54 protein-coding genes (1 of these 54 cut by a window edge) are annotated in these 56,158 nt (G+C 73.4%); 32 read left to right on the forward strand and 22 right to left on the reverse strand.

Annotated elements, in window-relative coordinates; genetic code table 11:
• Window positions 1–68: 68 nt before the first annotated feature.
• Window positions 69–1,250, reverse strand: a complete 1,182-nt coding sequence (locus ACILRH_RS22345; protein WP_395696282.1) for a GDSL-type esterase/lipase family protein — start codon at window positions 1,248–1,250, stop codon at window positions 69–71.
• Complete coding sequence (locus tag ACILRH_RS22350; RefSeq protein ID WP_395696283.1) at window positions 1,247–1,810, reverse strand: TetR/AcrR family transcriptional regulator; 564 nt, start codon at window positions 1,808–1,810, stop codon at window positions 1,247–1,249. The genes ACILRH_RS22345 and ACILRH_RS22350 overlap by 4 nt, the downstream gene beginning before the upstream one ends.
• A 68-nt stretch (window positions 1,811–1,878) precedes the next feature.
• Here ACILRH_RS22350 and ACILRH_RS22355 point away from each other — a divergent pair, with 68 nt between their 5' ends.
• Window positions 1,879–2,682 carry an enoyl-CoA hydratase gene (locus ACILRH_RS22355; RefSeq protein WP_395696284.1) on the forward strand — a complete coding sequence of 268 codons (804 nt, stop codon included), beginning with the start codon at window positions 1,879–1,881 and terminating at the stop codon, window positions 2,680–2,682.
• 21 nt (window positions 2,683–2,703) lie between these two features.
• Here ACILRH_RS22355 and ACILRH_RS22360 read toward each other — a convergent pair whose 3' ends face one another.
• Window positions 2,704–3,105: a YchJ family protein gene (locus ACILRH_RS22360; RefSeq protein WP_395696285.1), complete on the reverse strand. Its 402-nt coding sequence runs from the start codon at window positions 3,103–3,105 to the stop codon at window positions 2,704–2,706.
• 175 nt (window positions 3,106–3,280) lie between these two features.
• Here ACILRH_RS22360 and ACILRH_RS22365 point away from each other — a divergent pair, with 175 nt between their 5' ends.
• Both ACILRH_RS22365 and ACILRH_RS22370 read left to right on the forward strand, forming a co-directional pair.
• Complete coding sequence (locus ACILRH_RS22365; RefSeq protein WP_395696286.1) at window positions 3,281–4,666, forward strand: magnesium chelatase; 1,386 nt, start codon at window positions 3,281–3,283, stop codon at window positions 4,664–4,666.
• A 5-nt stretch (window positions 4,667–4,671) separates the two neighbouring features.
• Window positions 4,672–6,690 carry a VWA domain-containing protein gene (locus ACILRH_RS22370; protein ID WP_395696287.1) on the forward strand — a complete coding sequence of 673 codons (2,019 nt, stop codon included), beginning with the start codon at window positions 4,672–4,674 and terminating at the stop codon, window positions 6,688–6,690.
• 118 nt (window positions 6,691–6,808) lie between these two features.
• Here the strand turns inward: ACILRH_RS22370 and ACILRH_RS22375 are convergent, their stop codons facing one another.
• Window positions 6,809–7,924, reverse strand: a complete 1,116-nt coding sequence (locus ACILRH_RS22375) for an IS110 family transposase (RefSeq protein ID WP_395696288.1) — start codon at window positions 7,922–7,924, stop codon at window positions 6,809–6,811.
• A gap of 163 nt (window positions 7,925–8,087) precedes the next feature.
• On the opposite strand from ACILRH_RS22375, the gene ACILRH_RS22380 reads away from it, so the two are divergent.
• Together ACILRH_RS22380 and ACILRH_RS22385 are read left to right on the forward strand one after the other, a co-directional pair.
• Entirely contained in the window at window positions 8,088–8,663 is a 576-nt protein-coding gene (locus ACILRH_RS22380; RefSeq protein ID WP_395696289.1) for a hypothetical protein, read from the forward strand.
• 88 nt (window positions 8,664–8,751) lie between these two features.
• A complete protein-coding gene (locus ACILRH_RS22385; protein WP_395696290.1) occupies window positions 8,752–10,347 on the forward strand; it encodes a hypothetical protein in 1,596 nt (531 codons plus the stop codon).
• Window positions 10,348–10,361: 14 nt separating this feature from the next.
• Here ACILRH_RS22385 and ACILRH_RS22390 read toward each other — a convergent pair whose 3' ends face one another.
• Entirely contained in the window at window positions 10,362–10,757 is a 396-nt protein-coding gene (locus ACILRH_RS22390) for a DUF2695 domain-containing protein (RefSeq protein ID WP_395696291.1), read from the reverse strand.
• Complete coding sequence (locus ACILRH_RS22395) at window positions 10,745–11,659, reverse strand: ABC transporter substrate-binding protein (protein ID WP_395696292.1); 915 nt, start codon at window positions 11,657–11,659, stop codon at window positions 10,745–10,747. The genes ACILRH_RS22390 and ACILRH_RS22395 overlap by 13 nt, the downstream gene beginning before the upstream one ends.
• Window positions 11,660–11,722: 63 nt before the next feature.
• Here ACILRH_RS22395 and ACILRH_RS22400 point away from each other — a divergent pair, with 63 nt between their 5' ends.
• From ACILRH_RS22400 to ACILRH_RS22420, 5 genes are read left to right on the forward strand one after another with little or no spacing between them, the layout of a single operon-like run.
• Window positions 11,723–12,505: a sulfite exporter TauE/SafE family protein gene (locus ACILRH_RS22400; protein WP_395696293.1), complete on the forward strand. Its 783-nt coding sequence runs from the start codon at window positions 11,723–11,725 to the stop codon at window positions 12,503–12,505.
• Complete coding sequence (locus ACILRH_RS22405; RefSeq protein WP_395696294.1) at window positions 12,502–13,140, forward strand: IMPACT family protein; 639 nt, start codon at window positions 12,502–12,504, stop codon at window positions 13,138–13,140. Before ACILRH_RS22400 ends, ACILRH_RS22405 begins: the two co-directional genes overlap by 4 nt.
• Complete coding sequence (locus ACILRH_RS22410) at window positions 13,137–13,451, forward strand: pyridoxamine 5'-phosphate oxidase family protein (RefSeq protein WP_395696295.1); 315 nt, start codon at window positions 13,137–13,139, stop codon at window positions 13,449–13,451. The genes ACILRH_RS22405 and ACILRH_RS22410 overlap by 4 nt, the downstream gene beginning before the upstream one ends.
• A complete protein-coding gene (locus ACILRH_RS22415; protein ID WP_395696296.1) occupies window positions 13,448–14,185 on the forward strand; it encodes a VOC family protein in 738 nt (245 codons plus the stop codon). Before ACILRH_RS22410 ends, ACILRH_RS22415 begins: the two co-directional genes overlap by 4 nt.
• Window positions 14,182–14,697, forward strand: a complete 516-nt coding sequence (locus tag ACILRH_RS22420; RefSeq protein ID WP_395696297.1) for a DinB family protein — start codon at window positions 14,182–14,184, stop codon at window positions 14,695–14,697. Before ACILRH_RS22415 ends, ACILRH_RS22420 begins: the two co-directional genes overlap by 4 nt.
• A 301-nt stretch (window positions 14,698–14,998) precedes the next feature.
• Here the strand turns inward: ACILRH_RS22420 and ACILRH_RS22425 are convergent, their stop codons facing one another.
• The 4 genes from ACILRH_RS22425 to msrA form a co-directional block, all read right to left on the reverse strand.
• On the reverse strand, window positions 14,999–15,397 hold the full coding sequence (locus ACILRH_RS22425) for a hypothetical protein (RefSeq protein WP_395696298.1): 399 nt from the start codon (window positions 15,395–15,397) through the stop codon (window positions 14,999–15,001).
• Window positions 15,398–15,642: 245 nt separating this feature from the next.
• Entirely contained in the window at window positions 15,643–16,989 is a 1,347-nt protein-coding gene (locus ACILRH_RS22430; RefSeq protein WP_395696299.1) for an ABC1 kinase family protein, read from the reverse strand.
• 43 nt (window positions 16,990–17,032) lie between these two features.
• Window positions 17,033–19,723: a family 78 glycoside hydrolase catalytic domain gene (locus tag ACILRH_RS22435; protein ID WP_395696300.1), complete on the reverse strand. Its 2,691-nt coding sequence runs from the start codon at window positions 19,721–19,723 to the stop codon at window positions 17,033–17,035.
• Window positions 19,724–19,982: 259 nt separating this feature from the next.
• The gene (gene msrA, locus ACILRH_RS22440; RefSeq protein ID WP_395696301.1) at window positions 19,983–20,633 is read right to left on the reverse strand and encodes a peptide-methionine (S)-S-oxide reductase MsrA; all 651 of its coding nucleotides are present in this window, start codon (window positions 20,631–20,633) and stop codon (window positions 19,983–19,985) included.
• 132 nt (window positions 20,634–20,765) lie between these two features.
• Here msrA and ACILRH_RS22445 point away from each other — a divergent pair, with 132 nt between their 5' ends.
• The 5 genes from ACILRH_RS22445 to ilvA are packed head-to-tail and all read left to right on the forward strand — an operon-like array spanning window position 20,766 to window position 27,350.
• Window positions 20,766–22,202, forward strand: coding sequence for an ATP-binding protein (locus ACILRH_RS22445; protein WP_395696302.1), 1,437 nt, complete (start codon window positions 20,766–20,768; stop codon window positions 22,200–22,202).
• Between the two features lie 48 nt (window positions 22,203–22,250).
• Entirely contained in the window at window positions 22,251–23,423 is a 1,173-nt protein-coding gene (locus ACILRH_RS22450; RefSeq protein ID WP_395696303.1) for a cystathionine gamma-synthase, read from the forward strand.
• A complete protein-coding gene (locus tag ACILRH_RS22455; protein WP_395696304.1) occupies window positions 23,416–24,750 on the forward strand; it encodes a glutamate mutase L in 1,335 nt (444 codons plus the stop codon). The genes ACILRH_RS22450 and ACILRH_RS22455 overlap by 8 nt, the downstream gene beginning before the upstream one ends.
• Before the next feature lie 9 nt (window positions 24,751–24,759).
• Complete coding sequence (locus ACILRH_RS22460) at window positions 24,760–26,136, forward strand: AI-2E family transporter (RefSeq protein WP_395696305.1); 1,377 nt, start codon at window positions 24,760–24,762, stop codon at window positions 26,134–26,136.
• Window positions 26,133–27,350, forward strand: a complete 1,218-nt coding sequence (gene ilvA / locus ACILRH_RS22465) for a threonine ammonia-lyase (RefSeq protein ID WP_395696306.1) — start codon at window positions 26,133–26,135, stop codon at window positions 27,348–27,350. The genes ACILRH_RS22460 and ilvA overlap by 4 nt, the downstream gene beginning before the upstream one ends.
• Before the next feature lie 163 nt (window positions 27,351–27,513).
• Here ilvA and greA read toward each other — a convergent pair whose 3' ends face one another.
• Both greA and ACILRH_RS22475 read right to left on the reverse strand, forming a co-directional pair.
• Window positions 27,514–28,017, reverse strand: coding sequence for a transcription elongation factor GreA (gene greA / locus ACILRH_RS22470; RefSeq protein WP_395696307.1), 504 nt, complete (start codon window positions 28,015–28,017; stop codon window positions 27,514–27,516).
• Window positions 28,018–28,222: 205 nt separating this feature from the next.
• A complete protein-coding gene (locus tag ACILRH_RS22475) occupies window positions 28,223–28,621 on the reverse strand; it encodes a DUF4307 domain-containing protein (protein WP_395696308.1) in 399 nt (132 codons plus the stop codon).
• A 65-nt stretch (window positions 28,622–28,686) separates the two neighbouring features.
• On the opposite strand from ACILRH_RS22475, the gene mca reads away from it, so the two are divergent.
• Window positions 28,687–29,544: a mycothiol conjugate amidase Mca gene (gene mca / locus ACILRH_RS22480; RefSeq protein WP_395696358.1), complete on the forward strand. Its 858-nt coding sequence runs from the start codon at window positions 28,687–28,689 to the stop codon at window positions 29,542–29,544.
• 4 nt (window positions 29,545–29,548) lie between these two features.
• Complete coding sequence (locus ACILRH_RS22485) at window positions 29,549–29,839, forward strand: hypothetical protein (protein ID WP_395696309.1); 291 nt, start codon at window positions 29,549–29,551, stop codon at window positions 29,837–29,839.
• Here ACILRH_RS22485 and ACILRH_RS22490 read toward each other — a convergent pair.
• The gene (locus ACILRH_RS22490) at window positions 29,836–30,438 is read right to left on the reverse strand and encodes a class I SAM-dependent methyltransferase (protein ID WP_395696310.1); all 603 of its coding nucleotides are present in this window, start codon (window positions 30,436–30,438) and stop codon (window positions 29,836–29,838) included. The two genes, ACILRH_RS22485 and ACILRH_RS22490, sit on opposite strands and share 4 nt — an antisense overlap.
• Window positions 30,439–30,520: 82 nt before the next feature.
• Here ACILRH_RS22490 and ACILRH_RS22495 point away from each other — a divergent pair, with 82 nt between their 5' ends.
• Window positions 30,521–30,964 (forward strand): aromatic ring-opening dioxygenase LigA, encoded by a 444-nt coding sequence (locus ACILRH_RS22495; protein WP_395696311.1) that lies wholly within the window; start codon window positions 30,521–30,523, stop codon window positions 30,962–30,964.
• A gap of 133 nt (window positions 30,965–31,097) precedes the next feature.
• Here the strand turns inward: ACILRH_RS22495 and ACILRH_RS22500 are convergent, their stop codons facing one another.
• Genes ACILRH_RS22500 through ACILRH_RS22510 form a run of 3 tightly spaced genes read right to left on the reverse strand, consistent with a single transcriptional unit; the run spans window position 31,098 to window position 33,682 of the window.
• Window positions 31,098–32,363, reverse strand: a complete 1,266-nt coding sequence (locus ACILRH_RS22500; protein ID WP_395696312.1) for an alkyl sulfatase dimerization domain-containing protein — start codon at window positions 32,361–32,363, stop codon at window positions 31,098–31,100.
• Window positions 32,360–33,019, reverse strand: a complete 660-nt coding sequence (locus ACILRH_RS22505) for a hypothetical protein (protein WP_395696313.1) — start codon at window positions 33,017–33,019, stop codon at window positions 32,360–32,362. The genes ACILRH_RS22500 and ACILRH_RS22505 overlap by 4 nt, the downstream gene beginning before the upstream one ends.
• A 57-nt stretch (window positions 33,020–33,076) precedes the next feature.
• On the reverse strand, window positions 33,077–33,682 hold the full coding sequence (locus ACILRH_RS22510) for a TetR/AcrR family transcriptional regulator (RefSeq protein ID WP_395696314.1): 606 nt from the start codon (window positions 33,680–33,682) through the stop codon (window positions 33,077–33,079).
• Between the two features lie 125 nt (window positions 33,683–33,807).
• Between ACILRH_RS22510 and ACILRH_RS22515 the strand changes: the two genes are divergently transcribed.
• The gene (locus ACILRH_RS22515; protein ID WP_395696315.1) at window positions 33,808–34,713 is read left to right on the forward strand and encodes a DedA family protein; all 906 of its coding nucleotides are present in this window, start codon (window positions 33,808–33,810) and stop codon (window positions 34,711–34,713) included.
• Window positions 34,710–35,537 (forward strand): ribonuclease Z, encoded by an 828-nt coding sequence (locus ACILRH_RS22520; RefSeq protein ID WP_395696316.1) that lies wholly within the window; start codon window positions 34,710–34,712, stop codon window positions 35,535–35,537. Before ACILRH_RS22515 ends, ACILRH_RS22520 begins: the two co-directional genes overlap by 4 nt.
• Window positions 35,538–35,541: 4 nt before the next feature.
• Here ACILRH_RS22520 and ACILRH_RS22525 read toward each other — a convergent pair whose 3' ends face one another.
• The 3 genes from ACILRH_RS22525 to ACILRH_RS22535 form a co-directional block, all read right to left on the reverse strand.
• Window positions 35,542–36,075: a hypothetical protein gene (locus tag ACILRH_RS22525; RefSeq protein ID WP_395696317.1), complete on the reverse strand. Its 534-nt coding sequence runs from the start codon at window positions 36,073–36,075 to the stop codon at window positions 35,542–35,544.
• Window positions 36,076–36,279: 204 nt separating this feature from the next.
• Entirely contained in the window at window positions 36,280–36,819 is a 540-nt protein-coding gene (locus ACILRH_RS22530; protein WP_395696318.1) for a hypothetical protein, read from the reverse strand.
• Window positions 36,812–38,599: an arylsulfatase gene (locus ACILRH_RS22535; protein WP_395696319.1), complete on the reverse strand. Its 1,788-nt coding sequence runs from the start codon at window positions 38,597–38,599 to the stop codon at window positions 36,812–36,814. The genes ACILRH_RS22530 and ACILRH_RS22535 overlap by 8 nt, the downstream gene beginning before the upstream one ends.
• 77 nt (window positions 38,600–38,676) lie before the next feature.
• Here ACILRH_RS22535 and ACILRH_RS22540 point away from each other — a divergent pair, with 77 nt between their 5' ends.
• From ACILRH_RS22540 to ACILRH_RS22555, 4 genes are read left to right on the forward strand one after another with little or no spacing between them, the layout of a single operon-like run.
• Window positions 38,677–39,186, forward strand: a complete 510-nt coding sequence (locus ACILRH_RS22540) for an SRPBCC family protein (protein WP_395696320.1) — start codon at window positions 38,677–38,679, stop codon at window positions 39,184–39,186.
• Window positions 39,183–41,783 (forward strand): sulfatase-like hydrolase/transferase, encoded by a 2,601-nt coding sequence (locus ACILRH_RS22545; protein WP_395696321.1) that lies wholly within the window; start codon window positions 39,183–39,185, stop codon window positions 41,781–41,783. Before ACILRH_RS22540 ends, ACILRH_RS22545 begins: the two co-directional genes overlap by 4 nt.
• The gene (locus ACILRH_RS22550) at window positions 41,780–42,670 is read left to right on the forward strand and encodes an SCO6745 family protein (protein WP_395696322.1); all 891 of its coding nucleotides are present in this window, start codon (window positions 41,780–41,782) and stop codon (window positions 42,668–42,670) included. The genes ACILRH_RS22545 and ACILRH_RS22550 overlap by 4 nt, the downstream gene beginning before the upstream one ends.
• A complete protein-coding gene (locus tag ACILRH_RS22555; protein WP_395696323.1) occupies window positions 42,667–43,572 on the forward strand; it encodes a haloalkane dehalogenase in 906 nt (301 codons plus the stop codon). Before ACILRH_RS22550 ends, ACILRH_RS22555 begins: the two co-directional genes overlap by 4 nt.
• A gap of 4 nt (window positions 43,573–43,576) precedes the next feature.
• Here the strand turns inward: ACILRH_RS22555 and ACILRH_RS22560 are convergent, their stop codons facing one another.
• Both ACILRH_RS22560 and ACILRH_RS22565 read right to left on the reverse strand, forming a co-directional pair.
• Complete coding sequence (locus ACILRH_RS22560; RefSeq protein WP_395696324.1) at window positions 43,577–44,497, reverse strand: alkaline phosphatase family protein; 921 nt, start codon at window positions 44,495–44,497, stop codon at window positions 43,577–43,579.
• The gene (locus ACILRH_RS22565) at window positions 44,494–45,933 is read right to left on the reverse strand and encodes a hypothetical protein (protein WP_395696325.1); all 1,440 of its coding nucleotides are present in this window, start codon (window positions 45,931–45,933) and stop codon (window positions 44,494–44,496) included. The genes ACILRH_RS22560 and ACILRH_RS22565 overlap by 4 nt, the downstream gene beginning before the upstream one ends.
• Before the next feature lie 115 nt (window positions 45,934–46,048).
• On the opposite strand from ACILRH_RS22565, the gene ACILRH_RS22570 reads away from it, so the two are divergent.
• The 5 genes from ACILRH_RS22570 (at window position 46,049) to ACILRH_RS22590 (ending at window position 52,207) form a co-directional block, all read left to right on the forward strand.
• A complete protein-coding gene (locus ACILRH_RS22570) occupies window positions 46,049–46,714 on the forward strand; it encodes a response regulator transcription factor (RefSeq protein ID WP_395696326.1) in 666 nt (221 codons plus the stop codon).
• The gene (locus ACILRH_RS22575) at window positions 46,711–48,036 is read left to right on the forward strand and encodes a sensor histidine kinase (protein WP_395696327.1); all 1,326 of its coding nucleotides are present in this window, start codon (window positions 46,711–46,713) and stop codon (window positions 48,034–48,036) included. Before ACILRH_RS22570 ends, ACILRH_RS22575 begins: the two co-directional genes overlap by 4 nt.
• Window positions 48,037–48,234: 198 nt before the next feature.
• Window positions 48,235–48,726 carry a DUF2231 domain-containing protein gene (locus ACILRH_RS22580; protein ID WP_395696328.1) on the forward strand — a complete coding sequence of 164 codons (492 nt, stop codon included), beginning with the start codon at window positions 48,235–48,237 and terminating at the stop codon, window positions 48,724–48,726.
• 309 nt (window positions 48,727–49,035) lie between these two features.
• Window positions 49,036–50,223 carry a class I tRNA ligase family protein gene (locus ACILRH_RS22585; protein WP_395696329.1) on the forward strand — a complete coding sequence of 396 codons (1,188 nt, stop codon included), beginning with the start codon at window positions 49,036–49,038 and terminating at the stop codon, window positions 50,221–50,223.
• A 34-nt stretch (window positions 50,224–50,257) separates the two neighbouring features.
• The gene (locus ACILRH_RS22590) at window positions 50,258–52,207 is read left to right on the forward strand and encodes a thioredoxin domain-containing protein (RefSeq protein ID WP_395696330.1); all 1,950 of its coding nucleotides are present in this window, start codon (window positions 50,258–50,260) and stop codon (window positions 52,205–52,207) included.
• A gap of 74 nt (window positions 52,208–52,281) precedes the next feature.
• Here the strand turns inward: ACILRH_RS22590 and ACILRH_RS22595 are convergent, their stop codons facing one another.
• Entirely contained in the window at window positions 52,282–53,001 is a 720-nt protein-coding gene (locus ACILRH_RS22595; protein WP_395696331.1) for a hemolysin III family protein, read from the reverse strand.
• Between the two features lie 95 nt (window positions 53,002–53,096).
• Here ACILRH_RS22595 and ACILRH_RS22600 point away from each other — a divergent pair, with 95 nt between their 5' ends.
• The 3 genes from ACILRH_RS22600 to ACILRH_RS22610 form a co-directional block, all read left to right on the forward strand.
• Window positions 53,097–53,870, forward strand: a complete 774-nt coding sequence (locus tag ACILRH_RS22600) for an isoprenyl transferase (protein ID WP_395696332.1) — start codon at window positions 53,097–53,099, stop codon at window positions 53,868–53,870.
• 310 nt (window positions 53,871–54,180) lie between these two features.
• Window positions 54,181–55,542 carry a PhoH family protein gene (locus tag ACILRH_RS22605; RefSeq protein WP_395696333.1) on the forward strand — a complete coding sequence of 454 codons (1,362 nt, stop codon included), beginning with the start codon at window positions 54,181–54,183 and terminating at the stop codon, window positions 55,540–55,542.
• 241 nt (window positions 55,543–55,783) lie between these two features.
• Window positions 55,784–56,158, forward strand: the 5' portion of a protein-coding gene (locus ACILRH_RS22610; protein WP_395696334.1) for a transglycosylase SLT domain-containing protein. It continues 282 nt past the right edge of the window; the window shows 375 of its 657 coding nt (coding positions 1–375); its start codon is at window positions 55,784–55,786; its stop codon lies beyond the right edge, outside the window.

Genomic DNA, 56,158 nt, shown 5'->3' on the forward strand with positions numbered 1-56,158 from the left:
GGAGGGGCCACTTCCGGTGTCTCGACGCGCGCGAGCCAGCCCGCGGTCAGCCCGCGGTCAGCCCGCGGTCAGCCCGCGAACGGGCCGCGGAAGGCGAGCTCGGCGAACCGCTCGCCCATCAGCAGCTGGGTCTCGGCGTCGGGGTGCAGGTCGTCGGGCAGGGGACGCAGCCGGTGGTCGGCGACGCCGTACATCTCCCGGCCGTCCAGGTAGGCCAGGTGCGGGTCGTCGACGGCCCGCTCGGCGACGATGCGGGCCAGCTCGGCGCGGATCACCTGCAGGGTGAGCCTGCCGGGGGTGGGGTCGGCCGGGTCACCCACGGCGACGAACCGCAGCCGGCCCTCGGCCATCTGAGAGAAGTCCGGCGCCGACGGGCCGGGCGTGTGCTCGTGGGTCGGGCAGAGGATCGGCGAGACGACCAGCAGCGGCGTGATCGGGTGGCCCTCGCGGATCGTGTCGAGGAACCCGTGCACCGCGGGCCCGAACGCGCGCAGCCGCATCAGGTCCTGGTTGACCACGTTGATCCCGAGCTTGACGCTGATCAGGTCGGCCGGGGTGTCGCGCATGGTGCGGGCGGTGAACGGGTCGAGCAGGGCGCTGCCCGCCAGCCCGAGGTTGACCAGCTCGACCCCCGCCATCCGGGCGGCCACCGCCGGCCAGGTGCCGGTCGGGTGCGTCGCGGCCGAGCCGTGGCTGATCGAGCTGCCGTGGTGGAGCCAAGTGCGGCGGCCGCGGTCGGGCAGCGGTGCGACCGGGGCGTCGGCGCGCAGCCCGACCAGCGTCACGCCCTCGTCGTACGGCAGCCAGATCTCGACGTCCTTCTCGCCGGCCGGCAGGTCCTCGAACCGCGCGGTGCCGGCCGGTCCCGGCCGGAGCTCGGCAGCGCCGGTGGTGAGGTCGATGATCCAGGTCTCGCCGCCGGGCGGGCTGGCCCAGGCGACCAGCTCGCCGTCGGCCACCAGGTCGAACCGGCCCGCGGCCCGCAGCGGCGCGCCGACGTACTCGCGCCGGGTGGCGAGCGCGTCGATCTCGATGACGGTCGCCGCGGTGCGCATCGACAGCCGCACCCCCGAGGGCTGGCTCTCGGCCATCGCCAGCTGGGGGTCGGGGCACTGGGCGCGCGCCCAGGCCGGCAGCCGGTGCGGCACCAGCCCGCGGGCGGTGCGCTCGAGCTCGATGGCGCCGTGGACGAGGTCGTCGGTGATCGGCACGGTGATCGTGGCGGGGGTCGGGACGGGGTCGAGGGTCATGCCCAGCTCCTCAGCATCAGGTCGAGGGTGTCGAGGACCCGCTCCCAGCTCACCTGCGGGTCGGGCTCGCTGTGGTCGAAGGCCCCAGCGAGCTCGAGGCTGACGAAGCCGTGGAAGGTGCTGCCCATCAGGCGGACGGCGTGGGTCTGGTCGGGTCCGGTCAGGTCGTAGCCGCGCAGCACCGCACGCGCCATCTGCGCGTGGCGCACGCCGGCGCTGCCGGCCGCCGTCTCGGGGTCGAGGGGGTGCCGCGCGGCGGCGTACCGGCCCGGGTGCTCGCGGGCGTAGTCGCGGTAGGTGTCGCCGAGCGCGGCCAGCGCTGCGCGCCCGGACCGGCCGGCCAGGGCATCCGCCCCGCGGTCGGCCAGCTCCTCCAGCGCGAGGAGCGCGATCCGGCGGCGGAGGTCGTCGGTGCTGCGCAGGTGTGAGTAGAGGCTCGGCACGGACACGTCGAACCGGCGGGCCAGCGCCGACACCGTGACGTGCTCGAACCCCACCTCGTCGGCGAGCTCGGCGCCCGCACGGGCGAGGAGCTCGGGGGTGAGTCCGGCGCGCGGCATAGAGCCATTATGCAAAAACCTACAAGCATTAGGAAATCCGCCTCCCGCGTCTGGCAGACTCCGGCGCCATGTCCTTCGTGCTCGTCGACCGGCCGGACCCGGCGGTCGCCGTCGTCACCTTGCACCGGCCCGAGCGGATGAACGCGATGGCGTACGACGTCATGGTGCCCTTCCGCGACGCGCTGCTCGAGGTGGGGCAGGACAACGCGGTACGCGCAGTGGTCGTCACCGGTGCGGGGGCCGGGTTCTGCTCGGGCGCCGACCAGGAGTCGGCCGGCGTCCCTCCGGGTGTCGACGGCCTCGCCCGCCCGACCTACGCACTGCGGGCGATGGAGGCCCTGGAGGAGGTCGTGCTGACGATCCGCCGGCTGCACCAGCCGGTCATCGCGGCCGTCAACGGCGCCGCGATCGGGGGTGGCCTGTGCCTGGCGCTCGCCTGCGACCTGCGGCTCGCCGCGCCCGCGGCGTACTTCCGTGCGGCGGGCATCAACAACGGCCTGACCGCCAGCGAGCTCGGCCTCTCGTTCCTGCTGCCGCGCGCGGTCGGCTCGACCCGCGCCGCCGACATCATGCTGACCGGTCGCGACGTCGGAGCGGAGGAGGCCGAGCGGATCGGGCTCGTCTCGGCGGTGCACGACGACGTGGTCGGCGCGGCGGTCGACGTGGGGCGCCGGATCGCCGGGTTCTCCCAGCCGGGCGTCGAGCTCACCAAGAAGTCGCTGCACGCCGGCCAGGCGGCCACCTCCCTGGAGACCTACCTGTCGTCGGAGGGGATCGGCCAGCTCTACCTGCGGCTGCTGACCGGCAACTTCGAGGAGGCCACGCTGGCCCGGCGCGAGGGGCGCGCGCCGCGGTTCACCGACGACCGGTGAGGGGCCCTCGGCGCCGGTCCGTCACCCGACGTCGCCGTCCACGTACACCCACCGTCCGGCGCGCCGCTCGAAGCGGCTGCGCTCGTGCAGCTCCCCGGCCACGCCGCCACGCTCGAACGCGGCGCGGAACTCGACCCAGTCCTCCCCGGCGCCGACCACGGTCAGCCCGGTCCAGGTGAGCCCGGGGTCAGGCGCGGGGTCGGGCGCGAGGTCGGGCGCGAGGTCGGGCGCGAGGTCGGCGGGGCGGGTGCGGGGGTGCCAGGTGCGGAAGACGTACGACGTGTCGCCCACGGCGTACGCCGCGTAGCGCGCCCGCATCAGCTCCTCGGCGGTCGCCGCCTGCGCGGCACCGCGGTGCAGCCGGCCGCAGCAGGCGTCGTACGTCGCGCCCGAGCCGCACGGGCAGGGCTGTTGCAGGGGCACGGTGGGAGCCTACGGGTGGGGGTGGGCGGTGCACGTTTCCCCGGTCGACCGGGGAAACGTGCAGACACGCCGGAGCGACACGGCGTGTCCTGCACCGTTCCCCTGACGACCCCCGGTGCCAGGCACCTAACCGGAGACCTACCCCGCTTGTTGGCGGGCTGAGTAGCGTGGAGGCGTGACCGCACCCGCCATCAGCACGGTCGGGGAGCTGCGTGCCTCCGGCCACGTCCAGAAGTCGCTGCGCCAGGAGGTGCGCGACAACCTGCTCGCCGCCCTCCGGGAGGGCCGGGACCCGTGGCCCGGCCTCCATGGCTTCGAGGACACCGTCATCCCGCAGCTCGAGCGGGCCCTCATCGCCGGCCACGACGTGGTCCTGCTCGGCGAGCGCGGCCAGGGCAAGACCCGCCTGCTGCGCACCCTGGTCGGGCTGCTCGACGAGTGGACGCCGGTGATCTCCGGCTCCGAGCTCGGCGAGCACCCCTACGAGCCGATCACCCACACCTCGCAGGCGGCCGCCGCGGCGTACGGCGACGACCTGCGCGTCTCCTGGCGGCACCGCTCCGAGCGCTACTCCGAGAAGCTCGCCACCCCCGACACGAGCGTCGCCGACCTGATCGGCGACGTCGATCCCATGAAGGTCGCGGAGGGCCGCTCACTGGGGGACCCGGAGACCATCCACTTCGGCCTGATCCCGCGCAGCCACCGCGGCATCGTCGCGATCAACGAGCTGCCCGACCTCGCCGAGCGGATCCAGGTCGCGATGCTCAACGTGATGGAGGAGCGCGACATCCAGATCCGCGGCTACGTGCTGCGGCTGCCGCTCGACGTGCTCGTCGTCGCGAGCGCCAACCCCGAGGACTACACCAACCGCGGGCGGATCATCACCCCGCTCAAGGACCGCTTCGGCGCCGAGATCCGCACCCACTACCCGACCGAGCTCGACGACGAGGTCGCCGTGATCCGGCAGGAGGCCGACCTGGTCGCCGACGTGCCCGACCCGCTGATCGAGATCCTGGCCCGCTTCACCCGCCAGCTGCGCGAGTCCAGCGCCGTCGACCAGCGCTCCGGCGTCTCGGCCCGCTTCGCGATCGCCGGCGCCGAGACGATTGCGGCCGCCGCGCTCCACCGCGCAACCGTCCAGGGCGAGCCCGAGGCGGTCGCCCGGCCGGTCGACCTCGAGACCGCCGTCGACGTCCTTGGCGGCAAGATCGAGTTCGAGTCCGGCGAGGAGGGCCGCGAGGCCGAGGTGCTCACCCACCTCCTGCGCACCGCGACGGCCGAGACCGTGCGCAGCCACTTCCGCGGCATCGACTTCGGCCTGCTCGTGCAGGCGATCGAGAACGGAGCCATGGTGACCACCGGCGAGCGCGTGACCGCCCGCGACTTCCTCACCGGCCTGCCGCGGCTCGGCGAGTCCGAGCTGTACGACGAGGTGTGCGACCGCCTCGGCGCCAGCAACGACGGGCAGCGGGCCGGTGCCATCGAGCTCGCGCTCGAAGGCCTCTACCTGGCGCGCAGGATCGGCAAGGACTCCGACGGCGCCGAGACGGTCTACGGGTAGCAGTCATGAAGGACCGCACCCGCTTCAAGCGCTACGAGGGCGGCGACCCGCTGGCCCCGCCGGTCGACCTCGCCGAGGCGCTGGACGCCATCGGCGAGGACGTGATGGCGGGCTACTCGCCCGAGCGCGCGATGCGCGAGTTCCTGCGCCGCGGCGGCCGGGACCAGACCGGCCTGGACGACCTGGCCCGACGGGTCGCCGAGCGGCGCCGGGAGCTGGCCCAGCGGCACCACCTCGACGGCACGCTCCAGGAGGTCCGCGAGCTCCTCGACCACGCGCTGCTGGAGGAGCGCAAGCAGCTGGCCCGCGACGCGATGATGGACGACGGCGACCGGGCGTTCCGCGAGATGCAGCTGGAGAACCTCCCCGCGAGCACGGCCGCGGCCGTGAACGAGCTGTCGTCGTACGACTGGCAGAGCCGGGAGGCCCGGGAGGACTACGAGAGGATCAAGGACCTGCTCGGCCGCGAGCTGCTCGACCAGCGGTTCGCCGGGATGAAGCAGGCGCTGGAGAACGCCACCGACGCCGACCGGGCCGCGGTCAACGAGATGCTCACGGACCTCAACGAGCTGCTCGACAAGCACGGCAGCGGCGAGGACACCCAGGAGGACTTCGACGAGTTCATGCGCAAGCACGGGGACTTCTTCCCGGAGAACCCGTCGACCATCGACGAGCTCCTCGACTCCCTCGCGCAGCGCGCCGCGGCCGCCCAGCGGATGCTGAACTCGATGACGCCCGAGCAGCGCCAGGAACTGATGGAGCTCTCGCAGCAGGCGTTCGGCTCGCCGGAGCTGATGGAGCAGCTCGCCCAGATGGACGCCAACCTGCGGGCGCTGCGTCCCGGTGAGGACTGGGGCGGGTCGGAGCAGATGTCCGGTGAGGAGGGCCTCGGCCTCGGCGACGGCACCGGCGTCTTCCAGGACCTCGCCGAGCTGGACGCGCTCTCCGAGCAGCTGTCGCAGTCGTACGGCGGCGCGCGGATGGACGACCTCGACCTCGACGCGCTCGCCCGCCAGCTGGGGGAGCAGGCCGCCGTCGACGCGCGGACCCTCCAGCGGCTCGAGCAGGCGCTGCGCGACACCGGCTACCTCAAGCGGGACAGCACCGGGCAGTACCGCCTCTCGCCGAAGGCGATGCGTCAGCTCGGCAAGGCCCTGCTGCGCGACGTCGCCGAGCGGATGTCCGGTCGGCAGGGTCAGCGGGAGCTCCAGCGAGCGGGTGCAGCGGGCGACCTGTCCGGCGCCACCCGCGAGTGGGCGTTCGGCGACACCGAGCCCTGGCACGTGCCGCGCACCATGCTCAACGGCGTCGTGCGCCGGGCCGGCGACCCCAGCGGTCCACTGCTCTCGATCGACGACGTCGAGGTCCAGGAGACCGAGGCCCGCACCCAGGCGGCGGTCGCCCTGCTGGTCGACACGTCCTTCTCGATGGCGATGGACGGCCGCTGGGTCCCGATGAAGCGCACCGCGCTGGCGCTGCACACCTTGATCCGGTCGCGGTTCCGCGGCGACCACCTGCAGCTGATCGGCTTCGGCCGGCACGCCGAGGTGATGGAGATCGAGCAGCTCACCGCGCTCGACGCGATGTGGGACAAGGGGACCAACCTCCACCACGCGCTGCTGCTCGCCAACCGGCACTTCCGCAAGCACCCCAACGCCCAGCCGGTGCTGCTGGTGGTCACCGACGGCGAGCCGACCTCGCACCTCGAGCCCGACGGGGAGGTCTACTTCTCCTACCCGCCGCACCCCCTGACCGTTGCGTACGCCGTGCGCGAGCTCGACAACGCCGGGCGGCTCGGCGCCCAGACGACGTTCTTCCGGCTCGGCGAGGACCCGGGTCTGGCGCGGTTCATCGACCAGATGGCGCGTCGCGTCGACGGTCGGGTGGTCGCCCCGGAGCTGGACGACCTCGGCGCCGCCGTGGTCGGCTCCTACCTCGGCTCCCGCGGCCGCTCCCCCTGGGGTGGCGGCGGCTACGGCGACTGGTTCGGCGGCGCCGGCCGGGGGTTCTGGGTCGGCGACTGATATGTGAGGGCCTGCTGTCAAGTGGCAGGTCGAAGTGCCGCCCGGGTCGCAGCGTGGGTGAGTGTCCCGTCGTGCTCGCTTGCTCGCGGTCGGTCGGCTCAAGTGCGGGTCGGCCTGCTCAGGCGGACGGTTCTGGAAGGGTCGCCAGGGACCAGCACCACCCGGCGAGCTCACGGGCGATGGCGGTGTTGGACACGGTCGTGGGCTTCTTGCGTGCGTCCAGGCTGCGCCAGCGGCGGTGCAGGCGCAGATTCCCGGCGTGGCCGCGTGCGGCGGCGGTGCCCGGGGCGAGCTCCCAGCGTTCCCGCATGGTCGGGCCGACCCGGTAGGTCGGGCGGTGGTGCCAGGCGGCTTCGATCAGCAGCCGGCGGGCGTGGGTGTTGCCGGCTTTGGTGATCGGGCCCTGCCGGCGTGATTCGCCGCTGGAGTGCTCGCTGGGGACCAGGCCGAGGTAGGCGCCGATGCTCGCGCCGGTGAACCGGTCCCAGTCGCCGATCTCGACTGCCAGGCCGAGTGCTGTCAGGGTCGAAACTCCGCGCAGGCAGCCCAGCCGGCGCACGACCGGGGTGAACTCGGAGTCCGCGGCCAACGCGGCGATCGCGGCGTCGAGGCGGTCACGGCGGGTCAGCGTCAGCTGCACCGTCTCGTAGTCGGCGTCGAACGCTGCCCGGGTCCCGCCGCGTCCAGGACCCTCGAACCGGATCGAGCGCAGCCAGTTGTCGTGGACGGTGGTCCAGGCTTTGCCGCCGTAGTAGACGTGCCCGTAGCGCAGCAACAACTTGGACAGTCGTTGCCGGGCACGGGTCAGGTCGCAGCGGGCGTCCTCGCGTGCGCGGACCAGGTCGCGGGCTGCTTCCTGCTCGATCGTGGGCACCCGGACGGTGACCAGCTCGCCGATGCGCAGCAGCCGAGCCAGCAGCAAGGCGTCGCGGGCGTCGGTCTTGACGTGGTCACCGGCCGGACGTGCCAGCTTCGAGGGAGCCACGACCTCGCAGCGGATGCCGGCATCGCGAACCGCTCGGCACAGACCGAAGCCGGTGGGTCCGGCCTCGTAGGCCACCGCGACCGGTTCGGGAAGGCTGCGCAGCCACTCGATCACAACTCCGGGGTCGGGGACGAGCTTCTGTTGGATCAGCTCGCCGGTCCGGTCATCGATACCGGCCGCCACGACCGATCGTGCGTGCACATCCAGACCAACACTCGTACGCTCAGTGAACACCGGGGCCTCCCACACATGTCGGATAGGCCGGGCAGGGGACTCTGCTCGGCAACCCACGAATGTGTGCGGTGAGGCCCCGGCCCGTAACCACCCGAAACGGGCGGTCCGTCATACCGTCTGACGGGCCGCGGGACCTCCGGCCCTGGGCCCGGGTCGGACCCCGGGACACGCTGGAGCCGTGGAACCCTCGGTGCGCCTGTCCTGGCTGCCGCTGGGCGCAGGCGGCCGGTCGGTGCGCCTGAACGGCCGGCTCTTCGAGTGGGTCGTCGCCCGCTGCCAGCACCGGCCTCCGCGCGACCTCTACCACGCCGCGCTGCAGCTCGAGGACGGCGAGGAGAGGTACGTCGTGGAGATGGCACCCGCCTGGGACCGCCTGGCCGAGCAGCGGGGCGTCGTGCGCACCGGCCCCGTGGGCCTGCGCGTGCTCGGGCGGCTGGTGTGGTTCCGCTACGAGGTGCGGCTGTGGCGTGACGGCGTCATCCCGGACCTCGCCGAGGCGGTGGGACCGGACCTCTCCCTGCCGACCGACGCCCAGCGGGTCGCCCGCCTGATGACGGCTGCTCCCGGGGTGCCGCCCCTGACCTGGGGGCGGGACGAGCTGGGCCTCGGTGAGATGTGGAACTCCAACTCCCTGGTCGCCTGGCTGCTGGCGGTCAGCGGCCACGACGTCGACACCGTGTCGCCGCCGGAGGGCGGACGGGCGCCCGGCTGGGGCGCCGGGATCACCCTCGCCGCTCGTCAGAGGTCGCCCTGACCGTCCGCGCCCACCGGCCCGACGTTCTCCTGCGGCCAGGCCGCGACTCTCCTAGGATCAGGCGTCCGGTCGAGTCTTGGGGGTCCGCGTGCGCCGTGCGGTGCTGGTCGTCTTGTGCTGGACCCTCGCCGCCGTCGGCCTCGCAGCGGTGGACGAGACGGCGTCCGCGGACGCCGTCACGCACCTCCCGCTCACCGGCTTCGCCGACATGGCCCCGGACGTGGACACCGGCCGTCTCTACGTCAGTGACGGCGAGAGTTCGGTCTACGTGCTGGACCTCGACGGCTCCGTCGTCGGTGAGCTCCACGGGCTTCCGGTGGCAGGGGACCTCGTCCTGTCGCCGGACCACGAGACCCTGTGGGTGGGTGGCGTTCGCTGGGAGAACGGGATCGTCGCGGTCGAGGTCGACGACCTGTCGTGGACGGCCTACACCGACGGCGTCGGCTGCGCCACGGACCTCGCCGTCGTCGAGGGGAAGGTGTGGTTCGCGCGCGGGTGCACCTACGACGGTGTCGGTGTGCTGGACCCGGCGGACGGTGCGGTCGCCCCGGCCACCTTGCCCGACCTCCCGGGGTGGTTCGGCGCTACCACCTTTGCGAGCGACCCGGCCGTCCCTGGTGCGCTGTTCGTGGGCACCAGCTACCAGGACGAGCAGCTCCTGCGACGCTACGACGTCACCTGGGGTGAGGCACCGGTCGCGACTTTGGTTCGCACGGTGCGTGCGCCGGGCGCGGGCGACGGTGTGACCTTCAGCCAGCAGGGTCAGGTCGTCTCGACTCCGGGGACGGACTTCCGGACCGCGAACCTCAGGGTCGTCGAGCGCTGGGCCTCCTCGTGGGGCAACGTCGCGGTGAGCCCGTCGGGCATGAGGGCGACGGGTGCCGAGATGGTCCTGATGTGGGAGCCCGGGAACCCGAACCCGTTCGCGTCGTGGCACTACGACGTGCGCCCCGGTGGTCTGGTCTGGGTGGGTGAGCAGCTGAAGGCGATCGCCCGGACCTCCCATGGCTCCTGGGTGCTGCGGTCGATCTCGGTGCACGCGACACCGCGGCTCGACATCGACGTGCGCGGTACTCCGCGCGCGTACGGGACACCGGTGGTCATCTCTGTCTTCCTGCAGTTCGCGCCCCCGCACGCCGAGGTGGTCGCATACGCCGAGGACCTCACCGGCGCGCGCCGTCGCCTCACCAGCGGCCTGCTGGACGACGATCAGCGGGTCCAGCTCACCTTCCCCCTCGAGAGAACGGGTCGGGTCGTCGTGGTCTTCGCCGGCGACGAGGGGCACGACGCGGTGGAGAAGGCGGTGCGGCTGGAGTCGACGGTCGGGATCACCGCCACGACGCGCGGGTATCGCTCCCGCGACGGGAAGACCTACGTGTTCGGTGTCTCCGACCGAGCCGTCGTCACCTACCACGTGAAGCCGAACCACGCCGGCGACTGCATGGGCGCAGCGCTCTACTACCAAGGCCAATGGCTCGTGGGAGAGGGCGGACGTGGTCCGGTGCCTCCGGCTCGACTCGGCGAGCTCAGCACGGGTCGTCCTGCGAGGACGGCCCGGACTGGCCGGCGTCCCGCTGTTCATCGGCTCCGGGATGGAGCGCACGACGACGAGCGAGTCGACCATCGGTCCTGGCACCTACCTGCGCTTCGGGTCGGCGCGGGGCCGGTGACGGCGCGGATGTGACGACGCGGGACTCGTCAGTCGGGATAGCCAGCCATCGGGCTGCGGCGCCAGTGGGCGCACGGGCGGGTGTTGGTGCGGCGCACCCCCGCGCACGGTGGCATCCGCTCCGGCCGCTCGAGCTCGTCGGTGTGCACGTCGCGCACGAGCACCTCCCGCACCGGCGTGTAGGCCTTCCGCAGGACCATGCAGTCGCACCGCACGGCCTGCGCACGGAACCGCTTCTCGAGCGCCGTGGCCGTCGGCGACCGCAGGTCGCGGAACCGGACGGCCCACAGCAGCGAGTGGTCGCAGCCGTGCTCGGCCACCATCCGGTCGACGAAGCACACCAGGCACTCGCCGGGCTGCGGCTCCTGCTCCACGACGGCGCGTAGGTAGTGCTCGACCTGGTCGGCAACGGTCATCTCACCCATGGCTGGTGTCTACTCCCGGCCACCGACAAGCAGGGTCGTGTGCCTGGCACCGACCTCTGGGTCGGTCTCAGGCACACCAGCTCCTCGACGCCGTCGACCAGTCGGGTCCCCGGACGGGCCCAGGAGGCGTTCGCGTCGACCGGGTGCACGGGGACCCCGGAGGGAAGGACGTCGGAGGCGACCAGCTGGTCGGCGAGGCGCTGCGCGCCGGTCAGGTCGTAGCCGCACGGGGCGACCACCACGACGTCGGGTCGGGCCTCGTGCACCGACTCCCACAGCACCCGCTCCGAGCGCGCTCCCGGCTTGCCCAGCAGGCAGTCGCCGCCGGCGGCCTCGACCATCTCGGGCACCCAGTGACCCGGGGCGTACGGCGGGTCGGTCCACTCCAGCAGCATCACCCGCGGCCGCTCCCGGCCGGCGACGCGCGCCCGCACCGCCTCAAGCCGGCCGCGCTGGGCGGCGACCAGCGCGGTCGCCTCGGCCTCGCGACCCGTCGCCCGACCGAGCACCTCGATCGACGCGAACACCTCGTCGAGCGTGTGCGGGTCGATGGTCAGCACGTCCGCCCGGCAGCCGAGGTAGGACAGCGCGTCGTCGACCACCGAGACGTCGACGGCGCACACGGCACACAGGTCCTGGGTGACGACCAGGTCGGCGTCGAGCTCGGCGAGCGCGTCGGCCGCCAGGTGGTAGAGGTCCTCCCCGCGCGCGACCGCGCCGACGACGTACGCGTCGATCTCCGCGGGCGTCAGGCCCTCGGGCATCGCCGAGGTCGACACGATCCGCCGCTCGCGGGCCTCCGGCGGGAAGTCGCACTCGAAGGTCACGCCGACCACGTCCTCGCCCGCGCCGATGGCGAAGAGGATCTCGGTGGTGGAGGGGAGCAGCGACACGATCCGCACGACTGCGACCCTAGGCGGTCTCGATACGCTCGCTGCGCTCGCACTCGACCACCGAGGACGCCGATGGACGACCCCTCCGCGACCGTGCTGGCCCTCCTCGGGCTCGCGGCGCTGTCGGCCGGGTTCGTGGACGCGGTGGTCGGGGGCGGCGGACTGATCCAGCTCCCGGCGCTGCTGCTGGGGATACCGACGGCGGCGCCCGTCGAGATCCTGGCCACCAACAAGGTCGCCTCGATCTGCGGCACCAGCGTGAGCGCGTCGACGTACTACCGCCGGATCCGTCCCGACCCCCGCACGTTCGGCCCGCTCATGGCTCTGGCCTTCCTCGGGTCGGCGGCCGGTGCGGCGGTCGCGAGCCACGTCCCCCGCGACGTGTTCGAGCCGATCGTGCTGGTGGTGCTCGTCGTCGTCGGCGGCTACGTGCTCCTGCGGCCGGACATCGGCGAGCAGACCGCGCTGCGGTTCCGGGGTCGCCGGCACCTCGCGGCGGCCATGGCGACCGGGCTGGTGATCGGCTTCTACGACGGCGCCCTGGGTCCCGGGACCGGCAGCTTCCTCGTCTTCGCGCTCGTCGGGCTGATGGGCTACAGCTTCCTCGAAGCCTCGGCCAAGGCCCGGCTCGCTAACTGGGCGACCAACCTGGCGGCGATCCTCGTGTTCGCCAGCCAGGGCGCCATCGTCTGGTACGTCGCGCTCGTCATGGGCGCGTGCAACATCGTGGGCGGCTACGTCGGCGCTCGGACCGCCGTGCACCACGGCACCCGCTTCGTCCGGGTGTTCTTCATCGTGGTGGTCTCGGCGTTCATCGTGCGGATCGGCGGGGAGGTGCTCGGCCTGTGGTCGTGAGCTCCTACCTGACGATCGCGCGGGACGCCGGGGGCGAGGTCGAGGTCAAGCGCTCGCGCTTCCTCTGCACGCTGCGCCGGGTCGAGGACGAGACCGCCGCCCGCGCGGTCGTCGACGCGCTGCGCCGCGAGCACTGGGACGCGCGCCACCACTGCTCGGCGATGCGCCTGCACGCCGACGCGGTCGAGCGCTCCTCCGACGACGGCGAGCCCGCCGGCACGGCGGGTGCGCCGATGCTCGAGGTCCTCCGGGGCCAGGCAGGAGAGGGGGTCAGCGACGTGGTCGCGGTCGTCACGCGGTGGTTCGGCGGCACCCTGCTGGGAGCCGGCGGCCTGGTGCGGGCGTACGGCGACGCGGTGCGTGCCGCCCTCGACGAGGCCGGCACGCTACGCCGCACCCTGGTCCGCGAGCACCTCCTCGCCCTCGACCCCGCCGACGCGGGCCGGGTCGAGGGCGAGCTGCGAGCCCGGGGCACCACCGTGCTGGGCGCCGACTGGTCGGACCGCGTGGTGCTGCGGCTCGCCGTCCCGCCCGCCGACGAGGACCGTCTGGCGGCCCTCGTCGCCGAGCTGACCGCGGGCACGGCGGAAACCCGGGTGGCGGGTCAGGCGTGGGTGGATACCCTCCAGCCATGAGCGTCCCCGTCGAGATCGCCGACATCCCGGACCGGCTCGCCGAGCTCGGCCGCGGCTACCTGCTGACCTCCCGCGACGGGCTGGTCAAGGCGGTCTCGGTGCGCGCGACGTGGGAGGACGGCACGCTCGTCGTGGCGAAGCCGGGGCCCGGGTCACTGCGCAACGTCGCCGCCAACCCGCGCGTCACGCTGCTCTTCCCACCCCTCGTCGACCCGGGCATGACCCTGCTCGTCGACGGGACCGCCACGGGCGAGGGCGACGACGTCCGCATCACGCCGACCAGCGCGATCCTCCACCGGCCGACGCCGTGACGACCAGTCCGTTCTGGGTCAGCGCCTTCCTCGACTTCGCCCCGGGCGGGTTCGAGCGTGGCGTGGCGTTCTGGCGCGACGTCACCGGGTACGCCGTCTCGGAGCGGCGCGGCCGCGACGGGGAGTTCGCCACGCTGGTGCCCCCCGACGGTGACGACTACCTGCGGGTGCAGGCGCTGGCGGAGGGGCCGGGCCGGTTGCACCTCGACCTGCACGTCGACAACCCGACGTACGCCGCCGAGGCCGCCATCGAGCTCGGCGGCCATGTGCTGGTCCGCCACGAGGCCGGGTACGTCGTCCTCCGCTCGCCGGGCGGGTTCGTCTTCTGCTTCGTCGCACACCCCGCACAGCGCACGCCGGGCCCGGCGACCTGGCCCGACGGCACCCGGTCGCGGGTCGACCAGGTGTGCCTCGACCTGCCGCCCGCGTCGTACGACGCGGAGGTGGCGTTCTGGCGGACCCTGACCGGCTGGGAGCACGAGACGTCGGTGTCACCGGAGTTCGCGCGGCTGCACCCGCCCGCCGACCAGCCGCTGCGCTGGCTGCTCCAGCGGCTCGACGACCCGGCACCGGCGCCGGTGACCGCCCACCTGGACCTCGCGTGCGACGACCGCGAGGCGGAGGCCGCGCGCCACCTGGGGATCGGGGCGACCGTCGTGCGCCGCCACGAGCACTGGATCGTGATGGCGGACCCGGTCGGCACGACCTACTGCATCACCCGGAGGAAGCCGTGACCGACCGCACCGACCCGCCGCAGCAGGGTGACGAGACCACCCAGCTGCTGGCGTTCCTGCAGTACCACCGCGACACCCTGCGTCGGAAGGCCGGCGGCCTGGACGCGGCCCAGCTCGACACGGCGCTGCCGCCGTCGGACATGACCCTGGGCGGCATGGTCAAGCACCTCGCGCTGGTCGAGCACTGGTGGATCCGCCGGGTCTTCCTGGGCGAGGACTTCGCCGAGCCGTGGGCGTCGGTCGACTGGGACGCCGACTGGGACTGGGACTGGCACAGCGCCCGCGACGACACGCCCGAGATGATCTGGGCGCTCTACGACGCGACGCTCGCCGACGTCGACGGTGTGCTGGCCGGCGCCGACCCCGAGGCGCTGTCGGCCCGCCCGAACCGGCGCACCGGTGAGCCGATGAACCTGCGGTGGATCCTGCTGCACCTGGTCGAGGAGTACGCCCGCCACAACGGCCACGCCGACCTGATCCGGCAGTCGATCGACGGCCAGGTCGGGGAGTGACAACGTCGTCGGGTGGCGGGTCCGTGCGTTGCCGTCACAGGTTCACCACGGGATGCAGGTGAAGCCGCACCCCCCACGGTGAGCCCGCCGTGGGAGGTGCAGGTTCGGCAACAGACCATGGTGAACCTGTGGCCCCTCGGCCCCGGGGGTCGCGCGCGGCGTACCCCGTCGCAGCGCGGCCGAGCGTCGCCGTTCGCGCCCCGGCCCCTGCGAGGGACGTCGGTCACCCGACCCTGTGGCACGGGGGTGGTCCCGGTCCGTCGCGGCGTTGATCGGCGCGGACGACGACCTCTCGGGACGGCTACCGGACGGTCACCGTGAACGTGGTCCGCGCGTTCGCGATGGCGGCCGAGTCGGGGTCGCCCGTCACGCGCAGCTGCCGCAGACCCTTCGTCTGCAGGATCACCCGCAGGTCGTACTGGTCGCTGCGGTTGGTGTGCATCACCGCGCCGGTCAGCGGGACCCACTGGCCGTGACGCCACGTGCCGATGTGGATGGTGGCCGGCACCCGCACTCCCTCGGACCACACGGCGCCGCGGACGTGGAACGTCGCGGACGAGGCCGGACTCGTGGTGCTGGGGGTGGCGGTCACGTGGCTGGTGGCCAGCGTGGCCGCGGGTGCGGGTGGAGCGGCGACCAGGGCGGTGGCGGCGAGGGTGCCGATGACGGCGGTGGCCAGACGTGCCTGGCGGAGCTTCATGCTGTCCTCCCCATGTGCTGCGAGCGGGCCTGCCCGCGGGGGTGGCCCGCGTGAGACCTTCTCGACCCCATCGTGCGTCGGGCGGCGCCCCCGGGCAGGTGCCGAACGTCCCGCCGCGGGGGAGGACTTCGCGGCCGGGCCCGTGCTCCGGGTCACCGCACGCCGCCCGGACGGGCGAGCCCGTTCGGGCTCGCCCGTCGGCGTCCGTCCGCGCGGTCGGCGCCCCGTCCCCTGGTCCGTGAGGCTCAGTCCTCCGGGTCGGGTTGGGCGAACCCGGGCAGCGTCTCGGTGAGGATCTGCCGGAACGGCGCCTCGCACTCGAGCTGGCACAGCACCCCGAGGCCGGCCAGCCAGGTGCGGTGGATGAGCAGGTACGACGGCGGCAGGTTCAGCTTCATGCCGACCGTGAAGGTGGGGTCGCGCGGGTCGTTGACGCGCGCGAACTGGGTGCGCATCCACTCCCGGCTGAAGCGGAAGCGCTCGACCCTGGTGGGCTCCACGAACGGGCTGAGGTAGTCCAGCACCTGCCCGGCGTCGACGGTGACGCGGTCCTTGATGAACCCCTCGCGCCGCAACCCCTCGACGAGGACGTCGGGATCCTCCTCGGCGCCCGCCCGCAGCAGCCGCCCCATCGCCTCGGGGAGCCCGCGCTCGGGCAGTCGCGCCACGGCACCGAAGTCGAGGACACCCAGCCGGCCGGGCCTCCCGTCCGCGTCGGGGATCACGCGGTAGTTGCCGGGGTGCGGGTCGGCGTGCAGCATCCCGGTGCGGACCGGGCCGGAGAAGAGGAACCGCACGAACAGCTCGCCGTAGTGGTCGCGCTCCTCCTGGGTGCCGTCGGCGATCACCGACGCGATCGACGCGGGGCTCTCGAGCCACTCGGTCACCAGCACGGTCCGGCCGACCGCGACCACGTCGGGGACGACGATGTCGGGGTCGTCGCGGAAGGCCTCCGCGAACGCCCGCTGCGCCTCGGCCTCGAGGTGGTAGTCGAGCTCGTCGGCGGCACGGGCCTGCAGCTCGGCGACCAGCGGCTTGAGGTCGATCCCGGGGACGAGGGGAGCGGCGGTCCGCGCGAGCAGGGAGAGCTGGCGCAGGTCCGACATCAGGGCGTCGGCGGCCTCGGGGTACTGGACCTTGACCGCGACCTCGCGGCCGTCGACCCACCGACCCCGGTGGACCTGCCCGATCGACGCTGCCGCGGTCGGGCCGCCGTCGAGCCAGACCAGCCGCTCGGACCAGTCGGGACCGAGCTCGTCGGCCAGGATGTCGCGGACCGTCTGGGTCGGCATCGGGGGCGCCGCGTCCTGCAACCGGGTGAGGTGCTCGCGGTAGGGGCCGGCCATCTCCTCGGGGAACGCCGACTCGAGGACCGACAGCATCTGGCCCATCTTCATCGCCCCGCCCTTGAGCTCGCCCAGGGTGCGGAACAGCTGCTCGGCGGTGCGCTGCTGGATCTCGGTCATCACCGCCTCGGCGGGCTTGCCGCCGATCCGCTTCCCGAGGCCGATCGCGCTGCGTCCGGCGTACCCCAGCGGCAGCGCGGCCAGCCTGGCGGTCCGCCTCACCGCCTTGCGGGGCACGTCCGTCACGACTCCATTGTGGCGGGTCGCTCCCAACGCGGGCGCGGGGCGGTCAGCGCGGGCCCGGCCAGCCGAACCGGTGCCGACCGGGCGCGACCTCCTCGGTGCTGCCGTCGCCGAGCCGGACGCGTGCGGTGGCCCCGGGTGGCACGACCACGTCGAGCAGCACCCGCTGGTCCGTCCCCGCACCCTCGAGCCTCCACGAGCTCGACGCGGTGCCGTACGGCGTCCGCAGCGTCGCCGATGCGTGGGTCAGTCCACCACCGACGGTCGGCCGGACGTCGATCACCCGGTAGCCCGGCTCGGCAGGAGCAAGCCCGGCGACGTGCTCGACGAGGAAGCCGGCGACGGTCCCGAACGCGTAGTGGTTGTGCGAGGCCTCCCCGTGCCCGTCGGCCCGGTAGCCCTCCCAGGTCTCCCACACGGTGGTGGCACCGCGCTCGACCTGGTGCAGCCAGGACGGGCTGGTCGTCTGCAGGAGGAGGCGGTACGCGACGTCGGCGCGCCCAGCCTCCGCGAGCACGGGGAGCAGGAGCGGGGTGGCGAGGAAGCCCGTGCCGACGTGGTCGCCCGCCGCCTCCACGAGCTCGACCAGCCGGTCGATCGCGGCCGGCTGCTCAGCCGGGTCGAGGAGCCCGAAGGCGACGGCCCGGACGTAGTCCTCCTGCCGGTCCAGGCCGACGGTGCCGTCGGCGTGGAGGAACGCCGCTCGCCAAGCAGCGCGGACGTCGTCGGCGAGGTCGGCGTACCTCTGCGCGTCGCCGTTCCGGCCGAGGAGCGACGCGACCTGCGACAGCCGCCGCGACGAGTGCTCGAGGTAGGCGGTCGCCACCACCGCGCGCGAGCGCAGCAGCGAGTCGGCCATCGAGCGGACGAAGCCCTCGCCGGGTCGCAGCCACTCGCCCCAGTGGTAGCCGGTGTCGACGAGGAACCGCTCGACGTCGCGGCGCCGGGTCCCGCGCAGCCGGCGCTGCAGGCTCCTCCTCGACGCGGCCCGGCGCGCGAGCTGGTCCACCCACTTCGTCATCGTCGGGTAGGCGTCGTGGAGGACCCGGGTGTCGCCGTAGTACCGGTGGAGCGTCCACGGCAGCAGCACCGTGACGTCGCCCCAGCCGGCGGAGGTCCGGGTGAACCGGGAGAGCCGGGCGAGTCCTCCGGAGAACGTCGACGACTCGGCCGGGACGACCGCCGGGACGGTGCCGTCCGTGAGCTGCTCCACGGAGAGGTTGCGCAGGTAGCGACGCAGGTAGGCCTGGGCGTCGACGTACGTGGTGGCCGTCGGCCCGAACACCTGGATGTCACCGGTCCACCCGGAGCGCTCCCGGGTCGGGCAGTCGGTAGGGGTGTCGACGAAGTTCGAGCGCAGGGACCACCCGACGTTGCGGTGCAGGCGGACCAGGCGCTCGTCGGAGCAGGTGAAGTCACCGGCGGTCGCCAGGTCCGACGAGAGGACGACGCCGACGACGTCCTCGGGGTGGAGGTCGCGCTCGAGGCCGTCGACCTCGACGAACCGGAACCCGTGGATGGTGAACCACGGCTGCCACCAGACCTCCTCACCGGGCAGGGTGACGACGTCGCGCTGGTCCCACCGGCTGGTGGCGCCGACGTTGTGGATGTAGTCGACGTCGAGCTCGCCGTCGGGCCGGAGCAGCTCGCTGTGCCGCAGCCGGACCGTCGAGCCCCGGGGGCCGTCGAGCCGGATCCGCACGACGCCGGCGACGTTCTGCCCGAGGTCGACCACCTGCCGGCCCGACGCGGTCCGGGTGACCGCGACCGCCGGCAGCGTCGCGACCTGCCGGACGCGTCCGGTCTCCTCGGCCACCAGGCGCCGCGGGTGGCGGGGGAGGACCTCCGCGGGTGCGAACCGGGGCGGCGCCTCGGCTCCGGTGAGCCAGTCGTCGTCGGGCACGCGCAGGTCGGCCCGCTCACCGTGCTTGGGGTCCGAGACGACGATCCGACCCGTGCCGGCCTCCCACGAGCCGTCGGACCCGAACGTCAGCGAGGTTCCGTCGGCGAGGTCGACCTGCAGCTGGCACAGGGCGCCGAGCCGGTCCCCGTAGACAGCACGCCGGTTGCCGACGCCGTTGCGACCCCGGAACCGGCCGTCGCCGACGGCCATCGCCAGCACGTTGGATCCGGACCGGAGGACGTCGGTGACGTCGTGGACCTGGTACTCGACGTAGGAGTCGAACGGCGTCCAGCGCGGCACCAGGGCGGGTCCGACCAGGTCGGTGCCGTTGACGAGGAACCGGTACCAGCCCAGTGCCGAGGTGTAGGCGCGGGCCCGGACGACCGCGCCGGGCACGTCCACGACGGTGCGCAGGTAGAGCGTGCGGAACTCCTCCGGTGAGGTGGGCGCCGGGCCGCTGACCCACCGGGCGGACCAGTCGGCCGGCTGCAGCAGGCCGGTCTCGAACGACGCCGGCTCGCTCCACGCCGACGGCGCGGCCACGTCCGGCACCCAGACGCGGGCCCGCCAGTGGTAGGTCGTGCCGGAGGTGAGGGGGCTGCCGCCGTACGCGTGCCCGAAGGGCCGCTCGCCCTCGACCCGGTCACTGTCCCAGACGACGTCCGTGCCCGCCCGCACCTCGACCTGCCACGCGACCTGTCCCGCGGGCACGGGCTCGCCCTCGGTGGGCAACCGCCAGGAGAGCTCGGGACGAGGGTCGTCGAGACCGAGCGGCTCGGTCCGGCACGCGGTGCGCAGGTCGACGGGCGCAGGAGGCGCGAGGGGCGCGGTCACGACCCGGAGGCTAGAAGGGCCGCGCCGATCGGTCGCGCCGGACCAGACCGCTCACCCCGCCATCAGCCGCGGCCGAGCCGTGGGTTGAACCGGCGGACCTCCCGGGGGGACCCGCAGTCGAGGTACTGGGTCACCGATCAGCACGGGTCGTGTGCCTCACACCGACATGTAGGTAGGTCTGAGGCACACGACCCGACACCGGTCCGCTGGACGAGACCGCGGCCCCCACGTCGAACGACGCAGGGCCCACCTGTGGAGGTCAGGCGGTCTCGGGGAAGCGAACGCCGGTGTTGGCGTGGCAGCGGTAGCCGAAGGGGTTCTTGGCCAGGTACTGCTGGTGGTGGTCCTCGGCGTAGAAGTACGGGGTCTCGGACGCGGGCCGGATCTCGGTGGTGATCTCGCCGAGCCGGCGGCGCGCCAGCTCGTCGCCGTAGACCTTGGTCAGCTCGCGGGCGGTCTGCTCCTGCTCGGGCGTGGTCCAGTAGATCGCCGAGCGGTACTGGGTGCCGACGTCGTTGCCCTGGCGGAAGCCCTGGGTCGGGTCGTGCACCTCGAAGAAGGTCTTCACCAGGTCCGCGTAGGAGACCCGGCTCGGGTCGAACACGATCCGGACCGCCTCGGTGTGGTTGGTCGCACCGGAGCAGACCTCCTCGTAGGTCGGGTTCGGCGTCGTGCCGCCGGCGTACCCGACCGAGGTCGACCAGACCCCGGGGACCTGCCAGTAGATCTCCTCCGCGCCCCAGAAGCAGCCGAGCCCGAAGATCGCCACCTCGTGGCCGTCGGGGACCTCGTCGGTCACGACGGGGGTCCCCAGGACGACGTGGCGGTCGGCGAGCGCGAACCGGCGCTCGTCCCGGCCGGGGAGCGTCTGCTCGGGGGCGACCAGCTGAGCCTTGCGACTGAGGAACACGGGCGTCTCCTTCGACGAAGTGGGTGCATCTCGTCCAACACCGGGCGGCCTCGAAGCGTTCCCGCAGGCATCGATCGGGCGCAGCCGGGTACCCGCTCCGGACCAGGCGATGTGGGACGAGAGGCGAGGACGTTGGATTCGGGACCGGAACCATCCCGGGATGCGGCGTCCCTCCAGGGCGCGCTGCTGCCCCTCGGGACGCCGATCCACCCGGACGTGGAGCTCGTGGCCAGTGCCGTGGTGCACGACGACCAGCACGCGGGAGGTGACTGGTTCGACACGCTCCCGGTCGGCGACGGGGCGCTGGCCCTGGTCACCGGTGACGTCGTCGGCCACGGCCGTGCCGCGCTGGCCGCGGCCGGCCAGCTGCGGGCGGCGGTGCTGCTCGCAGTCTCCGAGGACGACGACCCGGGCCGGGTCCTCACCCGCGTCGCCCGCTACGCGGCGACCGTGCCCGAGGTGCGCGGGGCGAGCATCTGCCTGGCGGTGGTCGACGCCGGCGGCCGGTCCCTCCGGTACGCCGCCGCCGGCTACCCGCCTCCGGTCGTGGTGTCCCCCTCCGGCACGCTCGCGGCGCTCCCGACGACCGGGGACGGCCGGCTGGGCTGCACGGAGACCTACGGGACCCGGCGGGCCACGCTCGACGTGCAGGAGGTCCTGCTGCTCGCCTCCGACGGCTTCCAGCTGCCGGCCGGCATGGCCCCGGTCACCCAGCCGCGGGGCGACATCGCCCGGTGGGTCGACGACCTGCTCCACCAGGTCGCGGGGGCCACGGGTCTGGTCGATGACGCGGTCGTGGTCGCCGTCCGCCGACGCGCGCCGCAGCCTGCCCTGACGCTGCGCTACCCGGCGCTGCCGGACACCGTCGGGGTCGTCCGCCACGAGCTCGCGGCCTGGCTCGGACGGGCCGGGGTCGAGCCGATCGACGCCTCGGCGCTGGTGCAGGCGGTCTCGGAGCTCACCAGCAACTGCGTCGAGCACGCCTTTCCGCCCGGGACCGACCACCGGCGGACCGAGGTGAGCGTCACCTGTCGGCTGACCGAGGGCTGCGTGGTCGTCCTTGACGTGCGGGACAACGGACGGTGGCAGCCACCCCGACCCCGGACCGAGCGCGGGCGCGGGCTCTACCTGTCCCGGGCCTTCGTCGACGACCTGCGGATCGACACGGGGCCCGGCGGTACCCGGTGCCGGGTGCGGCACCGGCCCTTCCGGTCCACCGGTGTCCTCGGCGCGTCGCCCGTTCCACACGCCCGGGTCGTCGCCGGGCGCGAGTTCGGCCTCGACGTGACCGACGGGCACGTCCACGTCCGGGGGGCCGTCGACCCGCCGGCCGCCGACGAGCTCCGGCTGGTGCTCGGACGGATCTCGGCGGCCGGCACCCGGGCGGCCACCGTCGACCTCGACGACGTGACGCTGCTGTGCAGCGCCGCGGTCGAGGTGCTCAGCTCGGCCCGCTCCGGGGCGTACGGCGAGGCGCCGCTGGAGATCCTCGCCGAGACCGGCACCACCGCCGACCGCGTGCTCACCTGGGCGGGCGTCCAGCACGGGCACCAGGAGCCGTCCCGCTAGCCGCCGCCACTGGTCTCCACGCTGGCCGTCCCCACTAGCCTCGGTCCCATGAGCACCCACGACCAGGACCAGGCGTCCAAGGGCGGGTTCGAGACGCGTGCGATCCACGCCGGCTACGAGCCCGACCTCGCGACCGGCGCGGTGATCCCGCCCATCTACGCCACCAGCACCTACAAGCAGGACGGCGTCGGCGGGCTGCGCGGCGGCTACGAGTACAGCCGGTCCGCCAACCCAACCCGCACCGCCCTGGAGGGCAACATCGCGGCGCTCGAGGAGGGGGAGCGCGGGTTCGCGTTCGCCTCCGGCCTCGCGGCCGAGGACACGCTGGTCCGCGCGCTGTGCCGCCCGGGTGACCACGTGGTCATCCCCGACGACGCCTACGGCGGCACCTTCCGGCTCTTCGACAAGGTGGAGCAGGTGTGGGGGCTGGCGCACAGCCCGGCACCGGTCTCGGACGTCGAGGCCGTCGCCGCGGCGGTCCGGCCCGGTGAGACGAAGCTCGTCTGGGTCGAGACGCCGACCAACCCGCTGCTCACCATCGGCGACATCGCGGCCCTGGCGACCGTCGCCCACGACGCGGGGGCGCTCCTGGTCGTCGACAACACGTTCGCGTCGCCGTACCTCCAGCAGCCGCTGACCCTCGGTGCCGACGTCGTCGTGCACTCCACGACCAAGTACTGCGGCGGCCACTCCGACGTGGTCGGAGGCGCGCTGGTCGTGCGCGACCTCGACATCGCCGAGCGGGTCACGTTCCACCAGAACGCGATGGGCGCGGTCGCCGGCCCGTTCGACTCCTGGCTGACGCTGCGGGGGCTGAAGACCCTGGCGCTGCGGATGGAGCGGCACTGCGACAACGCCGAGCGCGTGGTCGACTTCCTGACCAGTCACCCCCGGGTCGGCGAGGTGATCTACCCCGGGCTGGAGACCCACCCCGGCCACGAGGTCGCCCAGCGGCAGATGCGGCGCTTCGGCGGCATGGTGTCCTTCCGGGTCACCGGCGGGGAGTCCCACGCGCTGCAGGTGTGCGAGCGGGCGCGGATCTTCACGCTCGGCGAGTCGCTCGGCGGGGTCGAGTCCCTGATCGAGCATCCCGGCCGGATGACGCACGCGAGCGTCGCGGGCACCGACCTGGAGGTGCCGGCCGACCTGGTCCGCCTCAGCGTCGGCATCGAGACCGCCGACGACCTGGTCGCGGACCTGGAGCAAGCCCTCGATGGGTGAGGTCGCGGTGTGCGTGGACTTCGGGTCCACGTTCACCAAGGCCGCGCTGGTCGATCTCGCGGAGGGGGCCATCGTCGCGTCCGCGTCGCACCGCACGACGCTCCCCGAGACCGACGGCACCGGAGACGTCCTCGACGGGTACGACGCGTGCCGGGCCGCGCTGGTGGCCCAGGACGACCGCGCGGCCGGCGCACCGGTGCTGGCCTGCTCCAGCGCCGGCGGTGGGCTGCGCATCGCGGTGGTCGGCAACGAGGAGCTGGTCACCGCGGAGGCCGGCCGCCGTGTCGCCCTGTCCAGCGGTGGCAAGGTCGTCTCGGTGGTCGCCGTGGCGTCCGGCGGCGACCTGGACGACCTCGCCGCTCCCGACGTCGTGCTCCTCACCGGCGGCACGGACGGCGGCAACAGCGAAGTGCTGCTCGAATCGGCCCGTCGCCTGGTCGCGTCGGGCTGGCGGGGCCCGGTCGTCGTCGCGGGCAACGCGGCCGCGCAGGCCGAGGTGTCGGCGATCCTGCGCGAGGTGCCCCACGTCCTCGCGGACAACGTGGTCCCGCGCATCGGCGTGCTCGCGCCGGAGTCGGCCCGCGCGGCGATCCGGGAGGTGTTCCTGGCCCACGTCATCGGCGGCAAGCACCTGAGCAGCCGGAGCGACTTCACCGAGATGGTGCGCGGCGCGACGCCCGACGTCGTGCTCACCGGGGTCGAGCTGCTCGCCGAGGTCGCCGGCGACGTCGTGGTCGTCGACGTCGGCGGTGCCACCACCGACGTGCACTCCGTCGTGGACCTCGACCCCGACTCGGTCGGCCGCGAGGTCGTGGCCACCACCCGCGTCACCCGCACCGTCGAGGGCGACCTCGGCATGCGCTGGTCGGCCGTGACGACGGTGGCCGACCACCCCGAGCTGGCCGGGGCCGCCCAGCGCCGCCACGACGACCCGGGGTTCCTGCCCGCCGACGACGCCGAGGCGGACGTCGACGAGGCGGTCGCCCGCGCCGCCGTCGGCACGGCACTGCGCCGGCACGCCGGCCGCGCCAAGGTCGTGGTCGGGCCGGACGGCCGCGTCGTCGAGCGGACCGGCAAGGACCTGCGCGAGGTGGGGCTGCTCGTCGGCTCTGGCGGCGTCCTGCGCAACGGGCGCCCCGGCGTCGCCGAGCGGGTGCTCGGCGACAGCACCGGGGACCACCTCGACGGTGGGTGGCAGCTGCCGCGCCGACCGCGGGTGGTCGTGGACACCGACTACGTGCTCGCGGCGGCGGGCCTGCTGGCCGCCGACCATCCCGACGCCGCTCGCCGGCTGGTGGTGGGGTTGGCGCGACCCGCCGCGGGATAGCCTCTCGGCGTGAGCAACGACGCTGACGAGCCCCCGGTCGAGGGTGCCCGCGACCGCAGTCCGGGTGAGGGAGGCCCGGGCGAGGGGGTTCCCGGCCAGGGTCCGCGGCGCCGGTTGCCGTCCATCCCGCTGCGCCAGCGCTCGGGTCGGACCGAGACCGAGGAGGGTCTCGCCGCGCGGCTGGCCGCCCAGTGGATGGCGATGCGCGAGCGCAACCAGGCGGTGCCCGCCGCCGTGACCGGCGGCCGCTCGAACTTCAGCCGCGCCCAGGTCCCGTGGGGCATCGACCTCGCGGCCGCCTGGTCCTGGCGGTTCCTGGTCATCGCGGCGGCGGCGTACGTCGTGCTCTGGCTGGTCGCGTTCTTCGCGGTCGTCGCCATCCCGCTCGCGGTGGCCCTGCTGATCTCGGCCCTCGCCGTGCCCGTGGTCGACGGCCTGCACCGGGTCGGCCTCCCGCGCGGGCTCGCGGCTCTCCTGGTGGTGATCCTCGGCATCGCCTTCGTCGCGTCGCTGCTCACCTTCGCCGGCCAGCAGGTCGCCACCGGCGCCCAGGACCTCGCCGACCAGGCGTCCGCCGGACTGGAGGAGATCAAGAACTGGCTCAAGACCGGCCCGCTGCACGCGTCGGACTCCCAGATCAACGACTACATCCAGAAGGCCCAGGACGGGCTGAAGAACACCGGGTCGCGCGTCGACCTCGGCAGCGTCACCGAGGTCGGCACGGCGCTGGGCCACGTGGTCGCGGGGTTCTTCATCGTGCTGTTCTCCACCTACTTCTTCCTCGCCGACGGCGAGCGGATCTGGGCGTGGCTGGTCCGCATCGCCCCCCGCGCCGCGCGGCCGCACGTCGACAGCTCCGGCCGGGTCGCCTGGATCTCGCTCACCCAGTTCGTCCGCGCGACGGTGATCGTCGCGGCGGTGGACGCGATCGGCATCATGATCGGCGCCGCCGTGCTCGGCGTGCCGTTCGTCCTCGCGATCGGCGTCCTGGTCTTCCTCGGCGCGTTCGTCCCGATGGTGGGCGCGTTCGTCGCCGGCACCGTCGCGGTGCTGGTCGCGCTGGTCGCCCAGGGGCCGTTCACAGCGCTGCTCATGCTCGGCGTGGTGGTGCTGGTCCAGCAGATCGAGGGTCACGTCCTGCAGCCCTTCCTGATGGGCCGGTGGGTATCGCTGCACCCGCTCGGAGTGATCGTGGCGATCGGCTGCGGCGTGATCGTCGCGGGGATCGCCGGCGCGCTGGTCGCCGTACCCCTCGCGGCGGCGCTGAACGCCGTCGTGCAGCACCTCGCCGCCAACACCGATCCGGGCGACGACCCGGTGGAGGAGCTCGAGGAGGACTACGAGGAGACGGGGGCGACCGTGGACGCGCCGGGGGAGGACGCGTGACCACCGACGTGCCGACGGTCGGGCTCGCCGAGGTCGAGGCCGCGCGCGAGCTGCTGCGCGGCGTCGCCATCGAGACGCCGATGGAGGAGTCGCGCTGGCTGTCCGCGCTCGCCGGCGGCCCGGTGGAGCTCAAGTGCGAGAACCTGCAGCGCACCGGGTCGTTCAAGACCCGCGGTGCCTACGTGCGGATCGCCCGCCTCTCCGCCGAGGAGCACGCCCGCGGCGTCGTGGCCGCCTCGGCGGGCAACCACGCGCAGGGCGTCGCGCTGGCCGCCCAGATGCTCGGCATCAAGGCGACCATCTTCATGCCCGAGGGCGCGCCGATCCCCAAGGAGAAGGCGACCCGGGGCTACGGCGCCGACGTGATCTTCCACGGCCGCTACCTCGAGGACGCGCTCGCCGAGGCGAAGGCCTTCTCCGAGCGCACCGGCGCGGTGCTGATCCACCCCTTCGACCACGTCGACATCGTGGCCGGGCAGGGGACCGCGGGGCTGGAGATCCTCGAGCAGAAGCCGGACGTCCGCACGGTGCTGGTGCCCACTGGTGGCGGTGGCCTCCTCGCGGGCATCGCGATCGCGGTCAAGGCGGTCCGCCCCGACGTGCGGGTCGTCGGCGTCCAGGCGGCCCAGGCGGCGGCGTACCCGGCCTCGCTTGCGGCGGGTCGTCCGGTCCCGTTGGCGTCGATGAGCACGATGGCCGACGGCATCGCGGTCGGGCTCCCCGGTCAGGTGACGTTCGCGGCGGTGCGCGACCACGTCGACGAGATCCTCACCGTCTCCGAGGAGTCGCTGTCGCGGGCGGTGCTCGCCGTGCTGGAGCGCGCAAAGATGCTGGTGGAGCCGGCTGGTGCGGCCGCGGTAGCGGCGGTCCTCGACGCCCCGTCGGCGTTCGAGACGCCCGCCGTGGCGGTCCTCTCGGGCGGCAACATCGACCCGCTCCTGCTCGGGAAGGTGATCCGGCACGGCATGGCCGCGGCCGGCCGCTACCTCAACCTGCGGGTCTGCATCCCCGACCTGCCCGGTGGGCTGGCCCAGCTGCTCACCGAGGTCGGCGCCGCCGGGGCGAACGTGCTCGAGGTCGCCCACGAGCGGATCTCACCCACTCTCTCGCTCCACGAGGTCGAGGTGCGCCTGCAGCTGGAGACCCGCGGCGAGCCGCACGCCCACCAGGTCCTCACCCGCCTCCGCGAGCGCGGCTACCGGGTGTACGAGTGACCTGACCCCCCCCGAGGCACGAGGAGGGGTCAGGTCGTCGGTGGTCGAGCGAGTCACTGCGCTGCCTTCGCAGCATGGGTCTCGACACGCGGGTCGCGACTTCGCAAGCTCAGTCGCGCCGCTCGCTCGACCACCATCAGCGGATCCGCTGACGCGTCTCCGCTCAGCCCGTGTAGGGGACCGCGTCGACGATGACGACCTCGAGCTGCTTGCCGTTGGGTGCCTCGTAGGTCACCGTGTCGCCCTTGGTGCGGCCGTTGATGGCCGAGCCCAGGGGGGACTGCGGGGAGTAGACCGTCAGCCCCTCGGGCTCGATCTCGCGGGCGCCGAGCAGGAACGTCTCGGCCTCGTCGTCGTCGTCACCGACGAACTTGTAGGTCACGACCATGCCGGGCTCGACGACACCGTCGTTCTGCGGGGTCTCGCCGACCTCGGCGCGGGCGAGCATGTCCTCGAGCTGGCGGATCCGGCCCTCGAGCTTGCCCTGCTCCTCGCGAGCGGCGTGGTAGCCGCCGTTCTCCTTCAGGTCGCCCTCGTCACGCGCGGCGCTGATCCGGGCGACGACCTCCTGACGGCCGGGGCCCTTGAGATGGTCCAGCTCGGCGGCCAACTTGTCGTAGGCGTCCTGGGTGAGCCAGATCGTGCCCTGCTCGGTGGACTGCGTCATGAGGGTGTCTCCTGCTTCGAGTGCTGCTTCGAGGTACGACGGAACAGGTCCGTCGCTCGTCGGTCGGTGCCCCACCCGGCCTCGGTCGAAACGGCCGTGCGTCATCGTCGCGGGCCTGTCGCTCGGCGGCCCGGCGGGACGGTCAGACGGTCGAGTCTAGCAACGAGGGGTCAGGACCCGCAGCCGAGCGGGTCGCTGGGCGCCTTCAGCGGGGTCGCGGCTGGTCGGGTGTCGTGCAGCCGAGCAGCTCGACGGAGGTCGCCTCGCGCTCGGTGCGGACCGTCTGCTCCGTGGTGCCGGAGCCGGTCGGCGCGAAGCTGAGCTCGCCCACGATCGTGTGGTCGTCGGCGTAGGCGCGCAGGGTGCAGGTGGCGTCGGCGCCGTCGGCCAGGTCGATGGAGACCCGCGCGACCGCGCTGTGCTCGCCAGCCACCTCGAAGCTCAGCAGCTTGCTGCTCACCTCGGGGGTCGACTGCGACCAGGTCGCCCACCCGGCCCAGCCCGCGAGCGCGGCAGCCAGCACCACCACGACCCCGATGAACACGGCGCGGCGGGCGGCCGACGGGGCGCCGTACCGGTCGGCGAGGTCGGTCGGCTCGGTCACCGTCCGATGCTCCCATCTACGATTGCCCGGTGACGCAGCACCCCACCCGCGCCGGGCTCCGGCTCATGCACGTCCACGCCCACCCCGACGACGAGTCGAGCAAGGGCGCCGCCAGCACCGCCCGGTACGTCGCCGAGGGCGTCGACGTCCACGTCGCGACCTGCACCGGGGGTGAGCGCGGATCGATCCTCAACCCCAAGATGGACCGGCCCGAGATCCTCGAGAACATCTCCGAGATCCGCCGCCAGGAGATGGAGCGGGCCCGCGACATCCTCGGCGTGCGCCAGGACTGGCTGGGCTTCGTCGACTCCGGCTGGCCCGAGGGTGACCCGAAGCCGCCCCTCCCGGAGGGCTGCTTCGCGCTGGTGCCGCTGGAGGAGGCCGCCGCACCGCTGGTCCGGCTGATCAGGTCGTTCCGGCCGCACGTGCTGACGACGTACGACGAGCGCGGTGGCTACCCGCACCCCGACCACGTGAAGTGCCACGAGGTGTCGGTGGAGGCGTTCCGGGCCGCGGCGGACCCCGAGCGCTACCCCGAGCTCGGCGAGCCGTGGCAGGTGCAGAAGCTCTACTACCACCACTCGTTCAACCGGCCCCGGATGGTCGCGCTGCACGAGGCGATGCTCGAGCACGGGCTGGAGTCGCCGTGGGAGGAGCGGCTCAAGGAGTGGAAGCCCGAGCCCGAGTGGGACGCCCGGATCACGACGCGGGTGCCGTGCGCGGAGTACTTCGGCGTCCGCGACCAGGCGCTGCTCGCGCACGCCACGCAGATCGACCCCGACGGGTTCTGGTTCGCGGTGCCGCGCGAGCTGCAGGAGAAGGTCTGGCCGACCGAGGACTTCGAGCTGGTCGAGAGCCACGTCACCGCGCCGACTCCCGAGGACGACCTCTTCGCGGGCATCGAGCTCCCTCTGAGAGACTGACGTCATGCAGCTCCTGACCGTCGTGCCCGACCTCGCGACCTTCGTGGTCCACCTCGTCGACGGCCCGCCCGCGGACGAGGACGTCAAGGCCGGGTGGGGTGCGTTCGCGATCTTCATCGCGCTCTGCCTCGCGGTCGCGTTCCTCGGCTGGAGCCTCTCCAAGCAGCTGAAGAAGGCCAAGGCCGCCGCCGACGCGGGGGTGTACGACGACCCCGACGAGCCGGCCGCGCCCGCGGAGCCGGTCGAGCCGGTGGCCAGCGAGTCGTCGAACGACCAGGGTCCCGCCCAGGCCTAGGTGCGCCGCACCCGGACCAGGCAGTCCCAGGCGGTCCGGGCCGGCTCCTCGCCGTGCCCGTCGCCGACCGTGCGGGCCACGCGCTCGGCGCGCTCCACCTCCAGCGGCTCTCCGGCGAGGTCGTCGAGGACGTCCTCGGCGGTCATCAGCACCGCGGGGTCCTGCGGCCCACCCGTGCCCTCGGCCAGGTTCGTGGTGTCGTGGGCGACCAGCAGCAGCGTGCCGCCCGGGACGAGCGAGGCGAACGCCGCCCGGACGGCGGCCCGCCGCTGCTCGGCCGGGAGCTGGAGGTAGGCGACGACCACGACGTCGTACGACGCCGGCTCGTCCCAGGCGGTCGCGTCGGCCCGGACCCACCGGACGGGGGTGTCGCCGGCGAGGCTGCGGCCCTTGTCGAGGGCGACCTGGGAGAAGTCGGCTGCCGTGACGTCCCAGCCCCGGCGGGCCAGCCAGATCGCGTTGCGGCCCTCGCCCGCCGCGAGGTCGAGTGCTCGCCCGGGTGGCAGGTCGGCGACCTCGGCGGCCACGAACTGGTTCGGCTCGGCCGACCACACGAGCTCGCTGGCGGCGTACCTCTCGTCCCATCCCTGCGCGTCCACCCCTCCAGTCAAGCACCGCTCCCGGTCGGAGTCGCCCGGATCGGGTGAGGTCGGGCCGGAGCGGTTGTCGCTTGATGGACCGATGAGCCAGACCACACACCACACCGCCGCCCGGGGCACTGCCGGGGTCCGTGTCGTCGGCATCATCCTCATCGTTCTCGGGGCCGTCTTCGTGGTCGCGGGCGTGGGGACGTACGCCGTCGTCTCGTCGACGCTCGCCGACCAGAGGATCACCGTCTCCGACGACGCCGCGCACTTCGCCGGCAAGCAGGTCAAGGGTCCGTTCACCGCCTACGCGCAGGCGAACGTCATCGACAAGCACGCCACCGAGATCGGCGGCGGCAAGACCTACTCCGAGCTCCCCCAGGACGACCCGAACCGGGCCACCGTGATGACCGCGTCGTTCCTCCAGGCCAGCCTGTTCACCTCGGTGGTCGCCTTCGGGGTCGCCGCGTTCGTGGCGGTGATGGGCGTGGTCGTCGTGCTGCTGGGCTGGAGCCTGACCCGCCTGGGCCGCGTGGCCTGAGCGGGTGGATGAATCCCCGGCCGACCGGGGATTCATCCGGGGTTGTCAGGCTCTTCATGACGTTGTCGGGGGTTGCAACCCCTGACAACGTCATGAATCCCCGGCTGACCGGGGATTCATCCACTCCCGCGGATCAGCCCTCCTGCGACCGCTCCTGCGACTCCCGGGCCGCCCAGCGGAAGACGCCCTGGGCCATCGTCGAGGCCTCGTGCTGGGCACGGGTGGCGAAGACCTGGGCCCGCACGGCCTGCACGGCCGGGTCGGAGGGGGCGGCCTGGGCGGCGAGCTCGGCCAGGTGGCCGGCCAGGCGGTCGTCGCCGGCCTCCAGCAGCTCCAGCGCCCGGTCGGCGAGCCGCCCGGGCCCGCCGGCCAGCGACGCGACCTCCGCGGCCAGCGCCGCCGCCGGCGCAGGCTTGAGGTGCGCGGGGTCGCCGTCCCACCACCCGCCGTAGAGCCGCCAGACGTTGCGTACGACGAACTCCGGCTCGTCGTAGACCGGCCGCAGGTAGGGCCGGTCCAGCAGGTGCTGCGGTGCCCGGACCGTGTGCACGATCTCGTCGAGGGGGGCGCCGGCGTTCATCATCGCGACCGTCTCGTCGTGCAGGTGCTCGAGCAGCTCGGCGCTGTCGGTCAGCGCCTGCCGGATCCGCTCGACCCCGACGACGGGTACGCCGTGCCCGGGCAGCATCAGCTCCGCACCGAGCCCGGCCATCGTGCGCATCGCGGCGGCCCACTCGCGGGGGTAGCGCTGCACCTTCTGCGGGTTGCCGGCGTTGGGCGACGCCCAGATGAACAGGTCGCCGCAGCAGAGCAGCTTGCGCTCGGGCACCCACGTCCAGGTGTGGTCGTCGGTCTCACCGCGGGCGTGGTGGAGCTCGAGCCCGAGGCCGCCGACGACGAGATCGGTGCGGTCGGCGTACGTCTCGTCGGGGTAGCGATACTCCCGCGGCCAGACGAGGTCGTCGACGCCGAACTGCCGCCTGTTGACGATCTCGTTGTGGCCCGCGGTCAGCTTGTAGCGGTCGAAGCGGGCGGGCATCGCCTCGTGCGCGACGACGCGCGGCGGCACCCAGCCCCGCTCGGCGGCCTCCGCCTCGAAGGGCGCGACGCCGAAGACGTGGTCGATGTGACCGTGGGAGAACACCGCGGTGTGCAGCCGGGCCGGCGACCAGCGGCGCAGGGTGTCGTGCACGTGCTGGGCGAACAGCGCGCTGCCGGTGTCGACGAGCACCAGCCCGTCGTCGGTCGAGATGGCCGAGACGTTCGCGAACGACGGCACGAAGGCGACGCCGTCGGCGACCTCCTCGGCGTCGCCCATGAACGAGAACGGGTGGGTGTCCTCGATCCCGCGGGCTCCGGTCCACAGGTCGTCGGCGACCTTGAGGATGCTCTCGCTCATGGCATCTCCTGGATGAGCGCGTCGACGACGACGCGGGTGGCCTCGGGGTGGGGGACCGGCTCGGGGCCGGAGGCGGTCACGTCTGTGAGCACCAGGTGCGCCCAGGGGCGGCCGTCGCCGACCGGCGTCCCGGCGACCTCGAGCACGAGGCGGCCGTCGTACGCCGGCGGCGGCTCGCCCGGACCGAGCAGCTCGACCAGCACCCGGCGCCCCGCGCCGAGCGTGCCGGCGACCGGGTGGCACAGCGAGATGACGGTGCGCAGCATGCCGGCGTCCTTGTGCACGTGGCGCGCGACGAAGTCGGGGCGGTCCTGCATCTCCACGAAGGACCGGACCGTCGGGTAGCGCACGATCGCGACGCGGTCCCAGCGGGCGCCCGGGTCGTCGTCCAGCTGCTCGACCACGTCGCCGAAGAAGACGATCGCAGCGTCCAGGTCGGCCAGGATGTCGACGGGGGCGTAGACGTCGTCGGCCTGCTGGCCGGTGCGTCCGAGCGCGGCGTCGGGATGGTCGGGCGGGTAGTCCGCGCGGTCCCGGTAGTGCATCAGGTTGAGCATCCAGAACGGCCCGTCGTCGTCTGGTGACAGCGTCTCGAGCCGGTCCACGAAGACCTCGTCGACCTGGCCGTAGCGGAGCTCCTCCGCGGGTCTGCTCACACCGCCGGACGCTACCTTTGTGGCACGGCGCGTGTCACTAGTTCGCGGGCAGTCGGGTCAGTCCGTCCCGTCGACCTGGGACAGCAGGGCGGTCACGCCACTGACGAGCGCCCGCCGGGCCCGCGACGGGGAGAGGCCGGAGCGGACCCGGAGCAGTTCCAGGGACTCGAAGGAGCACAGCGCGTCGACGCACGAGGCGACCTCCGCGCGACGGGCCCGGTCGAGCCGCCCGAGCTCGGGCTCGAAGTGGGCGACCACCTGGTCCGCGAGCAGCTCACGCCGGTTGCTGACCTGGGCGGCGATCCGCGGCGACTCCGAGGCGCGGAGCATGGCCGCGCGGATGGTCGGCGCCAGCTTCGCGTGCAGCTGGAGGCGCTGGTCGACCAGGGCCTGGACCCGCTCCGCGCGCGTCCCCTCACCCAGGCGGTCCAGCGCGTAGAGGTCGCCGACCAGCTCGACCCGTCGCGCGATGGCGCGCTGGAGCAGGTCGTCGGTGTCCTGGAAGTAGCGGTACACAGATCGCAGTGACACCCCCGACCGGACCGCGACCTCCTCGACCGACGGCGCGAAGTTCCCCTCCACGAACATCTCGTGGACGGTGTCGAGGACCGCCTCGCTGTTGCGGTCCCGGCGTGCGGTGCGGCCGTCGGCCTTCTTGGTCACGGGCGGAGAGTACGTCGCTGCGGCCCGCGGACGCGAGGGCCGAACGCGATCTCGCGCCAAAAGTTTTGGCACGGAATTGCCACAAGTTCGTTGACGAGGCCGGTCGCCTCCACCATGCTCGCGGCATGATCGACCTCGTCGCGATCGACCTGCACGCCTCGCTGGCGACCGCCCTGACGCACCTCGCCGACCAGTCCTCGGTCGAGGACCCGCCGGGCGTCTTCGGCCAGATCGCGCCGTTCATCGAGGACTACGGCTACCTCGGGATCGTCGTCTTCGTCTTCATCGAGAACCTCGGCATCCCGTTCTTCCCGGGCGAGGCCGCGCTGATCCTCGGTGGCATCTACACGGTCACCGGGACCCTGAACCTCGTCCCGCTGCTGATCATCGCCTGGGTCACCGCCGTCCTCGGCGACAACGCCGGCTTCGCCGTCGGCAGGTACGGCGGCCGACCGCTCGCCCTCAAGCTGGGCCGCCGGTTCGGGGTGACCCACGCGCTGCTCGACCGCGTCGAGGCGTTCTACGAGCGGCACGGCAGCTGGGTGGTCGCGGCCGGTCGGTTCCTCCCGATCCTGCGCCACCTCAACGGTCTGGTCGCCGGCCTCACCAAGATCACCTGGCCGCGCTTCCTCGCGGCGAACATGATCGGCGCCGCGATCTGGGTGGGCGTCTGGGTCGAGGTCGGCATCCACGCCGGCAACCACCTCGAGGCGGTGGACAGCTTCATCCAGCGCTTCTCCCGGCTGCTCATCGTGCTGCTCTTCGTCATCATCGTCGTCGTCGTGGTCCGCTTCCGCGTGCACCGGCGTGCGGCGATGGCCGAGGAGGCCGCGGAGGAGGCGGCGTCCGCCCAGGCGGAGGAGGAGGCCCTCGCGGCCGCCGCCGAGCAGCCGGTCGACATCGCCACCGACCTGCCCGTCGACGTCGCGGCCGAGCCCGTGCTCGAAGCCGTCGTCGAGCAGGCGGCGGGGGAGCAGGCACCCACCGACCCACCCGCCGACCAGGCACCACATGAAGGGGACGAACGATGATCGAGGTCGTGCTGCTGGGCACCGGCAGCCCGTTGCCGGACCCGAACCGGGCCGGGCCGGCCACGCTGGTCCGGGCGGGCGGCAAGACGCTGCTGGTCGATGCCGGGCGCGGCGTGGTGATGCGGCTGGCCGGAGCGGGCTCGGGGCCCAACCAGGTCGACCAGGTGCTGCTCACCCACCTGCACAGCGACCACGTGACCGACGTCGGCGACCTGATCACGACCCGCTGGATCACGACCTTCGTGCCGTCGCCGCTGAACGTCGTCGGCCCGGAGGGGACCGCGGACCTCGTCGACGGGATCCTCGACTCCCTCACCGCCGACATCGGCTACCGGTCCACCCACCACGTCGACCTCGAGGGACCTCCGCCGGTGGACGTGCACGAGGCCGGGCCCGGGCCGGTGCTGGAGCTCGGTGAGGTCGTCGTGCGCGCCGCCGCGACCGACCACCGACCGGTGGAGCCGACCCTGGCCTACCGCATCGAGCACGACGGCCACGCCGTCGTCGTCGCCGGCGACACGGTCCCCTGCGAGACGCTGGACGAGCTCTGCGCCGGCGCGGACGCCCTGGTCATCACCGCCATCCGCAAGGACGTGCTCAAGAGCGTGCCGATGCAGCGGGTCCAGGACATCCTGGACTACCACTCGTCGGTCGAGGAGGCGGCCCAGACCGCCGCCCGGGCCGGCGTCGGCACCCTCGTACTCACCCACTACGTGCCGGCGATCGTGCCCGGCACCGAGGACGAGTGGCGCCAGCTGGTCGCCCCCCACTTCTCCGGCCGGGTCGTGATCGGCGACGACCTCACCCGCGTCGAGATCGGCTGACGCCTCACCCGTCCGCCTGGGTGCACTCGAGCAGGCAGTACTGCCCGGAGCTCTCGACGCTCTCGACGTCCGCCTCGTCGATGTCCGTGTCGTCGTCGGCACCCGCGGTACGACGGACGATGCGGTGCACCCGCCAACGGTGCTCGGTGCCGTGGAGCTCGGCCGCCCGGTTCGTCCAAGGCGCGTCGGGCCACCCCGTGAGGCTCAGGCTCAGCTCGAGCGAGACGGTCGTGCCGGCCGTGAAGTCACCCGGGTCCTCGCCGGGGCGCACCCAGCGCACAGCGCGGAGCACGCCGAGATCCAGCACGACCGCTCCCACAGTGTCCAGCACCTCCGCGGTCGCGAGGTAGCGCGCGTCCCCGAGGTGCTCGAGCCCCGGCGGCGTACCGCTCGCGACCGGCCGGAGGGCCGAGCGCTGCACGAACTCGACCGACGCCACGACGTCGGCGCCCACCCGGACCGGACCGAGCTGGCCGTCCCAGACCTGCCACCCGTCGTACAGCAGCGTGACGGTCTTGGCCGGCTGGTCGCTGGTCACCGCTGCTCCTCGTCCGCTCCGATGGCTGCATCCCGACAAGGCGCTGGCCGCCACGACGAAGGCGGTCGCCGAACGCACGAGGGCATGGCTCGAGTATGCGCGCGGACTGTCCGTCTCGTCCGGGTCGTGTGCCTGAGACCGACTTAGAGGTAGGTCTCGAGCACACGACTCGCTGGTCCGACCCGATGGCCGGGCGCGCTGCGGCTACTGGGTCGCGGCGTCGATGGCGACCGCGCCGGCGAGGTCGAGCCACTGGTCGTCCTCGGCGTGCACCTCGATCCGGTCGATGCGGCCGGTGAAGCGCGCCGGGGCGGCGTAGTCGCCGACCGGCCGTCCGCGGTCGCAGCCGACGTCCAGGCCGGTGTAGCCGACCCGCGCGCGGGCCAGGGCGGGGATGGTGCCCTCGCCGCAGGGGCGGTCGTCGACGGCGAGGGTGACCTCGCCGCTCGCCCCGGTCCGCCGGACGCGGACCTCGAGGACGACCGGGCGGCCGACGGGCACCGGCTCGGTGGCGGTCACCGTGGTGCGCACGCCGTCCTGGGCGTAGTCGTGGACCAGGCGGCCTCCGGACACCCGGAGCGCATAGCCGGCGTACCCGTCCCCGTGCGCGAGCAGGACCCCGCCGTCCTCGGGACGGCCGAGGACGGCGGTGGCGCGGATGACGTAGGAGCGACCGCGCACGTCCGGGGCGGCCGCGTCCGGCACCCGGGCGTGCCCGGGGAAGAGGGTCCAGCGCTCAGGCACCGGACTCCTCGGGCGGCAGCCCGTGCCGGCCGGTGATGGGTGGGCCGTTCATGCCGCCGATCGACGCACCGAGCGGCAGGACGTCGTACCGCGCGGCCTCCTCCCACCACCGCTCGACCATCGCGGCGAGCCGCTCGGGCTCGTCGGCCGCCCGGTCGACCAGCTCGTTCCAGTCCTCGTCGAGGTGGTAGAGCTCCCACCGGTCGGCGTCGAAGTCGGTGACCGACCCCGCGTCACCGGTGAGCATCAGCTCCAGGCTCAGCATCGGCTCGTGGTGGGTGACCGCCTTCCAGCCGTCCTGCCAGATCGCCCGCTGGCCGTTCATCTCGAAGTACTGCACGGTGCGCACCGTCTCGGCCTCCGGCTCGCCGAACGTGTACCGCATGCTCTGGCCGTGCAGCGGCTCCTGCGCGACGCCCTTGACGTGGTCGGGCGCCGACATCCCGGTCACGTCGAGCGCCGTCGGCGTGATGTCGATGGCGTGGTGGAACTGGGTGCGGATGCCGCCCGGGTCGGCGATCTCGCCGGGGAAGCGGACCACCAACGGCGACCGCACGCCGCCGGCGTGGGTGTCCTGCTTCCAGCGCTTGAGCGGGGTGTTGCCGGCCATCGACCAGCCGACGGCGTAGGTGTTGATGAAGTCCGGCGAGCAGCCGATCGCCTCGAGGTTGTCCTTGACGACCTGCAGCTCGGTCTCCGGCGACTCGTAGCCGAAGAAGAACTTCATCGCGTTCATCGAGCCGACCTCGCCGCCCTCCTGGCTGGCGCCGTTGTCGCTGCACAGCACGAAGAGGGTGTTGTCGAGCTCGCCCATCTGCTCCAGCGCGGCCACCAGCCGGCCGAGGTGCTCGTCGGTGTGCTCGACCATGCCGGCGTACGCCGCCTGCAGCCGCACCATCGCCGCCTGGTCCTCCGGGGCGTACTCGTCCCACCCCTTGACGCCCGGGTTGCGCGGCGGCAGCTCGGTGTCGGGCGGGACCAGGCCCAGCTCCTTCTGACGTGCCAGGCGGTCGGCCCGGGTGGCGTCCCAGCCCTTCTCGAAGACCGGGACGTACTTGTCGACGTACTCCTTGGCGACGTGGTGGGGGAAGTGCGGGGCGCAGAACGCCACGTAGAGGAAGAACGGCCGCTCGGCGTCGCCGTTGCGGTGGTCGCGCACGAAGTCGATCGCGTGGTCGACGATGTCGGCGGTGAAGTGGTAGTCCTCGCGGTCGGGTGCCTCGACCCAGTGGTTGTCCTCGATCAGGTCGGGACGCCACTGGTTCGTCATCCCGTCGGGGGTGCCGTAGAAGCGGTCGAAGCCGCGCTGCAGCGGCCACTGGTCGAACGGCCCGGCGCCGGTGAACTGGTTCATCGGCGTCAGGTGCCACTTGCCGACGCCGAGGGTCGTGTAGCCCTGCGACTGCGCCATCTCCCCGATGGTCGCCGTCTCGTGGTGCAGCTGGCCGGTGTAGCCGCGGTAGCCCATCGCGAAGTTCGGCAGCATGCCCATGCCGGTCGAGTGGTGGTTGCGGCCGGTCAGCAGGCAGGCGCGGGTCGGCGAGCACAGCGGCGTGACGTGGAAGTTCGTGTACCGCAGGCCCTCGGCCGCGAGCCGGTCGACGGTCGGGGTCGAGATCTCCGAGCCGAAGCACCCGAAGTCGGCCCAGCCGAGGTCGTCGTAGAGGACGTAGACCACGTTCGGGCCACCCGCGCGGGAGCGGTCGGGCTCGGGGAAGAAGGGCACGGAGTCGGCGAACGTGCGGCCGATGACCGGCCCGTCGTGATCGGTCTGCGACATGGGCCGACCGTAGGAACGACGGAGGTGGCTGTCAACGACTATTGGCAAGGTCAGTGACAAATGATAGACAACCGGGCATGGCCGGCACGGAGTCCCGCGCGACCGTTCCCACCCCCGCGGAGGTGGTCTGGGAGACGCTCGCGGGCTTCTCCGACCTCAGCCACTGGGCCACGGGCATCCAGCACAGCAGCATGCTGACCGGTGGACCGCCCGGAGTCGGCGCCACGCGCCGGGTCCAGGTGGGCCGCGCGACCCTGCGCGAGACGGTCGAGGTGTGGGAGCCCGGCCGCCGGCTGCGCTACCGCATCGAGGGGCTGCCGGCCGTGGTCACCGCGGCGAGCAACACCTGGGTGCTGGTGCCCCGCGACGGCGGCGGCACCGAGATCGTCCTCACCGGCGAGGTGACGACGAAGGTCGGGCCCGCGGCGCGGGTCGTGGCCAGGCTCCTGGGACGGGCGAACGAGGGGCTCGTCACGGACCTGGCCGCCCGCGTCACGGCGCTCGACCCCGGCCAGGGTGACGGCGCCGGGAACAGCACGGGAGCAGCAGGCGCCGAGGACGGCACCGGACCAGGGAGGCAGTCATGACCCGCAGGAAGCCGCGCGCGGCCGTCCGTCCCGACGTCGTCATCCTGATGACCGACGAGGAGCGCGCCGCGCCGCCGTACGAGGGTCCGGAGCTCGCCGCGTGGCGCGACCGCGCCCTGCCCGGCACCCGGTGGTTCCGAGAGCACGGAGTCTCCTTCGAGCGCCACTACACCGGCTCGCTCGCCTGCGTGCCGTCGCGGCCGACGATCTTCACCGGGCAGTATCCCGACCTGCACGGCGTCACCCAGACCGACGGGCTGGGCAAGGTCGCCGACGACACCCGGATGCGGTGGCTCCCGCAGGGCGAGGTGCCGACGCTCGGCAACTGGTTCCGGGCGGCCGGCTACGACACCCACTACGACGGCAAGTGGCACATCAGCCACGCCGACCTGCACGACGCGGACGGCCGTCGCGTCGAGACGAACACTTCGGACGGCGAGCCGATCGCGGAGCACGTGCAGGCCTACCTCGACGCCGACCCGCTGGCGCCGTACGGCTTCTCCGGCTGGGTGGGGCCCGAGCCGCACGGTGCCGCGATCGGTGACAGCGGGCTGCGCCGCGACCCGCTGATCGCCGACCGGGTCGTCGCGTGGCTGGAGGACCGCTACGCCCGCCGGCGCGCCGGCGACGAGGACGCGCTGAAGCCCTTCCTCCTGGTCGCGAGCTTCGTCAACCCGCACGACATCGTCCTGTTCCCCGCCTGGGTGCGCCGGATGCCGATCAAGCCGGGGCCGCTCGACCCGCCGCACGTGACCGAGCCGCCGACGTACAACGAGGACCTCGCGCTCAAGCCGGCAGCGCAGATCGCCTACCGCGAGGCGTACCCGTCGGGCTACGGGCCGGCGACCGCCATCAACCGGATCTACCGGCGCAACGCGCAGAGGTACCGGGACCTCTACTACCGGCTGCACGCCGAGGCCGACGCACCGCTGGACCGGGTGCGGCGCGCGGTCACCGCCGGCTCCGCCGAGGCCGTCCTGGTGCGCACGTCCGACCACGGCGACCTGCTCGGCGCCCACGGGGGCCTGCACCAGAAGTGGTTCCAGCTCTACGACGAGGCCACCCGGGTGCCGTTCATCGTCGCGCGCACCGGCAGCCGGCCGTCCAGCGCTGCAACCGTGCGCGAGGCCACCTCCCACGTCGACCTGGTGCCGACCCTGCTGGCCGCGGCCGGCATCGACCAGGACCAGGTCGCCCGCGACCTCGCCCAGGAGTTCACCGAGGTGCACCCGCTGCCGGGGCGCGACCTGATGCCGGTCGTGGCCGACCCGTCGTCGGTGGACCCCGACCGGGCGGTCTACCTGATCACCCGCGACAACATGCTCGAGGGCGACACCGGCATCTCCGGCTTCGGCCGCCAGCTCAGGGTCCGGTCCGCGCCGCCACCCCCGCTGCGGATCCAGGTCGCCGCCCACGTCGCGTCCAACTTCGAGGGCGTCGTGGCCCGGGTCGACGACGAGCACGGCGGGGGCGGCCACCTGTGGAAGCTGGTGCGCACCTTCGACGACCCGGCGACCTGGACCGAGCCCGGCCGCCGGCACCTGGCCGCGAACGGGCCCGCGGGACCGGAGTACCGCACCGAGCCGATCCCGGACGAGTGGGAGCTCTACGACCTCGACGCGGACCCGGTCGAGGCGCGCAACCGCTGGGGCGACCCGGAGTGCCGCGCGGTGTGCACCCACCTTCGTGAACGCCTCAAGGAGGAGCAGCACCGCGCCGTGCCGCAGCGCAACCGGCCGTGGCCCTACGTCGCCCGGCCCCAGGGTGCGACCGAGCTGAAGCGGCCCCGGCCGCCGCAGCGGGTGCTGCGCCGGCTCGCCCAGCGGCTCGGGATGCACCCCGACGACCCCGAGGGTGCACCGCCGGAGGCGCCCGGTCGCCGGGCCCTGGTCATCGCCACGAACCATGGTGAGCTCACCGACGGCACCCCGACCGGCGTCTTCGCCTCCGAGCTGACCGTGCCCTACTACGCGTTCGAGGACGCGGGGATGTACGTCGACGTGGCCAGCCCGCAGGGTGGGCGGATCCCGGTCGACCCGCTGTCGCTCAAGCCGGTCATCCGCACCGAGGCGGACGACCGCTACCTCGGCGACGACGTCCTGCACTCCAAGCTCGAGGAGTCCCTCGCGGTCGGCGACCTGGAGATGAGCGACTACGACATCGTCTACCTGGCCGGCGGCTGGGGCGCGGCGTTCGACCTGGGCGTCTCCGAGTCGCTGGCCGAGCAGATGACCGCTGCCGCGGCGTCCGACCTGGTGATCGGCGGGGTCTGCCACGGACCCCTCGGTCTGCTGAACGCGACCGGCCCCGACGGCCGTCCGCTGGTCGAGGGGCGGCGGATCAGCGCCGTGACCGACAAGCAGGTCCGCGAGCTCAAGATCACCTCGACCCCGATGCACCCCGAGACCGAGCTGCGGGCCAAGGGTGCGCTCTTCGAGTCGGCGAGCCGGTTCCGCGACCCGTTCGCCAACCACTGGGTCGTCGACGGCAACCTGGTGACCGGGCAGAACCAGAACGCCGGCCCGATGGTCGCCCGCGAGATGGTCCGGCTGGTGCTGGAGCGCGACGCGGCTGCCGCGGCGGAGGCCGCGGAGTGACCGACTGGACCGAGCTCAGTGCGCGGGCGTCGTTCGCCTCCCACCGGCTGATCGGCTGGATCTACTGGGACCCGGTGGCCGTCGACGGCTGCGCCGAGCTGGGCCTGGACGTGCCGGGCACCTACTACATCACCAGCCGCTGCGCGCCCCTGGCGCCAGCGGGGCACCAGGCCGTCGCGGCGGCGTACTACTCGATCAGCCCGGCGTTCATCCAGTTCGCGATGGCGCTCGCCGAGGAGCGCACGTCGTACGACGCCATCACCGCCGTCCGCGACCGCGCGGTCGTCGAGGGGCTGCACGCCTACGTCCCCGAGGTCTGCGACGGGCTCGCCGCGCTCGCCGGACCGCTGTGGGAGGCGGCGGACGCGCTGCCGGTCTCGGGGCGTGTGCTCTTCGCCGCCCACCGCCAGCAGCCGCGGCCCGACGATCCGCTGCTCTCGGCGTGGCTGGCGGTCAACTGCATCCGCGAGTGGCGCGGCGACACGCACTTCGCGATCCTCGCCGCCGAGGACGTGAGCGCGACCCAGGCCGGCCTGCTCCACAACGCGATGCTCAACTACCCGCCCGACTGGATCCCGCGCAGCCGCGGCTCCGACGACGCGGCGCTCGCCGAGGCGATGGCCGACCTCGAGGCGCGCGGGCTGGCCTCCGGCGGCCGGGTCAACGCAGCGGGTCTCGCCCTGCGCGACGACATCGAGGCCCGCACCGACCGGCTCGCCGAGCGCGCCTGGCGGCACCTGGGCGCCGAGCTGACGCAGACCTACCTCGACCTCGTGGAGCCGGTCGGCGACCGGTTCATCGCCCGCATCGACGCCACGGCCGGACCGGAGTGGATGCCGGCCGCCCGCGAACGCCGTACCGACACCCCTGAAGGGAACCCCTTGTGAAGGTCCTCCGCACGCCCGACGAGCGCTTCGACTCCCTGCCCGGCTACGGGTTCGCGCCGCACTACGCCGACGTGTCCGACGGCGACGGAGGCACCCTGCGGATGCACTACCTCGACGAGGGTCCGGTCGACGGCCCCGTCGTGCTGCTGATGCACGGTGAGCCGTCGTGGTGCTACCTCTACCGCACCATGATCCCCGTGCTCGTCGAGGCGGGGCTGCGGTGCATCGCACCGGACCTGGTGGGCTTCGGTCGGTCCGACAAGCCGACCGAGCGGTCCGACTACACCTACGCGCGGCACGTGGAGTGGGTGCGCACGCTCGTCGTCGACGTCCTCGACCTGCGCGACGCGACGTTCTTCGGGCAGGACTGGGGTGGCCTGGTGGGGCTCCGGGTCGTCGCGGAGAACTCGGACCGGTTCGCCCGCGTCGCGATCGGCAACACCGGCCTGCCCACCGGCCTCGAGCCGATCACCGACGCCTTCCTGCAGTGGCAGGAGTTCTCCCAGACGACCCCGGACTTCGCGGTCGGGATGATCGTGAGCATGGGCTGCGCCGAGCCGATGGCGCCCGAGGTGGCGGCGGCGTACGACGCGCCGTTCCCCGACGACTCCTACAAGGCCGGAGCCCGGGTCTTCCCGACGCTGGTGCCGACCTCGCCGGACGACCCGGCGTCGGCGGCGAACCTCGCGGCGCGATCGGTCTTCGAGGCCTGGGAGAAGCCGTTCCTGCTGCTCTTCTCCGACAAGGACGCGGTCACCCGGGGCGCGGACCGGTGGTTCCTGAAGAACGTCCCCGGGGCCGCCGGTCAGCCGCACACGACGATCGAGGGTGGTGGTCACTTCCTCCAGGAGGACCGCGGCCCCGAGGTCGCCCGGCACCTGGTGGCGTTCGTCGGCGCCTAGGGCCCTACGTCGTCAGGCCGAAGGCCTGCAGCAGGGAGGCAGCGCTGCGGGCGTGCGCCAGCGGGGCGACCCCGGCGACGTCGGCGAGCGACCGCGACAGGGAGTAGTGGTTCAGCGGGGCGCTCACGACCTGGTGGTCCAGCCCCTGGTGGGCGACGACGGTGAGCACCCGGTTGCCGTGGTGACGGTCGTCCTCGTCGGCGGTGATCACCACGGCCAGCCGCCCGGAGGCGAAGTCCGGCCCGCGCAGCACCGCGCCGACCTGCGCCTTGAGCCACGCGTTCGCCGAGGCCAGGGAGCAGTCGTGCGCATCGTGGCAGACGTCCGGCACGACGAGCCCGACGGCCGGCAGCGTGCCCGCGTCCACGGCGGGCGCCAGCCGATCCAACGACCCGTCGAACCGGCGGCAGGTGCGCCGCTCGTCCGGGAAGTAGGTCCACGGGTTGTGCCGGACGGCGTAGCGGCCGGTGTCGGTCGTGCGGCACGGGGTGGTCATGCCCTCGGCGTACACCGCCGCGGTCGAGCCCGCGGCGACCGCCTCGCCGAAGATGCTCGGGCGGTGCACCGGGTGCACCGCCGGCGGGTCGTCGTCGGTGACGCCGAACGTGCTGCCCCCCGCGATCGCGAGGTAGTTGGGCAGCGACGGGTGGGTGATCGCCCGGTAGCGCGTCGCGTAGCCGTAGCGGTCCGCCAGCCGGCTGACCCACGGCATGCCGCGGCGCATCTGGGTCAGGGAGTGGTTCTCCACCACGAAGACCAGCAGCTTGGTGACGTCCGGGGTGGGGGCGGCGTCCGTGGACCGGGCGACGGCGGAGGCGGGGCGGGCACTCGCCGTGGCGGCCGGACGTCCGTCACAGGCGGTCAGGCCCACCACCGCGGCGACGACGGCGAGGGCCGCGACGAGGGTGGTCCGGCGGGGGGTCATGCGGCCCGGCTCCGCTCGAGCACCCGCCAGTCGCCGGTGGACCACACCTCGCGGTAGTGGTGCTCCACGACGGACTGTGCCCGGTCGGCGTCCAGGCCCCACGACGAGAGCGAGTCGCCGGCGACCAGCAGCCACCGCGGTGCCTCGGGGCCGGCGAGCACGCCGTCGAGCCGGGTGAGCCGTGGGTCACGCACCCGGACCGGGAGGCTCCACAGGTACGGGTACGGGCTCATGAGCCCAGTCTCGCGCACGACGTCGCCGTGCCCGAAGGCGACCACCACCGTGTCCGTGGGGCGGGCGTGGCTGCGCACGTACGCCGCGACCTGCTGGTCCTCGGCGAGTGCCGGCGGGTGGCTGAGCGACCACACGAGCGCGAACGCCGTCATCACCGCGGCGAGACCGGTGGTGACGTGGGTCAGCCGTCCCCCGCCGTCGCACGCCGCGACGAGGAGGACCAGGCCGGGCACGAGCGCGATCAGGTAGTGGTGCCAGTAGCTGCCGCCCAGCAGGGCGCCCGCGACCTCCCACGCCAGGACGACGACGGCGGCGACCAGGACCGGCCGGTCGGCCACCGGTCGGCCGCGGCCGAGGACGGCGCCGACGGCGACCAGGGGCAGGCCGGCCAGGACCGCGGCCAGCACCAGCTCGTGCAACCGGTCGGACGTGGCGCTGCTCGCGGACGTGCTGATCACACCAGCCGCCTGGACGCGGAAGGTGACGACCGCGTCCCAGAGCGCCAGCGGCCCGGTGCCCCGCGAGGCGGCGCCGAGGAGCACCACCCCGAGCGCTCCGAGCGCTCCTCCGAGGAAGGACAGCGCGCGGGTCCGCGCGCCGCGCGGGTCGGTGCGCGCCAGGGCCACCAGCAGCACGGCGGCGACGACGAACCCGTCGACGAGATCCTGCTTGACCAGGGCCGCAGAGACCGCCAGCGCGCCGGCCGCCAGCGGGACGGCGTACCGCTCCTCGGGTCCGTCGGCCCGGACGCTGCGCAGCACCAGCAGGAAGCTGCCCAGCACGAGCGGTGCGGCGAGCAGCTCGCCGTCGACCTCCATCACGCCGAGCAGGGGGGAGGAGAGGAACACCGCCGCGACCGCGGCGGCCGGGGTGCCGCCGATGCGGCCGGCGAGCAGCACCGCGACCACGACGGCGACGAGCCCGAGCAGGCGCAGCGCGAGGGCGCCACCCAGGGCGTCCGCACCGGCGAATACCGCGAGCAGCAGCGGCGGCCGGTCCACGAAGTAGGCCCCGTAGAGCGACGGACCCGGGGACCACTGCCCGGCCACGACGAGGAACCCGCCCTCGTCCGAGGTCAGCGGCGAGAGGAGGAAGGGGAGCCGCACCAGCGCGGCGGCCGCGGCGAGCAGGACCGGTCCGACGGCGCCGACCGTGACGGGGGGCGCCGCCGGGACGAGGCGCACCCGGTCGAGCGTGGTCACGGTCCCAGCGTGCCGCGCCGCACCTGAACCGAACATGAACACCGGCCAGCGCGGTCAGGTACGTTGCAGGTCCGGCGGCGCACCCTCGAAGGCTGGAGAGGGGAGGTGGTGACCGGTGGCGAGGATCGGTCTGTGCGAGGACGACCCGGCGATCCGGCGGATCGTCCTCGCGGCGTTGCAGCACGCGGGCCACGAGGGCGTGGTCGCCCACGACGGCCGCGAGGCGTTGCAGCTGTTCGCCGGTGACGACGAGATCGACGTCATCGTGCTCGACATCGGCCTGCCGGACTCCGACGGCCGTGACGTGTGCCAGGCCCTGCGGTCGGCGGGCCAGCCTGCGCCGGTGCTCTTCCTGACCGCGCTGGGAGCCGTCCACGACCGGCTGGCCGGGTTCAGCGCCGGAGCGGACGACTACCTGCCCAAGCCGTTCGACGTCAAGGAGCTGATCGCGCGGGTCGAGGCGCTGGCCAAGCGCGGCCGCCTGGTCGTCGGCGAGGCGGCCACCGACCTGCTGCTCGACCCGGCCCGACACGCCCTGGTCTGCGGCGGCAAGGAGGTGCTGCTGACGCCGACCGAGTTCCGGATGCTCGCCGCGATCACCTCGCGGCCGGGCGAGGTCGTACGCCGTCGCGCGGTCGTCGCCGCGGCCTGGCCGGACGGTGCGGTGGTCAACGACAACACCGTCGACTCCTACGTGCGCCGGATCCGGGTCAAGCTGGGCGAGGTCGGCTCGCCGTTGGAGCTGCGCACCGTCCGCGGCGTCGGGTACACGCTCCGGTGAACCCGCTGGGGCGACTGCGCCCGCGCAGCTTCCGCGGGCGGATCGTGCTGTCCACCGTGGGCCTGGTCGCCGTGGTCATGGTGGTCGTCGCGGTCCTGGTCGAGGTGCTGCTGGACTACACGGCCGGACGGGACGCGGACAGCGCGCTCGAGGACCGTGCCCAGTCGGTCGTCAGCGTGGTCGACGCCAGCACACCGGCCGGGTCGTCGGACCTGGTGGTGCCGGAGGAGGATCTCGACCCGGGCGTGCGCGTCTACGACGCCCGGGGCCGGCTCGTCGCCGGGTCCATGGAGCACGACGCCCGCGACTCCGCCGACGACCTGGCGCAGGTGCGGGAGCCGACGACCGTCGACGCGCCCGGGGAGCTGCGGCTGCGCGCCGAGCCCTTCCGCACGGCCGGGGGCGCGCACGGCGTGGTCGTGGTCAGCCAGGCGACCGAGCCCTACCAGCGCACGGAGTTGGTCGCGTTCCTCGCCCTCCTGGGGGTGGGCCTCGTCGTCATGGCGCTGAGCGCCGTCGTCGCCCGGCTGGCGACCACCCAGGCCCTCGAGCCGGTCGCCCAGATGGCCGAGCGGGCCGCGGACTGGAGCGAGCACGACCTCACCCAGCGGTTCGACCTCGGCCCGGCCGACGACGAGCTCGCCCAGCTCGGCGAGACGCTCGACCACCTGCTGGACCGGGTCGCGATGGCGATCCGCTCCGAGCAGCGGCTCACCTCCGAGCTCGCCCACGAGCTGCGCACGCCGCTCACGGCGATCCAGGGGTCGGCCGACCTCGCCTTGATGCGTGGCGTGGCCGACGAGGCCACCCGGGCGGACCTGGTGGAGATCTCGCGCGCCGCCCGCTCCATGGCCGAGGTGATCACGACACTGGTCGACGTCGCCCGGGACGCAGCGACCACCGATGCGGCGGCCACCTGCCGGGTGGCTGACCTCGTCGAGACGGTCCGTACCTCGGTCCCGGCCGCCCTCGACCTGGTCGAGGACGTGGACGGCTCGACCGCCCGGATCGCGGGGCCGCGCAGCCTGGTGCTCCGCACCCTGGCGCCCGTGGTCGACAACGCGGTCGCGCACGCTCGGTCCCGGGTCGTGCTGCGCGCGGTGGACTCGCCGCACGCGGTCGCGATCACGGTGGCCGACGACGGCCCCGGCATCGACGAACGTGTCCGCGAGCACCTCTTCGACAGCGGCGTCAGCGGGTCCGGCGGCACCGGCCTCGGTCTCGGTATCGCCCGCCGGGTCGCCCGCTCGCTCGGCGGCGAGATCGCCGTGGAGTCGCCCGAGACCGGCGCGTCGTTCGTGGTGCGGCTGCCGCGGGCCTGAGGCCCGAGCCGGGCAGGTCCGCCGCCCCAGCGCCTCACCTGGCGCAGGTTCATCACGGTCTGTCGGTGAAACCGCACGTCCCACGGTGGGCACGCCATGGGAGGTGCCGGTTCACCTGCATACCGTGTTGAAACGGCAGCGGCGGCTCGCAGCACGGCGGTCAGGTTCCGTGCAGGTTGCCCCTGGGACGATCGACCCGTGTTCGACACCATCAACGGTCTCCCCGTCCACCCGCTCGTGGTCCACGCGATCGTGGTCCTCGTCCCGCTCTCGGTCCTCGGCACGATCCTGATCGCCGCCGTCCCGAAGTGGCGAGCGCCCTACGGCCCGATCGTGGTGGCGGTGGCCGCCGTCGCCACCGTCTTGTGCCCGGTCGCCACCTCCAGCGGCGAGGCGCTCGAGAAGCACGTCGGATCGCCGGCGTACGACCACGCGGAGATGGGCGACATGCTCGTCTGGTTCATGCTCCCGGTCCTGATCCTCTCGGCGATCCTGGTGTGGCTGGCCCGTCGGCCCGAGGACCGTCGTCCCGGGCCGACCTGGCTGCCCACCGCCGTCGCGGTGCTGGCCGTGGTCGCCGGTCTCGCGTGCTCCTGGCAGGTCTACCGGGTCGGCGACTCGGGCGCGAAGTCGGTCTGGCACGACCAGGTGTCCTCCTCGTCCGGGTCGTCCAGCGGCGACTCCGACTGATCTGCTTCCTGCGGGTCCGGGGCAACGTCATACGAAGCGGTTGCCCCGGCGACCAGTGCGTATGACGTCCTGCCGGGTCGCGGGGGACGTCATGCGGGGCGGTTGCCCGGGCGACCAGTGCGTATGACGTCCTGCCGGGTCGCGGGGGACGTCATGCGGGGCGGTTGCCCCGGCGACCAGTGCGTATGACGTCCCGCCGGGTCGCGGGGGACGTCATCCGGGGCGGTTGCCCCGGCGACCAGGGCGTATGACCTCCCGAGGCGCACCACGCGCGACCCACGGCGCTCGGCCGGGTGCCAGACTGAGCCCATGTCGCTTCGCCACATGACGTCCGCCGTGGTCGACGCCGCCCAGCGCGTGGGTGTGGCGCCAGCGGCCCCGCGGCACCTCGAGCTCGGCGGGGCCGAGCTCGCCGTCGTGGGGTCGGCGCGCGTCTACGTCTGCGGCATCACGCCGTACGACGTCACGCACGTCGGCCACGCCGCCACATTCGTGTGGGCCGACCTCCTCGCGACGGTGCTGGACCGCACCGGGGTGGAGACGCGGACCTGTCGTAACGTGACCGACGTCGACGACGTGCTGCTCGAGGCGGCCCGGCGTCGCGGCAGCTACTTCGACGAGCTCGCACTCACCCAGGAGGCCGTCTTCGAGCAGTCGATGCGGGCGCTGCGCGTCGCGACACCCGCACACCAGCCGCGCGCCCGCTACCACGTCGACGCCGTCGTGCAGCTGGCCCAGGCCCTGCTGGACGCCGGTGCGGCCTACCACCGCGACGGCACGGTGTGGTTCCGCGGCGCGGACGTCGCGACCGGCTCCGGGCTCGACCGGGACGACGCGCTGGCCCGCTCCGCGGCGTACGGCGACCGGCCCGACGACCCGGCGAAGGACGACCCGTTCGACGTGGCCGTCTGGCGGCCGTCGTCCGACGGTGAGCCCGCCTGGCCCAGCGCCTGGGGCTGGGGCCGACCCGGCTGGCACGCGGAGTGTGCCGCGATGGCCCTGGCGGTCCAGGGCGCCAGCGTGGACGTGCTCGTCGGTGGCGAGGACCTCCTCTTCCCCCACCACGCCTACCAGGCCGCGATGGCCGAGGCCGTCACCGGCGTCCGGCCGTTCGCCCGAGCCGAGCTGCACGTCGGGGAGGTGCGGGTCGCCGGGCAGAAGATGGCGAAGTCGACCGGAAACCTGGTCCTCGTCGACGACCTGCTGCGTGATGTCTCGCCGGCCGCGCTCCGCCTCCACCTGCTGGACCGGCCGTACGCCGACGCCTGGGACTTCGAGCGCGACCGGTTGGCCGCGTCCCAGCAGACGCTGGAGGCGCTCTACGGAGCCGCCGCGCGCCCGGGGTCCGGCGAGCCCGGCACCGGGCCCGACACCGGGCCCGACATCGTGCTCGACCTGCTCCGCGACGACCTCGACGTGCCGGCAGCGGTTTCGGCGGCGCTCGAGCAGGGTGGCGAGGTCGCGCGCCAGCTGATCGCCACGCTCCGGTTGGGGTGACCGACGGGCTTCGGCCGGCTGCCATGCTGGACCGATGGCCAATCGCCTCCGCGCCGCGACATCGCCCTACCTCCTCCAGCACGCCGACAACCCCGTCGACTGGTGGGAGTGGTCGCCCGAGGCGTTCGCGGAGGCGCGGCGCCGCGGAGTGCCGGTGCTGCTCTCCGTCGGCTACGCCGCGTGCCACTGGTGCCACGTGATGGCGCACGAGTCGTTCGAGGACGACGCGACGGCGGCGTACCTCAACGAACACTTCGTCAGCGTCAAGGTCGACCGCGAGGAGCGGCCCGACGTGGACGCGGTCTACATGCAGGCGACGACGGCGATGACCGGCCACGGGGGCTGGCCGATGACGGTGGTGCTCGACCACGACGGCAGCCCGTTCTTCGCCGGCACCTACTTCCCCGACGCGCCGCGGCACGGGCAGCCGTCGTTCCGACAGGTGCTCGAGGCGCTCGTCGACGCCTGGGCCCACCGGTCCGACGAGGTACGCCGGGTGGCCGGCTCGCTGCGCGAGCATCTCGCGACCAGCGGCTTGACCGCGGCGCCGGCGCCGGTCACGCGGGCGGTGCTGGACGCGGCGGTGGCGACGCTCGCGAAGGAGTTCGACCGGCGGTCGGCGGGGTTCGGCGCTGCGCCGAAGTTCCCGCCGTCGATGGTGCTCGAGCTGCTTCTGCGCCACGGCGAGCGCGCCATGCTGGACGCGACCCTCGAGGCGATGGCGCGCGGCGGCATCCACGACCAGCTCGCCGGCGGGTTCGCCCGCTACTCCGTCGACCGCGACTGGGTGGTGCCGCACTTCGAGAAGATGCTCTACGACAACGCGCTGCTGCTGCGGGTCTACGCCGGGTGGGGCACCCCGCTCGGCGACCGGGTGGCGACCGGGATCGCCGACTTCCTGCTCGCCGAGCTGCTCACCGCGGAGGGGGGTTTCGCCTCGGCACTCGATGCCGACTCCGAGGGGGAGGAGGGCACCTTCTACGTCTGGACGCCCGCACAGCTGGACGAGGTGCTCGGCCCGGAGGACGGCGCCTGGGCGGCCGCGCTGCTCTCGGTGACGCCGGTCGGGACGTTCGAACGGGGTGCGTCGACGCTGCAGCTGCGGCACGACCCCGACGACGCCGCCCGGTGGGCCCGGGTGCGTGGCCGGCTGCTCGAGGCCCGGTCGCGTCGCGAGCGACCGGCCCGCGACGACAAGGTCGTGGCGGCCTGGAACGGCCTGGCGATCAGCGGGCTGTGCCGGGCCGGGTACGTCGACGCGGCTCGTCGTGCCGGTGAGCTGCTGTGGCGCGTGCACGTCGTCGACGGCCGGCTGCGCCGCGTCTCGCGCGACGGGGTCGTGGGCGCGCCTGCCGGGGTGCTGGAGGACCACGGCTGCGTCGCGGCCGGGTTCCTCGACCTGCTGCAGGCGACCGGGGACGCCGTCTGGCTCGAGCGTGCGGAGCTGCTGCTCGAGGCAGCGATCAACCACTTCGCGGCCGACGACGGAGGCTTCTTCGACACCGCCGACGACGCCGAGGCCCTGGTCGCCCGGCCGCGCGACCCCTCCGACAACGCGTCACCCTCCGGGCTGTCCTCGATGGTGCACGCGCTCGCCACCTACGCCGCGGTCACCGGCTCGGGCCGGCACCGCGACGCAGCGGAGGCCGCGCTGGCCACGGTGGCGGTGCTCGCCGAGCGGGCGCCCCGCTTCGCCGGCTGGTCGCTGGCCGCGGCCGAGTCCATGCTCGACGGCCCCCTCGAGGTGGCCGTGGTGGGTCCGGCCGGGGCGGACCGGGATGTCCTCGAGGCGGTGGCGCGACGCGACCCGAACGCGGTGGTGCTCGTGGCGGAGGGCGCGCGGGAGGACGTCCCGCTGCTGGTCGGCCGGGAGCCGGTCGAGGGTCGGCCGGCGGCGTACGTGTGCCGGGGCTTCGTGTGCGACCGGCCGGTCACCACCCCCGAGGAGCTGCGGAGGCTGCTGGGGGGCCGTCGAGACACCTGAACTGGCCCCCGACACGCCGGCCGGAGTGGCCACCTCGGGTGTCTCGCCGAGCGTCGGCACCCTCAGCCCGGGAGTCAGCGCAGGGAGAACGTCGCCATCGACACGCCGACGAAGTGCGCGGTGAAGGCCAGGATCGTGAAGGTGTGGAACACCTCGTGGAAGCCGAACCACCGCGGCCACGGGTTGGGCCTCTTGAAGCCGTAGACCACGCCGCCGAAGGTGTACAGACCACCGCCGACCAGGATCATCGTGAACACCGCGATGCCGATGCCCACCCCGAGGCGGGTGGCGCCGTCGTAGAACCCGGGGATGAAGAACACCGCCGCCCAGCCGAGCGCGACGTAGATCGGCACGTAGAGCCAGCGCGGCGCGTCGGTCCAGAAGACCCGGAAGCCGACGCCGAGGACGGCGCCCGCCCACACGGTCGTCAGGAGCACCGTGCGCTGGGTGCCCTCGAGCAGCAGCAGGCTGAACGCCGTGTAGGACCCGGCGATCAGCACGAAGATGTTGGCGTGGTCCCAGCGCCGCCAGAACGCCCAGAGCCGGGGTGACCAGGTGCCGGTGTGGTAGATCGCCGACACGCCGAACAGCAGCAGCGCGGACGCGGTGAAGACCGCGGACCCGACGCGCGTGGTCGTGGTCGGCGAGAGGGCGATGAGCACGATGCCCGCCGCCAGCGTGAGCGGCACGGTGCCCAGGTGCAGCCAGCCGCGCAGCTTGGGCTTGATGTCGTGCAGGTCCGCCTTGAGGTCGGCGACGGCGTCGTGCAGTCGTCCGGTCATGGCGTGGTCCATGGAGTGAACATACCCGCGGTCCGGTGACGCGAACCCCACGACGGGTCGACGGCAGGGTGGCGGTGTGAGGAAGGTCGCGCCGGTAGCATCGAGGGGTGGCGGACTGGAAGCGTGGACTCCGGCGGGTGCTCTACCCCGCCTACGAGGCCCGCGTGCTCCGCCGGATGCCCGACGACATCCCGAAGCACGTCGGCGTGATGCTCGACGGCAACCGGCGGTGGGCCAAGGCCGTGGGCCGCGACACCGCACACGGTCACCGGGCCGGGGCGGCCAACATCGAGCCGCTCCTCGGCTGGTGCGACGAGGTCGGCATCGAGGTCGTCACGTTGTGGCTGCTCTCGACCGACAACCTCAACCGGCCCGAGCACGAGCTCGCGCCGTTGCTGGAGATCATCGGCGACGCCGTCGCGTCGCTGGCCGACCAGCGCCGCTGGCGGATCCACCCGGTCGGTGCCCTCGACCTGCTCCCGGCGCCGGTCACCGAGAAGCTGAAGGCGGCCGAGGAGGCCACCCGCGACGTCCACGGGATGCTCGTCAACGTGGCGGTCGGCTACGGGGGGCGCCGCGAGATCGCGGACGCCGTCCGTTCACTGCTGCAGGAGGCGGTCGCGCAGGGCACGTCGCTGGAGGAGCTCGCCGGCGCCCTGGACGTCGAGGACATCGCCGAGCACCTCTACACCAAGGGCCAGCCCGACCCCGACCTGGTGATCCGCACCTCCGGCGAGCAGCGGCTCGGCGGGTTCCTGCTCTGGCAGAGCGCGAAGTCGGAGTTCTACTTCTGTGAGGCCTACTGGCCCGACTTCCGTCGCGTGGACTTCCTGCGCGCCATCCGCGCCTACGCCCAGCGCGAGCGCCGCTTCGGTTCCTGACCGCCCGGCTCCCGCCTCGTCGGCGGCTCGTGTTTCGGGCACGTGACGTTCACCCCGCGTTCTGGCGTGTCGCGCCGGATCGGCGCGGGCCGCGGCGTACGTTCGGCGCTATCGGCGGGTGGGGAAGCTCGCCGTATCGGGAGGCCCGTTCGTGAGAAGTCACGACTGCACAGCACGCGCGGTGAGGCAGCTGCCCCGCCGTCGTGCCACCGGGAGCCGGCACTCCGGCGCTCGGGCCCGCTCCGGTCCGTCTGCTTGAACCACGGCCGGGGCGAGGAGTGCCCGTGTCGGCCCGCGAAGGGGTGTCACCGTGCCGAACCAGGCTCCGAAGACCCAGCGCTCCACCTCCGCGAAGGGCCGGGCGACGACCCCGCCGGCCGTGCGGACGTACGTGCTCGACACCAGCGTGCTGCTCGCCGACCCCGGCGCGATCAGGCGTTTCGAGGAGCACGAGGTGGTGCTGCCGGTCGTGGTGATCACCGAGCTGGAGGGCAAGCGGCACCACCCCGAGCTGGGCTTCTTCGCGCGCACGGCGCTGCGGATGCTCGACGAGCTGCGGATCACCCACGGCCGGCTCGACGAGCCGGTGCCGGTCGGCGACTTGGGCGGCAGCGTGCGGGTCGAGCTCAACCACACCGACCCGGCGTCGCTGCCCTCGGGCTTCCGCCTCGGTGACAACGACACGCGCATCCTCGCCGTCGCGCGCAACCTGGCCAACGAGGGCCACGACGTCACGCTGGTCTCCAAGGACCTGCCGCTGCGCATCAAGGCCTCGGCCGTCGGCCTCGACGCCGAGGAGTACCGCGCGGAGGGCGTCAGCGACTCCGACACCGGCTACTCCGGCATGGCCGAGCTGGAGGTGGCCGCCGCGGACCTCGACGAGCTGTACGACGACGGCGTGATCGACCACGAGGCGGCCCGTGAGCTGCCGTGCCACACCGGTCTGGTGCTGCTCTCCGAGCGGGGTACGGCGCTCGGGCGGGTCGGCCCGGACAAGCAGGTGCACCTCGTGCGGGGCGACCGGGAGGCGTTCGGCATCCACGGTCGCTCGGCGGAGCAGCGGATCGCCCTGGAGATGCTGCTCGACCCCGAGGTCGGCATCGTGTCGCTGGGCGGCCGCGCCGGCACCGGCAAGTCGGCCATGGCGCTGTGCGCGGGCCTCGAGGCCGTCCTGGAGCGGCGCCAGCACCAGAAGGTCGTGGTGTTCCGGCCCCTGTTCGCGGTCGGCGGCCAGGAGCTCGGCTACCTCCCCGGGTCGGAGTCGGAGAAGATGTCGCCCTGGGGCCAGGCGGTCTTCGACACGCTCGGCGCGATGACCTCCAAGGACGTCATCGACGAGATCCTCGACCGCGGCATGCTCGAGGTGCTCCCGCTGACCCACATCCGTGGCCGGTCGCTGCACGACGCGTTCGTGATCGTCGACGAGGCCCAGTCGCTGGAGCGCAACGTCCTGCTGACCGTCCTGTCCCGCATCGGCGCCAACTCCAAGGTGGTGCTGACCCACGACGTCGCCCAGCGCGACAACCTGCGGGTCGGCCGCCACGACGGCGTGGTCGCCGTGATCGAGAAGCTCAAGGGGCACCCGCTCTTCGCCCACGTCACGCTCACCCGGTCCGAGCGCTCGCCGATCGCGGCGCTGGTGACCGAGATGCTGGAGAACGTCACGCTCTGACGCTCGGAGTGGGGCACGTTTCCCCGGCCGACCGGGGAAACGTGCCTCCTCCTGAGGCTGTCGTGACGGCTGTGACTGGAGTGTCGTCCGTATGCCTGAGATCACGGACCCGATGTGGAGGTTCGGTTTGCAACCACCCGCGTCGTCAGGCAGGGTGGCCGTGATCTTTTCGTGACCTTGGCGACCACTCGGGTGGCCGCGGTCGCCTCGAGACCCCCGTCGTCTACCCGAGACCGAGCCCTTGTCGAAACGCACCAAGTACGTTCCGAAGCACCGGCACGCACCCGAGCGGACGCTCGTCGAGGCTCCGAAGCGAGCCCTCAAGAACACCGTGGTGCTGTCCTCGGTGGCGGTCGCCGCGACCGGCGTGACCATCTCCAGCGGGGTGCTGAGCAGCCCCGCGGCGGTGTCGTCCGCCGCCGCGGACCTCGGCCAGCAGGCCTCGTCGCCCGTCCGGGGCGGCTCGGTGGCCGACGTGGACCGCGCTCCCGTCGTCTCGCGGTCCTCGGACCGCCGTGACGCGGCGGACCCGGCCAAGGAGGCCGCCCTGTCGGTGGACAGCGGCCCGGCGGTGACCGACCGGGTCGAGCTCTCTGACGGCGACCCGCGCGACATC

The organism is Nocardioides sp. (assembly GCF_044226765.1).
Lineage (GTDB): Bacteria > Actinomycetota > Actinomycetes > Propionibacteriales > Nocardioidaceae > Nocardioides.

Excerpts from the sequence above, each read along its gene's own strand:
- mca (WP_395696358.1), top strand. The coding sequence starts at position 28,687 with ATGCACGTCCACGCCCACCCCGACGACGAGTCGAGCAAGGGCGCCGCC.
- ACILRH_RS22595 (WP_395696331.1), bottom strand. The coding sequence starts at position 53,001 with ATGGACCACGCCATGACCGGACGACTGCACGACGCCGTCGCCGACCTC.
- ACILRH_RS22425 (WP_395696298.1), bottom strand. The coding sequence starts at position 15,397 with ATGAAGCTCCGCCAGGCACGTCTGGCCACCGCCGTCATCGGCACCCTC.
- ACILRH_RS22540 (WP_395696320.1), top strand. The coding sequence starts at position 38,677 with ATGGCCGGCACGGAGTCCCGCGCGACCGTTCCCACCCCCGCGGAGGTG.
- ACILRH_RS22590 (WP_395696330.1), top strand. The coding sequence starts at position 50,258 with ATGGCCAATCGCCTCCGCGCCGCGACATCGCCCTACCTCCTCCAGCAC.
- ACILRH_RS22520 (WP_395696316.1), top strand. The coding sequence starts at position 34,710 with ATGATCGAGGTCGTGCTGCTGGGCACCGGCAGCCCGTTGCCGGACCCG.
- ACILRH_RS22515 (WP_395696315.1), top strand. The coding sequence starts at position 33,808 with ATGATCGACCTCGTCGCGATCGACCTGCACGCCTCGCTGGCGACCGCC.
- ACILRH_RS22450 (WP_395696303.1), top strand. The coding sequence starts at position 22,251 with ATGAGCACCCACGACCAGGACCAGGCGTCCAAGGGCGGGTTCGAGACG.
- ACILRH_RS22545 (WP_395696321.1), top strand. The coding sequence starts at position 39,183 with ATGACCCGCAGGAAGCCGCGCGCGGCCGTCCGTCCCGACGTCGTCATC.
- ACILRH_RS22355 (WP_395696284.1), top strand. The coding sequence starts at position 1,879 with ATGTCCTTCGTGCTCGTCGACCGGCCGGACCCGGCGGTCGCCGTCGTC.
- ACILRH_RS22390 (WP_395696291.1), bottom strand. The coding sequence starts at position 10,757 with ATGGGTGAGATGACCGTTGCCGACCAGGTCGAGCACTACCTACGCGCC.
- ACILRH_RS22585 (WP_395696329.1), top strand. The coding sequence starts at position 49,036 with ATGTCGCTTCGCCACATGACGTCCGCCGTGGTCGACGCCGCCCAGCGC.
- ACILRH_RS22500 (WP_395696312.1), bottom strand. The coding sequence starts at position 32,363 with ATGAGCGAGAGCATCCTCAAGGTCGCCGACGACCTGTGGACCGGAGCC.
- ACILRH_RS22560 (WP_395696324.1), bottom strand. The coding sequence starts at position 44,497 with ATGACCCCCCGCCGGACCACCCTCGTCGCGGCCCTCGCCGTCGTCGCC.
- ACILRH_RS22455 (WP_395696304.1), top strand. The coding sequence starts at position 23,416 with ATGGGTGAGGTCGCGGTGTGCGTGGACTTCGGGTCCACGTTCACCAAG.
- ACILRH_RS22535 (WP_395696319.1), bottom strand. The coding sequence starts at position 38,599 with ATGTCGCAGACCGATCACGACGGGCCGGTCATCGGCCGCACGTTCGCC.
- ACILRH_RS22345 (WP_395696282.1), bottom strand. The coding sequence starts at position 1,250 with ATGACCCTCGACCCCGTCCCGACCCCCGCCACGATCACCGTGCCGATC.
- ACILRH_RS22410 (WP_395696295.1), top strand. The coding sequence starts at position 13,137 with ATGAGCGTCCCCGTCGAGATCGCCGACATCCCGGACCGGCTCGCCGAG.
- ACILRH_RS22485 (WP_395696309.1), top strand. The coding sequence starts at position 29,549 with ATGCAGCTCCTGACCGTCGTGCCCGACCTCGCGACCTTCGTGGTCCAC.
- ACILRH_RS22350 (WP_395696283.1), bottom strand. The coding sequence starts at position 1,810 with ATGCCGCGCGCCGGACTCACCCCCGAGCTCCTCGCCCGTGCGGGCGCC.
- ACILRH_RS22370 (WP_395696287.1), top strand. The coding sequence starts at position 4,672 with ATGAAGGACCGCACCCGCTTCAAGCGCTACGAGGGCGGCGACCCGCTG.
- greA (WP_395696307.1), bottom strand. The coding sequence starts at position 28,017 with ATGACGCAGTCCACCGAGCAGGGCACGATCTGGCTCACCCAGGACGCC.
- ACILRH_RS22495 (WP_395696311.1), top strand. The coding sequence starts at position 30,521 with ATGAGCCAGACCACACACCACACCGCCGCCCGGGGCACTGCCGGGGTC.
- ACILRH_RS22400 (WP_395696293.1), top strand. The coding sequence starts at position 11,723 with ATGGACGACCCCTCCGCGACCGTGCTGGCCCTCCTCGGGCTCGCGGCG.